This window comes from Sphaerisporangium sp. NPDC051017 (genome assembly GCF_040683095.1).
Classification (GTDB): domain Bacteria; phylum Actinomycetota; class Actinomycetes; order Streptosporangiales; family Streptosporangiaceae; genus Sphaerisporangium.
On the sequence record NZ_JBFBCI010000027.1, the window covers coordinates 57,672 to 104,788 of the forward strand.

39 protein-coding genes and 1 other RNA gene (1 of these 40 only partly in view) are annotated in these 47,117 nt (G+C 70.9%); 32 read left to right on the forward strand and 8 right to left on the reverse strand.

What is annotated here, in order from left to right; translation table 11 throughout:
- The 6 genes from ptsP to AB0M95_RS21950 all read left to right on the forward strand — a co-directional run.
- Positions 1-1,674, forward strand: partial view of a phosphoenolpyruvate--protein phosphotransferase gene (gene ptsP, locus AB0M95_RS21925; protein WP_363767443.1) — the 3' portion only. It extends 3 nt beyond the left edge of the window; 1,674 of the gene's 1,677 nt are visible here — the last part of the coding sequence; its start codon lies off the left edge, out of view; its stop codon occupies positions 1,672-1,674.
- Between the two features lie 286 nt (positions 1,675-1,960).
- Positions 1,961-3,703 (forward strand): glycoside hydrolase family 3 N-terminal domain-containing protein, encoded by a 1,743-nt coding sequence (locus AB0M95_RS21930; protein WP_363767446.1) that lies wholly within the window; start codon positions 1,961-1,963, stop codon positions 3,701-3,703.
- Positions 3,704-3,753: 50 nt separating this feature from the next.
- The gene (locus AB0M95_RS21935) at positions 3,754-4,404 is read left to right on the forward strand and encodes an HAD family phosphatase (protein ID WP_363767449.1); all 651 of its coding nucleotides are present in this window, start codon (positions 3,754-3,756) and stop codon (positions 4,402-4,404) included.
- Between the two features lie 376 nt (positions 4,405-4,780).
- Complete coding sequence (locus AB0M95_RS21940; RefSeq protein WP_363767452.1) at positions 4,781-5,287, forward strand: hypothetical protein; 507 nt, start codon at positions 4,781-4,783, stop codon at positions 5,285-5,287.
- A 243-nt stretch (positions 5,288-5,530) separates the two neighbouring features.
- Entirely contained in the window at positions 5,531-6,172 is a 642-nt protein-coding gene (locus AB0M95_RS21945) for an HAD hydrolase-like protein (RefSeq protein WP_363767455.1), read from the forward strand.
- A gap of 390 nt (positions 6,173-6,562) precedes the next feature.
- Complete coding sequence (locus tag AB0M95_RS21950) at positions 6,563-7,270, forward strand: haloacid dehalogenase-like hydrolase (RefSeq protein ID WP_363767458.1); 708 nt, start codon at positions 6,563-6,565, stop codon at positions 7,268-7,270.
- 189 nt (positions 7,271-7,459) lie between these two features.
- Here AB0M95_RS21950 and AB0M95_RS21955 read toward each other — a convergent pair whose 3' ends face one another.
- Both AB0M95_RS21955 and AB0M95_RS21960 read right to left on the reverse strand, forming a co-directional pair.
- The gene (locus tag AB0M95_RS21955; protein ID WP_363767460.1) at positions 7,460-7,846 is read right to left on the reverse strand and encodes a hypothetical protein; all 387 of its coding nucleotides are present in this window, start codon (positions 7,844-7,846) and stop codon (positions 7,460-7,462) included.
- Positions 7,847-8,051: 205 nt separating this feature from the next.
- Complete coding sequence (locus AB0M95_RS21960; protein ID WP_363767463.1) at positions 8,052-8,642, reverse strand: ATP-binding protein; 591 nt, start codon at positions 8,640-8,642, stop codon at positions 8,052-8,054.
- A gap of 221 nt (positions 8,643-8,863) precedes the next feature.
- Here AB0M95_RS21960 and AB0M95_RS21965 point away from each other — a divergent pair, with 221 nt between their 5' ends.
- A complete protein-coding gene (locus tag AB0M95_RS21965) occupies positions 8,864-9,697 on the forward strand; it encodes a helix-turn-helix transcriptional regulator (RefSeq protein ID WP_363767466.1) in 834 nt (277 codons plus the stop codon).
- A 32-nt stretch (positions 9,698-9,729) separates the two neighbouring features.
- Entirely contained in the window at positions 9,730-9,945 is a 216-nt protein-coding gene (locus tag AB0M95_RS21970) for a DUF397 domain-containing protein (RefSeq protein ID WP_363767551.1), read from the forward strand.
- Positions 9,946-10,342: 397 nt separating this feature from the next.
- Here AB0M95_RS21970 and AB0M95_RS21975 read toward each other — a convergent pair whose 3' ends face one another.
- A complete protein-coding gene (locus tag AB0M95_RS21975; RefSeq protein ID WP_363767469.1) occupies positions 10,343-10,921 on the reverse strand; it encodes a hypothetical protein in 579 nt (192 codons plus the stop codon).
- 29 nt (positions 10,922-10,950) lie between these two features.
- Here AB0M95_RS21975 and AB0M95_RS21980 point away from each other — a divergent pair, with 29 nt between their 5' ends.
- From AB0M95_RS21980 to AB0M95_RS22030, 11 genes are all read left to right on the forward strand, one after another.
- Positions 10,951-11,304 (forward strand): flavoprotein, encoded by a 354-nt coding sequence (locus AB0M95_RS21980; protein ID WP_363767472.1) that lies wholly within the window; start codon positions 10,951-10,953, stop codon positions 11,302-11,304.
- 174 nt (positions 11,305-11,478) lie between these two features.
- Positions 11,479-12,492: a glycosyltransferase gene (locus AB0M95_RS21985; protein WP_363767475.1), complete on the forward strand. Its 1,014-nt coding sequence runs from the start codon at positions 11,479-11,481 to the stop codon at positions 12,490-12,492.
- Positions 12,489-13,727: a methionine adenosyltransferase gene (locus AB0M95_RS21990; RefSeq protein ID WP_363767478.1), complete on the forward strand. Its 1,239-nt coding sequence runs from the start codon at positions 12,489-12,491 to the stop codon at positions 13,725-13,727. The genes AB0M95_RS21985 and AB0M95_RS21990 overlap by 4 nt, the downstream gene beginning before the upstream one ends.
- Positions 13,728-13,744: 17 nt before the next feature.
- On the forward strand, positions 13,745-14,707 hold the full coding sequence (locus AB0M95_RS21995) for a sugar phosphate isomerase/epimerase family protein (protein WP_363767481.1): 963 nt from the start codon (positions 13,745-13,747) through the stop codon (positions 14,705-14,707).
- The gene (locus AB0M95_RS22000; RefSeq protein WP_363767484.1) at positions 14,704-15,768 is read left to right on the forward strand and encodes a Gfo/Idh/MocA family oxidoreductase; all 1,065 of its coding nucleotides are present in this window, start codon (positions 14,704-14,706) and stop codon (positions 15,766-15,768) included. The genes AB0M95_RS21995 and AB0M95_RS22000 overlap by 4 nt, the downstream gene beginning before the upstream one ends.
- The gene (locus AB0M95_RS22005; protein ID WP_363767487.1) at positions 15,765-16,688 is read left to right on the forward strand and encodes a Gfo/Idh/MocA family oxidoreductase; all 924 of its coding nucleotides are present in this window, start codon (positions 15,765-15,767) and stop codon (positions 16,686-16,688) included. The genes AB0M95_RS22000 and AB0M95_RS22005 overlap by 4 nt, the downstream gene beginning before the upstream one ends.
- A gap of 56 nt (positions 16,689-16,744) precedes the next feature.
- The gene (locus tag AB0M95_RS22010) at positions 16,745-17,614 is read left to right on the forward strand and encodes an AAA family ATPase (RefSeq protein ID WP_363767490.1); all 870 of its coding nucleotides are present in this window, start codon (positions 16,745-16,747) and stop codon (positions 17,612-17,614) included.
- On the forward strand, positions 17,611-18,663 hold the full coding sequence (locus AB0M95_RS22015) for a carbamoyltransferase N-terminal domain-containing protein (RefSeq protein WP_363767493.1): 1,053 nt from the start codon (positions 17,611-17,613) through the stop codon (positions 18,661-18,663). The genes AB0M95_RS22010 and AB0M95_RS22015 overlap by 4 nt, the downstream gene beginning before the upstream one ends.
- Positions 18,660-19,217 carry a carbamoyltransferase C-terminal domain-containing protein gene (locus tag AB0M95_RS22020; RefSeq protein WP_363767496.1) on the forward strand — a complete coding sequence of 186 codons (558 nt, stop codon included), beginning with the start codon at positions 18,660-18,662 and terminating at the stop codon, positions 19,215-19,217. The genes AB0M95_RS22015 and AB0M95_RS22020 overlap by 4 nt, the downstream gene beginning before the upstream one ends.
- A gap of 34 nt (positions 19,218-19,251) precedes the next feature.
- The gene (locus tag AB0M95_RS22025; RefSeq protein ID WP_363767499.1) at positions 19,252-19,716 is read left to right on the forward strand and encodes an NUDIX domain-containing protein; all 465 of its coding nucleotides are present in this window, start codon (positions 19,252-19,254) and stop codon (positions 19,714-19,716) included.
- Positions 19,717-19,805: 89 nt separating this feature from the next.
- Positions 19,806-21,770, forward strand: a complete 1,965-nt coding sequence (locus AB0M95_RS22030; protein ID WP_363767502.1) for an acetoacetate--CoA ligase — start codon at positions 19,806-19,808, stop codon at positions 21,768-21,770.
- A 135-nt stretch (positions 21,771-21,905) separates the two neighbouring features.
- Here the strand turns inward: AB0M95_RS22030 and AB0M95_RS22035 are convergent, their stop codons facing one another.
- Positions 21,906-23,492, reverse strand: a complete 1,587-nt coding sequence (locus tag AB0M95_RS22035) for an FAD-binding oxidoreductase (protein WP_363767505.1) — start codon at positions 23,490-23,492, stop codon at positions 21,906-21,908.
- A 491-nt stretch (positions 23,493-23,983) separates the two neighbouring features.
- Between AB0M95_RS22035 and AB0M95_RS22040 the strand changes: the two genes are divergently transcribed.
- A complete protein-coding gene (locus AB0M95_RS22040) occupies positions 23,984-28,936 on the forward strand; it encodes an NAD-glutamate dehydrogenase (RefSeq protein WP_363767508.1) in 4,953 nt (1,650 codons plus the stop codon).
- Positions 28,937-29,000: 64 nt separating this feature from the next.
- Here AB0M95_RS22040 and AB0M95_RS22045 read toward each other — a convergent pair whose 3' ends face one another.
- The gene (locus AB0M95_RS22045) at positions 29,001-30,071 is read right to left on the reverse strand and encodes a hypothetical protein (protein ID WP_363767511.1); all 1,071 of its coding nucleotides are present in this window, start codon (positions 30,069-30,071) and stop codon (positions 29,001-29,003) included.
- 75 nt (positions 30,072-30,146) lie between these two features.
- Between AB0M95_RS22045 and prfB the strand changes: the two genes are divergently transcribed.
- On the forward strand, positions 30,147-31,265 hold the full coding sequence (prfB, locus tag AB0M95_RS22050; RefSeq protein WP_363767514.1) for a peptide chain release factor 2: 1,119 nt from the start codon (positions 30,147-30,149) through the stop codon (positions 31,263-31,265).
- 211 nt (positions 31,266-31,476) lie between these two features.
- On the opposite strand, the gene AB0M95_RS22055 is transcribed toward prfB, so the two are convergent.
- On the reverse strand, positions 31,477-31,668 hold the full coding sequence (locus AB0M95_RS22055) for a hypothetical protein (protein WP_363767517.1): 192 nt from the start codon (positions 31,666-31,668) through the stop codon (positions 31,477-31,479).
- A 236-nt stretch (positions 31,669-31,904) separates the two neighbouring features.
- Between AB0M95_RS22055 and ftsE the strand changes: the two genes are divergently transcribed.
- From ftsE to AB0M95_RS22085, 6 genes are all read left to right on the forward strand, one after another.
- Positions 31,905-32,594, forward strand: coding sequence for a cell division ATP-binding protein FtsE (gene ftsE / locus AB0M95_RS22060; RefSeq protein WP_114029179.1), 690 nt, complete (start codon positions 31,905-31,907; stop codon positions 32,592-32,594).
- A gap of 34 nt (positions 32,595-32,628) precedes the next feature.
- On the forward strand, positions 32,629-33,537 hold the full coding sequence (ftsX, locus tag AB0M95_RS22065; RefSeq protein WP_358516362.1) for a permease-like cell division protein FtsX: 909 nt from the start codon (positions 32,629-32,631) through the stop codon (positions 33,535-33,537).
- Positions 33,538-33,560: 23 nt separating this feature from the next.
- Complete coding sequence (gene smpB, locus AB0M95_RS22070; RefSeq protein WP_358516360.1) at positions 33,561-34,028, forward strand: SsrA-binding protein SmpB; 468 nt, start codon at positions 33,561-33,563, stop codon at positions 34,026-34,028.
- 7 nt (positions 34,029-34,035) lie between these two features.
- A complete protein-coding gene (locus tag AB0M95_RS22075; protein WP_363767522.1) occupies positions 34,036-35,949 on the forward strand; it encodes a penicillin-binding transpeptidase domain-containing protein in 1,914 nt (637 codons plus the stop codon).
- Between the two features lie 367 nt (positions 35,950-36,316).
- Positions 36,317-36,694: a transfer-messenger RNA gene (gene ssrA, locus AB0M95_RS22080) on the forward strand.
- A 376-nt stretch (positions 36,695-37,070) separates the two neighbouring features.
- Positions 37,071-37,403 carry a hypothetical protein gene (locus tag AB0M95_RS22085; RefSeq protein ID WP_363767525.1) on the forward strand — a complete coding sequence of 111 codons (333 nt, stop codon included), beginning with the start codon at positions 37,071-37,073 and terminating at the stop codon, positions 37,401-37,403.
- A 26-nt stretch (positions 37,404-37,429) separates the two neighbouring features.
- Here AB0M95_RS22085 and AB0M95_RS22090 read toward each other — a convergent pair whose 3' ends face one another.
- Complete coding sequence (locus AB0M95_RS22090; protein ID WP_363767528.1) at positions 37,430-38,518, reverse strand: trypsin-like peptidase domain-containing protein; 1,089 nt, start codon at positions 38,516-38,518, stop codon at positions 37,430-37,432.
- 213 nt (positions 38,519-38,731) lie between these two features.
- On the opposite strand from AB0M95_RS22090, the gene AB0M95_RS22095 reads away from it, so the two are divergent.
- From AB0M95_RS22095 to AB0M95_RS22110, 4 genes are all read left to right on the forward strand, one after another.
- Complete coding sequence (locus tag AB0M95_RS22095; protein WP_363767531.1) at positions 38,732-40,123, forward strand: hypothetical protein; 1,392 nt, start codon at positions 38,732-38,734, stop codon at positions 40,121-40,123.
- Between the two features lie 263 nt (positions 40,124-40,386).
- Positions 40,387-42,585, forward strand: coding sequence for an acyl-CoA dehydrogenase (locus AB0M95_RS22100; RefSeq protein WP_363767534.1), 2,199 nt, complete (start codon positions 40,387-40,389; stop codon positions 42,583-42,585).
- Positions 42,586-42,775: 190 nt separating this feature from the next.
- Entirely contained in the window at positions 42,776-44,101 is a 1,326-nt protein-coding gene (locus AB0M95_RS22105; protein WP_363767538.1) for an FAD-binding oxidoreductase, read from the forward strand.
- Positions 44,098-44,874 (forward strand): decaprenylphospho-beta-D-erythro-pentofuranosid-2-ulose 2-reductase, encoded by a 777-nt coding sequence (locus AB0M95_RS22110; RefSeq protein ID WP_363767541.1) that lies wholly within the window; start codon positions 44,098-44,100, stop codon positions 44,872-44,874. The genes AB0M95_RS22105 and AB0M95_RS22110 overlap by 4 nt, the downstream gene beginning before the upstream one ends.
- A gap of 103 nt (positions 44,875-44,977) precedes the next feature.
- On the opposite strand, the gene AB0M95_RS22115 is transcribed toward AB0M95_RS22110, so the two are convergent.
- Positions 44,978-46,126 carry a S1 family peptidase gene (locus AB0M95_RS22115; protein ID WP_363767544.1) on the reverse strand — a complete coding sequence of 383 codons (1,149 nt, stop codon included), beginning with the start codon at positions 46,124-46,126 and terminating at the stop codon, positions 44,978-44,980.
- A 355-nt stretch (positions 46,127-46,481) separates the two neighbouring features.
- Here AB0M95_RS22115 and AB0M95_RS22120 point away from each other — a divergent pair, with 355 nt between their 5' ends.
- The gene (locus tag AB0M95_RS22120) at positions 46,482-47,039 is read left to right on the forward strand and encodes a hypothetical protein (protein ID WP_363767547.1); all 558 of its coding nucleotides are present in this window, start codon (positions 46,482-46,484) and stop codon (positions 47,037-47,039) included.
- The last annotated feature ends 78 nt before the right edge of the window (positions 47,040-47,117 follow it).

A 47,117-nucleotide genomic window follows, 5' to 3' on the forward strand; every position in this document is an offset into this window, starting at 1 on the left:
GAGAGGCTGACGGGGGCTGGGGTCAGCCCCGGCGCCGGGTACGGGCCCGCGTACGTCATGGGCGGCGCCGTGCCCGAGCCCGCCGCGGGGGCGCGGCACGACGACGACCCGGTGGGCGAGACGGCGCGGGCCGAGACCGCCGTCGAGCGGGTGGCGGCCGAGCTGGAGGCCAGAGGCGAGGCCGTGGGCGGCGAGGTGCGGGACGTGCTCGCGGCGCAGGCCATGATCGCCCGGGACCCCGCGCTCTCCGCCGACGTGGCCGCGCTGATCGACGCGGGGACGGCCGCCGAGCGGGCCGTGTACGAGGCTTTCATGCGGTATCGGGACGCCCTCTCCGAGATCGGCGGCTATTTGGGCGGGCGGGTCGCGGACCTGGACGACATCCGCGACCGCGTGATCGCCGAGCTGACCGGCCTGCCGATGCCCGGCCTGCCCTCTGGCGACCCGTCGGAGCCGTACGTGCTGGTCGCCCGCGACCTAGCGCCCGCCGACACCGCCCTGCTGTCCCCCGAGATCGTCGCCGCGTTCGTGACCGAGGCGGGCGGCCCCACCAGCCACACCGCGATCCTCGCCCGCGCCATGGGCGTGCCCGCCGTGGTCGCCTGCGCGGGCGCGACCTCGATCGTCCACGGCACGCCCGTCCTGGTCGACGGCACCACCGGGACGGTCGGCCTCGTCCCCTCCGAGGAGGAGGTCGCGGCGACGCTCCTGGTGGCCAAGGAGCGCGAGGCCGTCCTCGCCGCCTCCTCCGGCGGGCCCGGGGCGACCTCGGACGGGCACCCCGTGGCCCTGCTGGCCAACATCGGCGGACCCCGCGACCTGCGGGCCGCGCTGCGGTACGGCGCCGAGGGCGTCGGGCTCTACCGCACCGAGTTCCTGTTCCTGGACCGCGAGGACGCGCCGTCGGAAGAGGAGCAGATGGCCGCGTACCGGGAGGTTCTGACGGCGTTCCCGGGCGGGACGGTGACCGTGCGGGTCCTCGACGCGGGGTCCGACAAGCCGCTGGGCTTCCTGCCGGCCCCTGGGCACGAGCCCAACCCGGCCCTCGGTGAGCGCGGGCTGCGCATCCTGCGGGCCTATCCCGACGTCATGATGGGCCAGTTGCGCGCCCTGGCACGGGCCGCCGAGGGCACCTCGGCGCGGCTGCACGTCATGGCGCCCATGGTCGCGGACGCCGAGGAGGCCGCCTGGTTCGCCGGGGCCTGCGAGGAGGCCGGGCTCACGTCCGCGGGGGTCATGATCGAGATCCCGTCCGCGGCGCTGCGGGCCGCCGAGCTGGCCTCGGTCGTGGACTTCTTCTCGGTCGGCACCAACGACCTCGCCCAGTACACCCTGGCCGCCGACCGGCAGGTCGGGGCGCTCACGCGGTTCCAGGACCCCTGGCAGCCCGTCCTGCTCGACCTCGTCGCGATGGCGGCCTCGGCGGGGGTGCCGTGCGGCGTGTGCGGGGAGGCGGGGTCGGACCCGGCGCTGGCGTGCGTGCTCGCCGGGCTCGGGGTGTCGTCGCTCTCGATGGGGGCGCCCGCCCTGCCGTGGGCCCGTGCGGCGCTCGCCCGCCACACCCTCGCCCAGTGCCGGTCCGCCGCCGAGGCCGCCCGCGCCGCGCGCACCGTCGAGGCCGCCCGCGCCGCCGCCCGCGCCCACCTGCCCGGCCTGGCCCAGTTGTCCGTCTGACGCCGCGCGGGCTCGGTGCGGGACGGTTCGCGTGGCGTCCGGCTTTGCTCGACCGGCCGCCCCTGGGGGCGCGTCCGAGGTGTGGAGGAGGCTCGGACTGCCAGGCCGGGCCGGCGAGTGAGGCTGAGGCGCCGCGAGCTGAGGCGCCGCGACGCCGACGGCGATTCCAGGGCGCTGCATTCGCTCATGTGTTCGCAATGGGCGAACTCTCGATACGCGGAGGTATGTGCGGCGGTAGGTCAAATGCCGGGAGCGGTTCGGTCAAGGCCCGGATACGGTTGACCGCATGGCTGGACCTCTGCGCCTGGTTGCGCTCCTGGTGATCGCGATGGTGACGGCCGCGTGCGGCGTCGCCGGCCCGCAGGCGTCCTCGCCGCGCCCCACCACCGCCCCGTCCTCGTCGCCCGCCGGAGCTCCGCCCGCGAGCCCGTCCCCGAGCGCGCCTCCGGCGTCGAGCGCCGCCCCGAGCCCCGCCGTGTCCTCGGCGCTGGCCGCGATGAGCGTCGAGGACAAGGTCGGCCAGTTGTTCATGCCCGTTCTGTACGGCTCGCGGGTGAACGGCGCCCAGGCCGAGAACAAGGCCCGGTTCGGCGTCGGCAGCCCGGCCGAGGTCGTCGCGAAATACCGCCCCGGCGGCGTGATCCTCTTCCCGTGGGCGGGCAACATCGACGACGTCCCGCAACTCGTCCGGCTCACCAACGGCCTGCAGAAGGCGTCGAAGATCCCGCTGATCATCGGCGCCGACCAGGAGAACGGCGTCGTCTCGCGGCTGAGCCCCCTGGTCACCGAGGTGCCGGGCAGCATGGCCATCGGCGCGACCCGCGACCCGGACGCCGCGCGCGCCGCCGCCCGGGTGACCGGTGAAGAGCTGCGCGCGGTCGGCGTCAACCTGGACTTCGCGCCGGTCGCCGATGTCAACGTCAACCCCGCGAACCCAGTGATCGGCGCGCGGTCGTACGGCTCCGATCCCGGGCGGGTGGCCGAAATGGTCGGCGCCGCCGTCCAGGGCTTCCACGACGCCGGGGTCGGCGCGGCCGCCAAGCACTTCCCCGGGCACGGCGACACCAAGGCCGACAGCCACACCGGCCTGCCGGTGATCCACCACTCGCGGTCGCAGTGGAAGAAGCTGGACGCGCCCCCGTTCGAGGAGGCCGCGCGGCGCGGCGTCGACATCGTCATGACCGCCCATGTCGTGATGCCGGACCTCGACCCCTCGGGTGATCCGGCCACGCTGTCCAAGCCCATCCTCACCGGCCTGCTCCGCGACGAGATCGGCTACGACGGCGTGGTCTGCACCGACGCGCTCGACATGGCCGGCGTCCGCGAGAAGTACGGCGACGCCGAGGTCGCCGTGCGGGCGATCCTCGCGGGGGTGGACCTGCTGCTCATGCCCCCGGATTTTCCCGCGGCGTACGGAGCCGTGCTGGCGGCGGTGAAGTCCGGTCGCATCCCGGCCGACCGGCTCGACCGGTCGGTCACCCGCCTTCTGGCGCTGAAGGAGTCGCGCGGCATCCTGACCGCCCCGGCGGCGGACCCGGACGAGGCCGCCGGCGTCCTGCGCTCCAAGGAGCACCGTCAGACCGTCCAGGACATCGCCGACCGGTCGGTGACGCCGGTCAAGGGCGCCGACGCACTCCCGGTGACGGGCGACGTGCTGGTCACGGGCCCGGCGGGCAGGCGCCTGGCGGTCATGCTGGACGACGCGTCGGCCGCGCCCACGGGCGACACCCCCACGGCGTCCGAGATCGCGCGCGCCCGGTCGGCCGCCGCCAAGGCCGACACCGTGATCGTCACCACCGAGGACGCCGGCCCCGCCCAGATCAAACTGCTCGCCGCGATGGTGGACACCGGCACGAAGGTCGTCGTGGTGTCCATGGGCGCGCCGTACGAGCTGGGGCGGTTACGCGGCTACGACGCCGCGCTCGCGGTCTACTCGGACGGCGACGCCTCGCTGAGGGCCGCCGCCAAGGCCCTGAGCGGCGCGCTGACCCCCGAGGGAACGCTTCCAGTGGGGCTGGGCAAGCACTAGCGACACCGTTCGGCTTACTCTGAAAGGCCGAGCAGACATAGGGAGCAGATGTGCTGAAGGGTGTGCTGATCGACTGGTATGGGGTTCTCACCACGAGCCTGCACGAAGCGATCACCGAATGGCTCACCGCCGACGGCATCGATGCGGCGCATTACCGCGACCTGATGCGCGACCTCATCGCCTACGCGTACGAGGGCGGGGCCGACGGCGAGAATCCCATCCACGCGCTGGAGCGGGGCGAGATCGACGCGGCGGCGTTCGAGCGCGACCTCGCCGCGCGGCTGCTCACGCTCGACGGCGGGCCGCCGGTCGCCGAGGGGCTGCTCACGCGGATGTTCGCGGGCTTCCGGCCGGTCGAGCCGATGTACGCGATGCTGCGCGTGGCCCGGGCCTCGGGGATCGCCACCTGCCTGGTGTCCAACTCCTGGGGCGACCACTACCTCAGGGACGGGTGGGACGCCTGCTTCGACGCGGTCGTCATCTCGGGCGAGGTCGGCATGCGCAAACCCGAGGCGCGCATATTCCACCACGCCCTCGGCCTGGTGGGTCTCTCCCCGGAGCAATGCGTCTTCATCGACGACATCGAGGCCAACATCATCGCCGCCCAAGCCATCGGCATGACCGGCTTACACCACCGCGACCCCGACGCCACGATCACGTCCCTGGAAACCCTCTGCCGCCTGAAACTCAGACTCGACTGACGAACACCACCCCCACACCACTCCGCCACACCGCGTGTCCAGCAGACGCGTCCGGCTGGCGCCGCGCAGGCTTCGTGGGCCGGGTGGGCTTGCCGGGGCCGTGGGGCTTGGGGTCTTGTGGTCGGTTGGAGTGCCGTGGGTGTGGTGACGGGGCGGCCGATGGCGTTCGCCGGGTGCCGTGATCGGTCGGCGCAGTCGTGATCCGCTGGCACACTCGTAGGTGATCGGTCATTGGTGATCGGCGGCGTTCTCGCCGGGGCGGATGCCGGCATCGTGGAACGCCACGCACCCGAGTCCCGCACGACCCGGGATGCGGCACGACACCTCGTAAGATCGCAAAACTCGCAAACTCGCAAATATCGTGATTGAGGAACGCATGCGCGTTTACTTGCCGTGCACGTTGCCCGCGCTCGCGCGGGTGGCCGCGGACGGGGAGCTCGGCCCCCCTCCGCTGACCGGCTACGCCGTGACCCCCGCCCTGGTCGAGTGGTACGTCTCCGGCGACACCGAGGAACTCGAATACGTCGCCCTCACCGACGCCGCCCGGGCGTCCTTGCGCATGCTCGCCGCCGACCGCGCCGACGGCGTGGACGTCCCGGCCCGGCGCGTGGTGATCGCCGCCGAGGTGCCGGAGGGCTCGGTGACCGCCGGCGTCGATCTGGAAGAGCGCTCGCGCGTGCGCGTCCCCGCCTCCGTCCCGCTCGGCAAGGTCGCGGCCGTCCACGTCGACGATCCCCAGGCCGCCCCCGACATCGAAGCCGCCCTGTCGGCCGTCTTCGCCGCCGACAACGGCGACGAAGACGCCCAGTTCGACGTCGACGGCGCCGAGGCCCACGAACTGCTCTGGTACGCCACCCAGGAGATCCCCGACCTGCTCACCTGACCCCGTTCGAGGGGCGGCGGTGTTCTGGAGGAGGAAGGGGTGCGGAACGAGCCCCTTCCGAGTGACGACGGAAGAACGCCGCCTAAGGGGCGCCTCGAACCGCCGTGCCGGAGGCGCGGCCATAGGCACAGACGCGGCGGGTGACCGGGCCTTGAGATCGGCGGGATGCGCGGGCGGCGACGGCGTTGCGAGCAGGAAAACCTGAGGAACGGCTCTGAGCGGCTGGTTATCCTTGACCCTGATATGAAGCACATCATCTGGGACTGGAACGGCACGCTCTTCCACGACATCGACGCCGTCGTCGGAGCCACCAACGAAGTGTTCAGGCCGTACGGCCTGGCCGCGTTCGACGCCGACGGTTTCCGCGCCGCGTACACCCGCCCCATCTGGGTCGCCTACGAGCGCATCCTCGGCCGCCCGCTCGACGAGGGCGAGTGGGAGCGGCTCGACGCCGCCTTTCACGACCACTACCACCGCCTGATGCTCACCTGCGCCCTCGCCGAGGACGCCATGGGCTGTCTGCGCGCGTGGAACGACTCCGGCCGCACGCAGTCGCTGCTGTCCATGTGGGCGCACGACCGGCTGGTTGACAAGGCCGCCGAGCTCGGCATCGACGCGTTCTTCGCCCGCATCGACGGCCTGAGCGCGGCCACGTCCCCCGGCGGCGGCAAGGCCGAGCACATGGTGGCGCACATCGCGGCCCTGCGCGTGGACCCCGAGAACATCCTCGTGGTCGGCGACAGCCTGGACGACGCCCACGCCGCCCAGCACGTCGGCGCCACCGCGGTGCTCTACACCGGCGGCATGACCAGCCGCGCCGACCTGGCCGCTTCTGGCTTCCCCATCGTCGAGTCCCTCAGCCACGTCCTCGACTACGCGAGCTGACCGGTCCTCCCCAAGGCCAAGGCTGGATGAGCGTGCGGTGCGGGCATTGGTCGCCGCCTCGGCCCCGGCCGGCTTCGCTGTGGCGTTCTTCGGGTTCGCCGGCCGGGGACCGGCTCGCCGGAGGCGACGCCGCGCCACCGGTGAACGTCCCGCCACCTCCCTCCGACCTCGCCGGGCCGCCCCCGCGCGAGGGCCTCGTAGAGCTGCTTGGGCACCTCCAGCAGCGCCGGGGTGCGAAGAAGGCTAGGTACCGTCGGGGGTGCCAGGGGTCTGTACGGGCTGACTCGGGGGGATGACGAGTTCGGTATCGGGTGCGGCGGGGAGGGGCAGGGGCGTCGTAGTCTGGGCGGACACCATTTGCGCGTTCGGAGGCCCCCCATTAACCGTCTCGTGCTCTGGAATGTCGACCTCACGCTGGTCGACGTGGCCATCGTCACCCGTGAGGCCTACGCGGATGCGTTCCGGCAGGTCACCGGGCGCCCGTTGGTGAAGCTGGCGCCCGCGATGGGCCGCCCAGACTCCGAGATCATCTTCGAGACCCTCGCGATCAACGGCATCGTCACGAGCGACGAGCACTTGCCGAAGTTCATCGACGCGCTCGCGGGCGCGTTCTCGGGCCGGCGCAGGCGCCTGGACAAGGACGGCCGCGCCATGCCGGGCGCCAAGGAGGCACTCAAGGCCGTGTCCCGGCTGGAGGGCGTCGTCCAGTCCGTCCTCACCGGCACGATCAAGAGCAACGCCATCCACAAGCTGAGGGCCTTCGGCCTGGACGCGTTCGTCGACTTCGAGGTCGGCGGCTATGGCGAGGAGGTCTATCCCAAGGCCACCCTGCTGCAGGTCGCGCAGGGCCGGGTCAAGCAGATGTACGGCTTCGCCTGCGACGGCTCCAACACCGTCCTCATCGGCGACTCGACCAGAGACGTCCAGACCGCCCGCATCGCCGGCGCGTCCATGATCGCCGTAGCCTCCGGCCGCTCGACCGCGAGCGAGCTCCGCGACGCCGGTGCGGACATCGTCCTCCAAGACCTGACGAACCCGTCCGAGGTGGTCGCGGCCGTGGCCCGCCTGACCACCCCGATGGACCGCAAGGCCGGCTGAACCTCCCCGGAAGCCCGAACCCTCCGGCAAGGCCCCCCTAGCGCGAAGCCGCCGAGAGCGCCGAGTCCCTGCAGCAGCGTTGAGCGTGCGTCGTTCACCGCCCCGAACCGGTTCCCGGGCGGTGAGGGTCGACGCGGCGCGCTCTGTGAGAGCGAGCGAGGGCGGCGGGAACACCTCTGCGGGATCCCACTACCTCCGGCTAGACCCGGGATCGCGCTCGATCACGCAGAAGGTGGGTGCGGCGTCATCGTCGGTTCGATCTGTGTGGAGGCGGTACTCGTTTCGCCGGCCCCACACGTTCACCCGCATCCGAGCGCGATACCCCACCTCCGGATGCTCGTCGACGAACGAGAAGACGAGCGGCTCGCCCGGCGGGGGCTCGGACGCGGGCCCTCGGTAGCCGAGCGAGTAACCCTGCGCGAGGAGCAGTTCGATGACGTCGACAACGAGATCCGTACGCTCGGTGCACACGAACGTGCCTCGATGGCTCGACCAGGCGCGACCGTCCGGCAGTGCGATCCGCAGTTCTTTGACCCACACACCCTCGCCGATCCACCCGGATGTGTGCTCGCCCATGACCGCCGGATGCGGAAAAGCTTCCAGCAGACCGGGCTGTGGGCGATGTGGTCGCGCGGGCGTGCACGCATGCCCAACAGCAACGCCTCGGGCCTGCCGCCCGGAAATGGTCCTCGCCTCCGGCTCGGGCTGTTCTCCCAGGGGCTGTCGCCCCCCGATGTGCCCCCTCGCGCTGCGATCCGAGCTGAGCACGACTAGAAGTCACTCAGTCGCACCGGTTGCCAGGCCAGCCCTCGACCATGCCGATACCCCGTGCCAAATCCTCGGGAGACGATGCCTCGATCAGAATGGGGAGTGGCGTGGAGGGGACTGCCCACCAACGGCATGTCGCTTCGCCGAACCATATCCTCCAACCGCAGACACCGATGGGCTGCTCGGAGGGGTACGAGGAAGAGGCTTTATCAAGGGCATCCCAGCGGAGTTCTGCCCAAACGGTGCGTCCCAGGTCGTCACCTTCGACGCCCATGCGGCTGCTCAGAGCTGCGACCATCGCCAGGCCGCGTCCTCCCTCCAGCAGTTCGTCGTTCGTCCCTTGCTGGATGGATGGAACTGCGGAACCTCCGGCGTCGGACACCACTATCCGTACGATTTGGCCGGACAGCCCTAGCTCGACGCTGAACGTGCCTCTCTGCCCTGATCTGCTGTGGCGTATCGCATTGGCGGCCAGCTCTACGACGCAGGACACAGTGTCGTCCCGGGCCGGGTGATCCAGTAGCACGCCGTTGACGAAGCGACGCACCTCGCGGAGCTGAGCCGCATCGCCTGGGAACTCGCGCCGCCACGTGGTGCTGGTCATCTTGGGATGCCTACCCTGCGACGGTTCGTCCTCCTGCTCACCGGTTCCGCCCTCCGTCAGATGACTCCGAAGAGTGACTTGTCGATTACTCGCAGCATGGCATCGGCTGGGCAAGCTTGCATGGGAATTGCAGATACTCCCTGGAGCCCTGGCTCGCCCCTGTAGGGTCGCTGCTCGGTGCAATACGTGACGAGGGGGTGACGATGAGTGCTAGACGCGGAGTGACCCTGCGATCTCAGTGGCTGGGTAAGCAACTGCGCGAACTACGCGAAGCCGCAGGGCTCACACTCAAGGACGCTGGGGACCTCCTCCAGCGCGATGCCTCGACAATCAGTCGTGTCGAAGCTGGGATCTACCCTGCTCGCTCCACTGACGTGGTGGCGCTCCTAGGCTTCTACGGAGTGGCGGATGAACGGCAGCGTGACGGTCTTGTTCGGCTGAGCCAAGACGCATGGCAGAGCGGATGGTGGGACGCGTACGCCGACGACGTGCATCTCGGCATCGTGGACAATGCTTGGCTGGAGTCGCGTGCGGAAGGAATCCGCTCGTTCGACGCGATGGTGGTGCCAGGACTACTGCAGACGCGGGACTACATGGACGCGATCATGCGGGCCGCGGACGCGGAGTCGTCTGAGGAGCAGATCAGACGCTGGATCGAGTTCAGGCTGATCCGGCAGCAAGTCCTGGCGAGCAATCTGCCACATCTGGTGATGGTGCTGGACGAATCCGTGCTGCGGCGCCCGGTGGGCGGGTCAAGGATCATGCGGGCGCAACTGGAGCGGCTCGTAAATGTGGCACGGCAGCCCAACGTCGAGATCAGGGTTCTCCCGCAGTCGAGCGGAGCGCATGCCAGTCCGGATGGGTCGTTCAAGGTCTATGACCTGCGTGAGCCTTACCCGACGGTCGCGTATGTTTCGAGCCCGGCAGGCGCTATTTATGCCGAGGCTGAGCAGGCGCGAAGGCTTATGCTCAAGTTTGATGCAATCAGTCGAGATTCGCTGCCGAGTGAGAAGTCCGTCGAGTTCATCGGAGCCGTCGCTCAGGAACTCGGCTGACGTCCTGGGATGGAGTCTTCGTGTCTGCCCCCTTGAACCTTCCTGTCGCCTGGCACATCAGCAGCTTCAGCGCCGATGGAGGGGGTGGTGACTGCGTCGAGGCCGGCCCCGTACTCGATGGAAGCGGACGCATCGCTGTCCGGCACAGTCGCCATCCTGACGGCCCGATGATCGTTTACACCCCTGCCGAGTGGGAGGCTTTCACGGCCGGGGTACGCGCGGGGGAGTTCGATTTCGTTGGCGGCTGATGTCCTTCGGGGGATAGCGGACCGCCTGGGATCCCGCTTCACATGATCCGCTTCGGTTCTCGGGGAGATGACGACCAAATGAACGGTGAGATTTCCGCAAGGCGATCGCGCCCTCGGGTATCGGCCTCACATTTGGTCGCGCGGCTATCTGAAATCGACGAGGCGACCGTTACCAGCCTCACGGCGATCACCGGCGCTCACCGAAGGCTTGAAGCAGCCATTCCGTCACGTGAACTCGCACGCGGAGCCATCGATCACGTTTCCTGCGCACCGCAGGAGCATCCTAGAGTAGGCGGACAGATATGGAGAGTTGTTTCACGCCCCCGCTTCACGCCCTGGCTTACGCTCGTTTCCTCCACCGCCGAGTTCGAGCGCGTGATGGTGGATCTGGCTGAGGTCAGGTGGCTTTTAGGATGCGGGCGGCCAGGTCGAGCGCCGCGCGCGGAGGTCGCTTGGTCCCTTCGATGATTTCCATGATCGTGGTGTGGGCGGCGCGGTTGAAGGCGATGGTCTCGGTCGATTGCTGCTCGGATGCCAGCAGGGCGGTGATGGCGGCGTCGGGCTCGTTGCGGCGCAGATGCCCTTGGGCGAGGTCGATGAGGTGCTGGGCGCGGCGGTTGGTGGAAGGGATCGTGGCCAGGTCGATGCGGCCGGCGTTCTTGATGGCGGTGGCCGCCTGGCCGGTTTCGATGTGGAGGGCGACGGAGTAGATGGCGACGTTGGCCGCCCCGAACATTGTCAGCGGGTGGTGGTGGTTCTTTCCCAGAGCGGTGGCGGAGCGGTGGGCGAGCTTCCAGCTGTGCCAGGCATCTGCGGGGCGTCCCAGGCGGGCCAGGGCGATGGCATTGAAGAGGTTGAGCGCCCCGAAGGTGGACAGAGCCGCGGGGGAGGTCGGGAAGGCGCGGTGGAGTTGGCCGGTGGCGTCGCGGGCGATGGCATGGGCCTCTTCTGCTTGGGAGCGGCCGAGCGCGGCCATGGTCGAGGTCCAGGCGGAGAGAGCCGGACGTGCTGCCACCGGCCGATGCGATGGCGGTGGTCCCGGCGACGTTCAACACGATCAACAAGTGGGCGGGCGGAATCTCCGACACCCTGGCGCTGGGGCTGTTGAATGAGGCGATCGGCCTGGGTCTGCCGCTGGTAGTCGTCCCGTGGCCGAACGTGGCGCTGGCTCGCCATCCCGCCTTTGCCGTGAGCGTGGAGCGCCTCACCTCCTGCGGGGTCTCTGTCCTGCTGGACCCTGAGCGGCTGCCCCAGCCCGCCTCCGGAGCGCCGGGCGCCGCCTCTTTCCCGTGGGAGGAGCTGAAGTCCGAGCTCCGCCGGGTCTATGAGGTGTGCATGGGCCGGATAGCGCCCGTCTGATCGCGTCGCACCCTCTCAGCGGGGTCTGTTCGTGCGGGCAGCAGGAACTCTGGCAGGGGAGGCATTGAGTTCTCGGCCGCCGCAGCGCGGGACTCCTAGCACAGGGAAGCGGGCCTGACTATCCCCAACAGCTAGTTGGGTGTCGCAGAGCGATGCCCTCTTAGCGTCGCGTCCATGTCGGATGATCCGTATCAGGCGATGCACCCGCGTGTCTCAGTGGTAGTGCCCGCGCGCGGGAACGGCCGCTGTGTGCGGGAGCTGCTGGAGGCGCTGTCCCGGCAGAGCTACTCACTGAGCTTGGTCGATGTCATCGTCGTGGACAACGATCCGCCGTGGGCCCAGGGCCCAGTTGCCGGCGCGGTCCACAGCCGGGCGTGGCCGTTCCGGGTGCGCGTGGTGGTCGAGGTGCGGGCCGGGGCGAGCCGGGCCCGCAACCGCGGCATCTGCATCGCCGACGGCGACTACATCGCTCTCCTCGACCCGGACATCGTCCCAGATGAGGGCTGGCTGGCAGCGCTGGTGTCGGCCGTCATCGACGAGCAGGCCGCGATCGTGGGCGGCCGCACGATCACGCATTACCCCGAGGGTCTGGCGCGTCCCCTCACCGACGGCCTGCGCGAGTGCCACGGCCCGGTGAACTGGCCGTCCAAGCGCCGACCCTACGGCTGGCCGTACTGGATCACCACCGCCAGCCTGCTCGTCGAGCGTGAGGTGTTCGAGAAGATCGGCGGCTTCCGGCCGGATCTGGGCCGCCGCGGCCGGTGGCTGCTGGGCTGCGAGGACCTGGAATTCGTCGATCGAGCCGTCCAGAAAGGCCTGACAGTCGTGATCGAACCGGCCGCAGTGGCCGGGCATCCGGCCTACCGGCGTGAGACCCGGCTGGGCTGGTTCCTGGAGCAAGGGATCGGTCACGGGGTGAGTGTGGCCCGGATGCACACCAGCGTGGCCGTCACTGCGGCCGCGATCCGGGTCGGCCGCCGCGACGTCGCCGCGGCCGTGACCTACTTGCTGGCCGCCTACCTCTTCTTCGACAGCGCCAGCGCGGTGCAGGGGCTGCGGGAGCTGGCCCGGATCGCCGCCTACCGGCTCGAGCGCACCCGCCTGCTGCTGATCGGCCGCCGCCTGATCCCGGCGCAGGCCCCACCTCCACCCGAATCTCCGTCTCCCGTCCAGAAGGGGCTTTCGTGATCACCACTGTTGCTACCGGACTGCTGGCCGCCGAACTGATGCCGGTGGAGCTCGTCGAGCGTAAGGGCGCCGGGCACCCCGACACCCTGGCCGACGGCGTCGCCGAAGCCATCTCACGGGCCTACAGCCGCTACTGCCTGGACACCTTCGGCGCGATCTTGCACCACAACACCGACAAGACCGCGCTGCTCGGCGGGCTGGCGGAGGTGTCCTTCGGCTCCGGCAAGCTCGTCCAGCCGATCACGGTGCTCGTCAACGGCCGCCTGACCCGCGCGCTCGGCGAACAGCAGGTGCCGGTCGACGACATCGTCGAGGGAGCCGTCCGGGAGTACTTCAGCGCGCGGCTGCCGCTGCTGGACGTGGAGCACGACCTGGTCATCCGGCAGCGGCTGACGCAGGCCTCCAGCCCGGGTGCGGTGCACGGCCCGAGCAGCGAACAGGTCGCCGGCCGCACCCGCTGGTTCGCCCCGCGAACGCTGGACGACCTGGCCGAACGGCACCGCATGTTCGCCAACGACACCAGCGCCGGGGTCGGCTACGCCCCGCTCGGTGTAGCCGAGCACCTGGCGATCGCGGTGGAGTCCCACCTGTCGGGTGAGGACTTCCTGCTAGAGCACCCGCACGTGGGCACCGACATCAAGCTCATGGTCGCCCGCACCGGGCAGAAGATCCACCTGACGGCGTGCGTGCCGCAGATCGCCGTACACACCCCGGACTTGGCCACGTATCTGAGCCGCCGCGAGGAGCTGCGCGAGCTGATCGGCACGCTGGCCTCGGTGGCCGCGCCCGGCCACGACGTGCTGGTGGCGATCAACACCCGGGACGACGCCCAGCGGTGCGAGCTTTATCTGACGGCGATCGGGTCATCGCTGGAGTCCGGCGATGAAGGTGTCGTCGGCCGCGGCAACCGCGCCAACGGGCTGATCTCCATGCTACGGCCGTGGTCGGCCGAGGGTGTGTCCGGCAAGAACCCGGTCTACCACGTCGGCAAGCTCTACAACCTCGCCGCTCAGGAGGCCGCGAACCGGCTGCACGCGCTGACCGGCGCCAGCCTCGCCGTCGCTCTGGTCTCCCAGTCCGGTCGCGACCTGGACGATCCCTGGCAGGTTCTCGTGCACCACTCCGGCTCCCAGCCGCTCGATCGTGCGCTGGTCGAAGGTGTCGTCGGTGACGTCATGGCCGACTTCGACACCCTGCGCCAGGGCTTGCTCGACAACGCCCTGGCCACCGCCTGACCGACAGGAGAACCCACATGATCGCATCACGCAACCCATGCCTGGCCGACGGCACCGGCACTGGGCGAGACGTCGAACTGAGGTCGGCGACCGCGAGCGCGGACGAAGAATGCTTCCCTGCCTGCCTGAACCCGGCCACCCTCAGCGGCCTGCCGGTGGCCGAGTTCCTGGACGCGGCCAGGCAGGCAGGGTTCGGCCTGATCGAGATGTCGATTCAGCAGGCCCGCGCGTTCGGCCTGGACCGGCTGCGTGAGGCGCTGCAGGAGCGGCGGCTGTCGGTGGCGGCGGCCAGCGGCATCCTGCCCGCCGATCACATCCTGCCGGCGCCCCTGCTCATCCCGGAGGCCTTCTACCAGGCGGCGCTGGCGTCGGTGCGCGAGCGGCTGGAGGCGATGAGCGTCCTGTGCTGCCCGGTGGCGACCATCGTCGTCAACCCGCGCAGCAGCCTGCCCTGCCGAGACGCCGGCGACCTGGCGGTGCGCCGCCTGCGGGAGCTGGCGAACGCGTGCGAGGAGTTCGGGCTGCGCCTGGCGGTGGAGGCCGTCGGGGTGCGCCGGGGCCTGGACGCATCGCTGGGGGGCCAGTTCAGCGTGTGCACCACGCCTATGGAGCTGGATGAGCTGATTCAGCGGGCCGACCATCCCGCGCTCGGCGTGCTGGTGGACAGCTACCACTGGGCGGCCACCGGCGGCATGCCCGAACAGCTGACCGATCCGCAGGCGCCGATCGTGCATGTCCAGATCGCCGACACGCCGCGCACCCCCGGCAACCGCACGGGGTGGACCGATGAGATGCGGCACTACCCCGGGACCGGAAGCTTGGACTGGCCGCTGTTTCGTACGGCGCTGGCCGCGGCCGGCTACCTCGGCCCGGTTTCGGTCGAGCTGTTCAACCCGCAGCTGCGCGCCGCGCCCGTCGCCGACATCGCCGCGCGGTCGCTGGCCGGGGCCCGGGCCTGTTTCCCCGGTTGTGGATCATGACCGGCTCGCAGATCAGGGTCGGCGTGGTCGGGTGCGGCGGGGCCGCGTTCGGCATTCATCTCCCGGTTCTGGCTGACCATCCCGACTTTGCCGTGGCCGCCGTCCACGACCGCGACCCCGGCCGCGCCCAAGCCGCTGCAGCCCGATTCGGGGCGCGCGCCAGGGACCTGCGGACGCTGCTGCACACCTGTGACTTGGTCGCCGTGCTGACGGGCGTGCACGAGCCGCTGGTGGAGCAGGCGCTGGCCGCCGGGCGCCACGTCTTTGTCGAGAAGCCGGTCAGTCTCGATCTGGCCACCTCGCGGCGGCTGCTGGCCGCGGCGGCGGAGGCCGGGCTGCTGCTGGAGGTCGGGGTGATGCGCGCCTACGATCCGGCCGTGCACGCGCTGCTGGCCGCCGCCGGCTCCGCAACCGTGCACGCCCGGCTGATCAAACGCGATTCCAGCGACATCACCGCCCGCGCGCCGTACCTGCCTGCGGGGTTCGGCCCCTACACCTTCGAGCACGACCCGGTCCCGGCGCACCCGGCCGACCTGGATGGCGAGCAGTTGCAGGCGCTCAAACTGCTGCTGCGCCAGGGGTACCACCTGCTCAGCGTGGCCGTGCTCGCCGACCCGGAACTCACCCCGCTCGCCTGCACGCTCACTGCGGGCGGTCACGGCCTGCGCGCCGAGCTGGTCGGCTCGGCCGGGGCACGCTGGGAGTACGAGCTGGGGGACAACCCCGAGGGCGGCTACGAGGAGCACGTCCATCTGATCGCCGAGAACACCAGCGCCACGCTCAGCTTCGGGCCGCCGTACGGGCCGGGCTCGGCCGCCTGCTTGATCACCTCCAGCGACGGGCCGGGTGGCGGCGTGACCGGGTTCGGCAACCCGTTCGCCGCGATGTGGCAGGCCTTCGCCGACCAGGTGCATCACCCGGCGTCCAAGCTCGCCCTCGCGGCCAGCGGCGACATCGCCCTGACGGTGGAAGGGCTGGCCGCCGCGCTGGCCCGCCTGTGCCCCGCCACCACGCCTGGCCAGCTGGCCGGGCTCGAACCGATGAAGGTCTCCTCACGATGAGCATGTCCGCTGTTCCCGAGCCCGAAGCAGACCCCGACGCCGCAGCTGCCGGTGTGGCCGCCGACGGAGAAGGTCACCGGCGGCTGGCCGTCGGCCTGATCGGTACCGGCCGCATCGCCCGCACTGGGCACCTGCCCGCCTACGCGGCCGCCGATGTGCCCGTGGCCGCGATCTGCGGCCGCACCAGCGCGGACGCCGAGCGGCTGGCCGCGCAGTGGAGCGGGTCGGGGCGGCCGCGGCTGTACACCAGCGCGGTCGAGTTGGCCGCCGACCCGGCCGTCGAGCTGATCGACGTGGCCACCCGCCCGACCGGCAGGCTGGAGCTCATCCGGGCGCTGCTGCCGGCGGGCAAGCCGCTCCTGGTACAAAAGCCGCTGGCCTACACCCTGGCCGAAGCCGAGCTGATCGTGGCCGAGGCGGAGGGGGCCGGGGTGCCGCTGGCCGTCAACCATAATCTGCGTTGGTCACCGCCGCAACTCGATGGGCCGCTGGTGGCCAGCCTGACCCTGCACAACGCCACCCGCTCGCAGGGCGCGTGGGCGAGCAATCTGTGGGTCAACGGCACGCGGGGTGATGCGCACCTCACCTACGACAGCGCGGGCCTGATGCTGCCCGACCACGAACCGGTCGTGGTCCAGCCGCCCGGTGAATGGGTGCCCGACGGCATCGCCGGCGCCTACACCGCGTTCGTCGACGCGCTGGCCCGCGGCGCCCGGCCGCCGCACGAGGGCCGCGATCATCTGCGGAGCTTGGCCTTGGCCGAGGCCGCCTGGGAGTCCTCCCGCCACGACGGTGCCTGGATGCCGGTCCCCGCGGTTACGGGGTCTTCCGTCGCCGCGGTCACGCTGGCGTCTGCCGATGCCGCCCACGTCCCGGCCATTAGCAGCGCTGTCGGGACAACGCCGAAGGGCCGTCTGTGACGCCGCCGGATAGCCCCGCACCACCGGATCCCGGGCCCGTGTCGAGGGCGGGCCCTGTGCCAGACCCGGTGCCGGTTCTGGTGCTCGACGGGCCGCCCGGGGCCGGGAAGACCACCCTGCTGGCCGCGCTCACGCACGCCCTGGGCAACCGGGCGCTGGCCAGGACCGAGCCGAACGCACCGCTGGCCGCCGCCGCCGACGGCCGCGGCCCGGCCGGATCAACCGGCAGGGAGCTGACGCAGTGGTACCTGGAGCACGAAGGTGACCGGCTGGATGCCCTGGCCGCGTTACCCGCCCCACGCGCCGACGTTGACCTGGTGGTGTGCGACCGGGCCCACCTCGGCGTGTTGGCCTATGCCTACGCCAGCCGCCGCGGTGACACCATGCCCTACACTGATGCGCTCGCCTTTTACCACGCGCACCTGGCCGCACGGCAGCCCGCCCGCCACCACACGGTGATCTTGATGGCTGGGGTTCAGACCAGCCTGCGCCGCCGCCACCGTGCCGCCAGCGACATCCAGCCGTCCTGGCGGCACTGGTTCGACCCTGCGCTGCTCGGCAGGCTCGTCGACTTCTACCGCGAGCGCGCCCCGGCCCTGGCCGGGCCGCACCTGACCATCATCGACACCGATAACCTGTCCGCCCGCGACGTCCTGGACCGGGTCACCGACGTCATCGCCCGGCTCGGCGTCGCGCTGCCGACCGGTCCGCGCCCTCTCCCGATGGCCGACGGGCCGCACCCGGCCCTGGCCGCGGCCTACGCCACCGCCGGGGGAGTGAGCACGCTCGGCCGGCCGGTCAGCCCGCTGCTGCCTTACCGCGGCGGGTACCTGCAGCTGTTCGAGCTCGCTGGCCTGCTCCTGTTCGGCGGGCGTGTCACCCGCTGGGACCCGCACTCGATCCTGACCTCGGAGGTTTCCCGATGAGTTCGTCTTCTCCTTGCGTCGTCGGCCTCAACCTCGGCGCCCACGACGGCGGCGCCGCCCTGGTCACCGACACCCAGATGATCGCCATCAGCGAGGAACGTCTCAACCGTCACCGCTACAGCCCTGGCTGGCAGGCCAGTCTGCTGTACGTGCTGAAGGCGGCCGGCCTCAGGCTGGAGGACGTCGACCTGTTCGTCGCCAGCACCTACGGCATGCACCCGCTCACCCCGGCCCAAACTGGGCTGGCCCACCTGGGCGTGTCCGAGCAGCGCATCCGCACGGCCGACCACCACCTGGCCCACGCCTACAGCGCCTACTGCCTGTCGCCGTTCGAGCAGGCCACCGTGGTGGTGTGCGACGGCGCGGGCAACAACACCGACACCGAGTCCTACTACCTGGCCGGGCCCGGCGGCCTCGAGCGGGAGGGCGGCAACGATCCGGACCGCCCTCGCTACGGCGGCATCGGCGCCACCTACGAGGCCTTCACCGAGCACTGCGGCTGGCACGCCCAGGAAGCCGGCAAGACCATGGCCTTGGCTTCCTTCGGCAATCCGGCCCGGCACACCGTGCCGCTGTTCAGCCTCACCGACGACCTGCACGTGATCGGCCGCCTGCCCGCCGGGCACGCGCGCGGCGTGGCCGCCTTCGCCGCGCAGCACGGCCTGGACTTCGGGCGGCCCGGCGGTCTGGGCCTGCGCGTCGAGAATGTGGACGCCGCCGCCTACCTGCAGGAACAGACCGAGCAGATCCTGCTCGCGCTGACCGGCCAGGTCATCAAGCACACCGGCGTCGGCCGGCTGTGCCTGGCCGGCGGCGTCGCGCTCAACTGCGTCGCCAACGACAAGATCTCCAAGCTGGCCGGGGTGGAAGATCTGTTCGTGCCGCCTCCCGCCTCCGACCGCGGCCAAGCGCTCGGCTGCGCCCTGTACGGCTGGCATCAGTTCACCGGGCAGATGCCGCGGCGGACGCTCGGCGTCGACGCCTTTGGCCGACCCTACGACGACGCCGACATCGAACTCGCGCTGCGCCGAGACCCGCGCTCGGCGTGAGCGAGCGTCGCCACACCCCGTTCGCCTGGGGCAAGGAGAGCGATATCGCCGCCACCGCCGCCCAGCTGCTGGCCGACGGGGCGATCATCGGCTGGTTCACCGGCGGCAGCGAGCTCGGGCCGCGCGCGCTGGGGCAGCGTTCCATCCTGGCCGATCCGCGTAGCATCGAAACCAAGCAGGCGCTCAACGACCGCATCAAGAAGCGCGAGCCCTTTCGGCCGTTCGCCCCGGCGGTGCTCGCCGAGCACGCCACCGACTGGTTCGAGCTGGCAGGCCCCTCGCCGTACATGCTGCTGGCCCCGGCCGTGCGCCCAGGCGTCGCCGAGAAGGTCCCCGCCGTGGTGCACGTCGACCAGACCGCCCGCGTCCAGACCGTGCACGCCGCCGACCTGCTGCGCCATTTCCACGCCCTGACCGGGATCCCGATGGTGCTCAACACAAGCTTCAACGACAACGAGCCGATCGTGGAAAGCCCCGCCGACGCGCTGGCCACCTTCCAGGCCACCGAACTGGACGCCCTGTGCATCGGCGACTACCTCGTTACCAAAGCCTGATTGCCCACCCCGTCGAGCTGGAAGAATGCTCCTCATGCCCGCCGAGATCCGTCGCGCCGCGCGCGTCATCCTCCTCGACCACGACGACCGCCTGCTGCTCCTGCGCTACGACGAAGGCCAGGTGTTCTGGGCGGTGCCCGGCGGCTCGCTCGAACCCGGCGAAACCCACGAGCTCGCCGCGCGCCGCGAGCTCCGTGAGGAGCTTGGGCTGGCCTACGACGGCTCGTTCGGGGCGCCGGTGGCCGAACGAGTCAAGGAGCACACGGTCGGCGGGCGCCCCGTGCGCCAGGTGGAGCTCTACTACCTGGTGCGTATCAAGACCGACGAGTTCGACCTCGCCGCTGCCACTCAGCCGGATGAGATCACCGCGTACCGGTGGTGGACCCGAGATGAGATCACCTCAGCGAGCGACCCCGTCTACCCGCTGGGACTGCTCGACCTCGTCAACACCTACCTCGTCCACGGAGTACCCGAGCACCCGATCACCTTGCCGGGCTGAGTCCCTCCCCGTCCGGACGCCAGGTCGGCGGTCCCGATGTGTGGGTACCCGGGATGGCGCGGGTTCGGGGGCGGGGGCAGGATGGGGCCATGGTTGAGGAAGGTGTACTGCTGTGGGAGCCGTCCGCGGAGGCGATCCGGGACGCGAGGATCACCCGGTTCGCCGAGTGGCTGGGGCGCTCAGGGCAGGATTACGAGCGGTTGTGGCGCTGGTCCGTTGAGTCTCCCGAGGAGTTCTGGACGTCGGTCTGGGACTATTTCTCGGTCGAAGGCGAGCGTGGTGACGGGCCCGTCATCAGTGGGACGACTCAGCACGTGAAATGGTTCGCGGGATCGACCCTGAACTACGCGCGCAACGCGCTGCGCGGCGACCCCGCCCGGCGCGCGGTTATCGCCCGCGACGAGACCGGCGGACGCCGGGTGTTCACGTACGGCGAGTTGGCGGAGCGGGTCGCCCGGGCGCGGACGGGCCTCGCGCGGCTCGGCGTGGGCCGGGGCGACCGCGTGGCGGCCTACCTGCCCAACACCGCCGAGGCGCTGATCGCCTTTCTCGCGACGGCCAGCCTGGGCGCCGTCTGGTCGTCCTGCTCGCCCGACTTCGGCGCTTCCAGTGTGACGGACCGGTTCGCGCAGATCACGCCGAAGGTTCTGATCGCCGTCGACGGCTACACCTACAACGGCCGCGGCTTCGACCGTTCGTCCGTCGTCGCCGACATCGCCGCCAAGCTGCCGGGCCTGGCCGCCACCGTCATCGTGGGCACAGGGATCGGCGCAGGGATCGGCACAGGGATCGGCACAGAGGGCGGCACGGGGGAGGGCGCCGGGTCCTGGGACGGGCTCCGGGTCGAGTCGTGGGACGAGCTGTGCGCCGAGGCCGGGCCGCTGGAGTTCGAGCCGGTGCCGTTCGACCACCCGCTGTGGGTGGTGTACTCCTCGGGCACCACCGGCCTGCCCAAGCCCATCGTCCACGGGCACGGCGGCATCGTGCTGGAGCACCTGAAGGCGCTCAGCTTCCATCAGAACCTCGGCGAGGGCGACGTGTTCCTCTGGTACACGACGACCGGCTGGATGATGTGGAACTTCCTGATGGGCGGCCTGCTCGTGGGCGCGACGATCGTCCTCTACGACGGCGCCGCCACACACCCCGGCACCGACGCGCTGTGGCGGCTGGCCGCCGAGGAGGGCGTCACCTACTTCGGCACCGGCGCGCCGTACATCATCGCCTCCATGCGTGCGGAGCTGCGTCCCACCGGCTTGGAGAAGCTGCGCGGCGTCGGATCCACCGGCTCGCCGCTGCCGCCCGAGGGCTTCGCCTGGCTGTACGACGTCCTGCCGGATGTGCAGCTCGGGTCGTTCTCCGGCGGCACGGACGTGTGCACGGGGTTTGTGGGCGCGGTGCCGGTGCTGCCGGTGCGGGCGGGGGTGATCCCGTGCCGCTGCCTCGGCGCGTCGGTCGAGTCCTACGACGCGGAGGGCCGTCCGGTGATCGGCGAGGTGGGTGAGCTGGTGCTGACCAAGCCCATGCCGTCCATGCCGGTCATGTTCTGGAACGACCCCGACGGCGAGCGGTACCGCGAGAGCTACTACGCCGACTACCCGGGCGTGTGGCGGCACGGCGACTGGATCAAGATCCTGCCCGACGGCGGCTGCGTGATCTACGGCCGGTCCGACTCCACTCTCAATCGGGGCGGGGTCCGCATGGGGACGAGCGAGTTCTACCGCGTCGTCGAGCGGTTCGCGCAGATCGAGGACAGCCTGGTGATCGACACCGGGCAGCTCGGGCAGGAGGGCCGCCTGCTGCTGTACGTGCTGATGGCCCCCGGCGAGACGCTCACCGACGAGCTGACGGCCAAGTTGAAGGACGCGCTCAGGACCGAGCTGTCCCCGCGGCACGTCCCGAACGAGATCCGCGAGGTGCCGGGCATCCCGCGCACGCTGAGCGGCAAGAAGCTGGAGGTGCCCGTCCGCAGGATCCTGCTCGGCACGCCGGTCGAGCAGGCCGCCAACACGGGCGCCATGGCCAACCCCGAGGTGCTGAAGCACTTCCTGCCGTGACGGAACCTCGACGGCTCCTGAGAAGCCCTGACGGATCTCGGGCGCCCCCGCCGGTCGCACGCGGCGAGGGCGCCCGAGAGCTCGCGGGCCCGGCCAGACGGCCTGGGGGAGCGGTCAGACGGCCTAAGGGAACGGTCAGACGGCCTGGGGGAAGCGGAACAGCCGGTCCGGGTCGTAGGCCGCCTTGACCTTGGCGAGGCGGTCGGCGTTGCCGCCGTAGTACGCCTGACGCCAGCCCTTCAGCTCCGGGTCGATGTAGTTGACGTACGCGTGCGGGCCGAAGTGCGGCTCCATGGCGGCGTGCGCGGCCCGCAGCCAGCCCGCCGCCCCGGCCATGTGCGCGTAGTACTGCACGCTGAACAGCGCCTGCCGGTGGGGGAAGGCCGTCGCGTCCGGCCGCGGCCGTCCCACGGCGCCGCCGAGGGCGTCCAGCAGCACGGCGTGGCGGCCTCCGGCGGCGATCTGGTCGACCAGTGCCTTCACGCCCGCCGCCGACAGCGGCCGGTACGCCATGTGCGACTTCGCGCTGAACGAGTCGCGCGGGAAGAGGCCGTTCGGCGTGCGCCCCGGCAGGTCGCCCTGGCGGTGGCACTGCGACACCGTCCGCGAGGCGCAGCCGCCCATCTCCATCATCGCCCGCAGGTACGGCACCTGCCGGATCGCGCGCCCGGACGGGGCCCCGGCTGCGGCGGTGAACGGTTCGAGCAGCCGCTCGCACTCGGCGCGCGGGCCGACGTGGACCCCGGCGAGCTGCACGTCGAGGTCGGGGTCGTGGCTGAGGTGCAGGGTGGACCACATCGCGTCCGGCGCGGACGGCGCCCACGCCTGCCAGGCGGTCACGACCTTACGGGCGCGCGACCAGGGCCAGCTCAGGTAGAAGACGGTGACGTCGCGCGCGGCGTGGGCGCGGAAGGTGAAGGACACCGCGACGCCGAAATTGCCGCCTCCGCCGCCGCGCGACGCCCAGTACAGGTCGGGGTCGTGGTTCGCGTCGCACGTGCGCAGCCGGCCGTCGGCCGTGACGATCTGCAGCGACTCCAGCGCGTCGCAGGTGAGGCCGTACTTCCGGCACACCACGCCGAGGCCGCCGCCGAGGGTGAGGCCCGCGACGCCGACCGTCGGGCACGACCCCGCCGGGATGCTCACGCCCTGCGCCGCGAGCCGGTCGTAGACGTCCACGAGCTGCGCGCCCGCGCCCACGACCGCGCGTCCCTGCGTGGCCCGCACCGTGCTCATGCGCGAGACGTCGATGACCAGTCCGGTGCCGGTCGACCAGCCCGCGTAGCTGTGGCCGCCCGAGCGCGAGGTCAGCGGGACGCGCATCCGACGCGCGAAGGCCAGGCACTCGGCGACGTCGGAGGGGTTGGCGCAGTAGGCGACGGCGCTCGGCCGCACGCCGTCGAAGGCCGGATTGAAGAGGCGGCGGGCGGCGTCGTAGGACGCGTCGCCCGGCCGGATCAGCTTCCCGGCCATGCCCCGGCCGAGGGCCTTCCAGTCGGACGGCTTGGGGGCGGTCCGCGCCCCGGTGGCGGCGGCCGTGCCGGTGGTCGAGCCGGTCGCGGCGGTCGCCGAAGGGGTTCCAGTCGTCCCTCCCGAGTCTCCTGAGGCGGTGGCGGTGTGGCCGGGCGGGGTGGGACCTCCGCAGGCGCCCGCCGCGGCGGCCGCGGCCAGGGCGGAGACGCGCATGAAGGCGCGCCGGTCGAGCTGGTCCCTGATGGTCACCGAACCCTCCAATAACGGTCATCGGCCGCGAAAGCTCGCGCCTGTTCAGTGAGACGTCCCCAAATCCGCGCCGGTTTATCACAGATCGGTCAAGCTGTACGGGTGGATCGCGAGAAGCTCTGAGGGGCGAGGGAATACGCCTGTTTCGGGCTGGTTGACGTTTTATGTGTGATGGGTTGGTATCGGGTACGGCGGGGTGAGTGCCCCGGTCAACGAAGATCGGGGAACCGGCTCGCCAGGGGGAGGCATCTGGTGTCCGTGGGCAGGTCGGGGGCTGCCGTCATCGGCATGCCCGTGGACATCCGCGACGGCGCGGGAGCCGCACGGCGTGACCCGCCGAGGCGGATTTCGGACGCCGTTTTTGCCCTACCCTCCTCTCAGCCGCAGGCGCGGCCGCACATGATCGTCGCGATCCTCCCCCACCTGGAAGCGCGGTCCCGGCCATGACCAGACGGACCACCATGAATCCCTCACAAAGGAGTGAGAGCGACATGCCCCTCGACGAGGCGAAAGATCAACTTCTGAGATCCGCCGCGAGAGAATGCGCCCGCGCCCACCGTGGCGACGGTCTCGACCGCGACGGGATCCTGACCTTTCTCCGGCTCTACTATCGGCATGTCGCGCCAGAGGAGCTGGCCGGCCGCACTGCGGTAGAGTTGTACGCTCCCGCGATGGCGCACCGCCGGCTCGCCGCGCACCGCCCCCAGGGCCGCGCGCTGGTCCGCGCGTACACCCCGGCCGCGGAGGGGCACGGCTTCGACCTCGGGTGCTCCCTCGTCGAGATCGTCACCGACGACATGACGTTCCTCGTCGACTCGGCCACGATGGAGCTGGACCGCCACGACGTGGGCGTCCGCCTGATCGTCCACCCGCAGATGCGGGTCCGCCGCGACATGACCGGCCAGATGCTCGACCACGACGACACCGTCCACACCGGGCAGGTCCTGGACGAGTCCTGGATGCACATCGAGATCGACCGGCAGGCCGACCCGGCGGTGCTGGAGGAGATCGAGAAGGACCTGCAGCGCGTCCTGGCCGACGTCCGGTACGCCGTCGAGGACCACCCCAAGATGCACGCCCTCGCCGAGAAGATCGCCGGCGAGCTGGAGGCCGACCCGCCGCCGCTGCCCCCGTCCGGGCCGTCCGCCGGGGTCGACGAGAGCGTCGAACTGCTGCGTTGGCTGGCCGACGGGCACTTCACCTTCCTCGGCTACCGCGAGTACCGGCTGGAGGCCGCCCCCGACGGCGACCGGCTGCGCGCGGTGCCCGGCACCGGCCTCGGCATCCTGCGCGCCGACAAGGCGGGCTCGGCGAGCTTCGCCGCGATGCCCCCGGAGATCCGGGCCCGGGCCCGCGAGAAACACTTGTTCATCGTCACCAAGGCCAACAGCCGTGCCACCGTGCACCGCCCGGCCTACCTGGACTACATCGGCGTCAAGCTGTTCTCGCCCGAGGGCGAGGTCATCGGCGAGCGCCGCTTCCTCGGCCTGTTCACGCACGTCGCCTACAGCGAGTCGATCTCGCGCATCCCCGTGTTGCGCCGCAAGCTGGAGGAGGTGCTCGACCAGGCGGGCTTCAGCCCCGACAGCTACGACGGCAAGGACGTCATCGAGGTCCTGGAGACCTACCCCCGGTCCGAGCTCTTCCAGATCCCGGCCGACGAGCTGACGACGATCGCGCTCGGCGTGCTGCGCCTGCGCGAGCGCAAGCAGGTGAAGCTGTTCCTGCGCCGCGACGACTACGGCCGGTACATCTCCTGCCTGATCTACCTGCCCCGCGACCGGTATACCACCGCCGTGCGCGTCCGCATGCAGGACATCCTGATGCAGGCCCTCGGCGGCCGGTCGCTCGACTACAGCACCATGATCGACGAGTCGCCGCTGGCCCGGCTGCACATCGTGGTCCGCGGGGAGCGCGGCAAGCGGCTCGCCGGCGCCGAGGTGGACCTTCCCGAGCTGGAGGCGCGCATCGCCGCCACCACCCGCTCCTGGGAGGACGATCTCGTCACCGCGATCGGCGAGCCCGCGCCCGCGGACACGACCGCCCCGGGCCGGTCCGGCAAGCCCGGCGACCACGGCAGGCCCGAGTGGTCCGAGCGGAACGCCGCCGCGCTCACCCGCCGCTACCTGCGGGCCTTCCCCGAGGGCTACAAGGCCGACTTCTCGCCGCGCATCGCCGTCGCCGACCTGCGCCGCATCGAGGACCTCACCGTGGCCTCCGGCGGCACCTCCGACGACATCGGCATGGACCTGTACGAGCCGCACGACCGCAGCCAGTGCCAGCTCCGCTTCAAGGTGTACCGGATCGGCGCCGCCGTGTCCCTGTCGCAGGTGCTGCCCCTGCTGTCGCGCATGGGCGTCGAGGTCGTGGACGAGCGGCCGTACGAGATCTCACGCGCGGGCGAGCCCACGGCGTGGATCTACGACTTCGGCCTGCGCTGCCCGGTGTCCGAGGCGATCGGCCTGGAGGAGTTCAAGCGGCTGTTCCAGGACGCCTTCGCGGCGCTGTGGCGCGGCGAGGTCGAGAGCGACGGCTTCAACGGGCTCGTGCTCGCCGCCGGGCTCACCTGGGAGCAGGCGCTGATCCTGCGGACGTACGCCAAGTACCTGCGCCAGGCCGGCACGGCCTTCAGCCAGCGGTACATCGAGAAGGTGCTGCTCGGCAACGTCCGGCTGGCGCGGCTGCTCGTGAACCTGTTCGAGGCCCGGCTGGACCCGCGCCGCACCGAGGACACGCGCGTGGACCTCGGGGAGGCCCTGCACGAGGAGATCCTGGCCGCGCTGGACGAGGTCGCCTCGCTCGACGAGGACCGCATCCTGCGCGCCTACCTGGAGATGATCCTCGCCACGCTGCGCACCAACGCCTTCCAGCGCGTGGACGGCCACCGCAAGCCGTACGTGTCGGTCAAGTTCGACTCCTCGGCGATCAGCGTGCTGCCGCTGCCCCGGCCCAAGTACGAGATCTTCGCCTACTCGCCCCGGGTCGAGGGCGTGCACCTGCGCTTCGGCAAGGTCGCGCGGGGCGGGCTGCGCTGGTCGGACCGCATGGAGGACTTCCGCACCGAGGTGCTCGGCCTGGTCAAGGCGCAGATGGTCAAGAACACCGTCATCGTGCCCACCGGCTCCAAGGGCGGCTTCGTCGTCAAGCGCCCGCCCGCGGGCGGAGGACGCGACGAGGTGATGGCCGAGGGCGTGGCCTGCTACCGCCAGTTCATCTCCGGCCTCCTGGACATCACCGACAACCTTGTGAACAACGAGGTCGTCCCCCCGCCGGACGTCGTCCGCCACGACGGCGACGACACCTACCTGGTCGTGGCCGCCGACAAGGGCACCGCGACGTTCTCCGACATCGCCAACGGCGTCGCCAAGGAGTACGGCTTCTGGCTCGGCGACGCGTTCGCCTCCGGCGGCTCGGTCGGCTACGACCACAAGGCCATGGGCATCACCGCGCGCGGCGCCTGGGAGTCGGTCGCCTACCACTTCCGCTCGCTGGGCGTCGACGTCCAGACCACCGACTTCACCGTGGCCGGCATCGGCGACATGTCGGGCGACGTCTTCGGCAACGGCATGCTGCTGTCCCGCCACATCAGGCTGGTCGCCGCCTTCGACCACCGGCACATCTTCGTCGACCCCTCGCCGGACGCCGCGCGCGGCTTCGAGGAACGTTCCCGCCTGTTCGCGCTGCCGCGCAGTTCGTGGGCCGACTACGACCCCGCCTTCATCTCCTCCGGCGGCGGCGTCTGGCCGCGTACGGCCAAGTCCGTCCCGATCTCCCCCCAGATGCGCGCCGCGCTCGGCATCCAGGAGGGCATGGCCGCGCTGCCCCCCAACGACCTGATCAACGCGATCCTCAAGGCCCCCGTGGACCTGCTGTGGAACGGCGGCATCGGCACCTACGTCAAGGCGTCCTCCGAGAGCCACGCCGACGTCGGCGACAAGGCCAACGACCCACTGCGGGTCAACGCCTCCGAGTTGCGGTGCAAGGTCGTCGGCGAGGGCGGCAACCTCGGCCTCACCCAGCTCGCCCGTATCGAGTTCGCGCTGAACGGCGGGTACGTCAACACCGACTTCATCGACAACTCGGCGGGCGTCGACACCTCCGACCACGAGGTCAACATCAAGATCCTCCTGGACCGCGTGGTGCGGGACGGCGAGCTGGGCGAGCGCCGGCGCGACCAGCTCTTCCTCGACATGACCGACGAGGTCGCCGGGCTCGTCCTGCGCGACAACAAGGCCCAGAACGTCGTGCTCGCCGCCGCCCGCGCCCAAGCCCCCGAGATGCTGCACATCCACGCCCGCTACCTGCGCAAGCTGGAACGCGACGGTCTGATCGACCGCGAGCTGGAGGCCCTGCCCTCCGACAAGATGCTCGCCGAGCGGCGCCAGGCCGGGCTCGGGCTCACCGCCCCGGAGTTCTCGGTCCTGCTCGCCTACACCAAGCTGACGGTGGACCACCGGCTCCTGGCCTCCGACCTGCCCGACGACCCCTTCCTGGAGTCGTGGCTGGTGTCCTACTTCCCCACGGCGCTGCGCGAGCGGTTCCGCGCGGCCATGGACGCCCACCCGCTGCGCCGCGAGATCATCGCCACCGGCGTGGTCAACGACCTGGTCAACTCCAGCGGCACCACGTTCATCTTCCGCTTCGGGGAGGAGACCGGCGCGTCGGTCCCGGACATCGCCCGGGCCTACCTGGTGTCCCGGGAGGTCTTCGAGCTGCCGAGCTTCTGGCGCGCCGTCGAGGCCCTGGACAACAAGGTCGACACCGCCACCCAGCTCGCCATGCTGCTGGAGAGCCGCAAGCTCGCCGAACGCGGCGCGCGCTGGCTGCTCGGCAACCGCAGGCCGCCGCTCGACCTCGCCTCGACCGCCCGGTTCTTCGCCGAGGGCGCCGACGGGCTGCTGCCCCACCTGCCCAAGCTGCTGGCCGGCCCCGACCTCGCCGCGTTCGAGGACCGCCGCGACGGCTTCGTCAACCGGGGCGTCCCCGCCGACCTGGCCGAGCGGGCGGCGGTGATGGTCCCGGCGTACTCGACCTTCGACCTGGTGGAGATCGCCTCGCGCACCGCCCGGCCCGTCGGCGAGGTCGCGGAGGTCTACTTCGACCTGGCCGACCGGCTCCAGCTCGCCCGGCTCCGGGAGCGCGTCATCTCCCTGCCGCGCGACAACCGGTGGAACTCCATGGCCCGCGCCGCGCTGCGCGACGACCTGTACGCGGCGCACGCGACGCTGACCCGGGACGTGCTCACCCACAGCCTGCCCGGGCTGTCGCCGGAGGAGCGGCTGGCCGGGTGGTCGCAGGCCAACTCGGCGGCGGTGGCGCGGGCGCGCCAGACGCTGTCGGAGATCTGGGAGAGCGACCACTTCGACCTGGCGACGCTGTCGGTGGCCCTGCGGGCGATCCGCACGCTGGTCGCCACCAGCAACCTGCCGCACGCGGAGGGCTGACGCGCGCCCTGATGTGCCGGCAGGGCCCGGCCCGTCCACCGAACGGCGGGCCGGGCGCGGCCGCTCACTCGTCGATCGGCATGTCGCTGCTGACGCCGGTGGGGGTGCCGTCGAAGCCGATCACCTTCGCCGGGGTGGTCGCCCCCTTGCGCGAGACCTGGGCGACGTATTGCTGGGTCTCCTCGACGCGCAGCTTGCGCCGCACCACCGGCCTGTCGTTCGTGGCCCAGCGGACGTTCTTCGGCACCGGCACCAGGCCCAGGGCGTTGTCGGTCTTGACCTGCCGCAGCGTGGTGCGCTTCAGCGAGTACATGATCACGCCGCCGCCGTCCGCGGTCCGCAGGGCGAAGATCGGGTGGGTGGTGGCGGCGAAGATCGAGTCGTACAGCAGCCCGCGCCCCTTGGCCTCGGGCTGCGCCTTGCCGACCTCGGTGAAGTAGCCCGTCGTCTGCGGGCCCGCCGCGATCAAGCCGGCGGCGAACCCGCCGGGACCCTCCTCGGCGATGGTGGCGTGCAGCGGCGCCATCAGGTGGGGGCTGATCGCCAGCGACTCGTCACGGGTCGCGAGCGCGGTGGCGTACCCCTCGCGGTCCAGCAGGACGGCCGGCGGCTTGGTGCCCGGGTACAGCAGCGACGCGAAGCTGAGCTGCCACAGGGACGCCGGGTACTCCCGCATGAAGACCAGCACCGCCGTCCGTTCGCGGCCCTGCCCGTCGCGCCGGTCGGCGACGGCCGCGAACCAGTGGGGGTAGCGGTCGCGGTCGAGGCGGGGGACGAGCACCCGCGGCGCGCCCCAGGTGTAGCGGGCGGGCTTCATGCGCGTCGACTTGAAGTCCGTGACGGTGAACAGGCGCTGCGCGTCGCGGGTCAGGTCGACGGCGTAGGACTCGGCGCCCTCGAGCCTCGCCGCGTCGTCGGCCCCGAGCACCTTGCGGGCGATCGTGGCGGCCTCCTCCGGCGTCACCGCCGGGACGTCGCCGGTCGGGGAGGGAGAGGCGGTGGGGACGGCGGTGGTGGTCGCGGGCACGGAGGCCGAGACGGCGTCCGGGGCCAGGGACGGCTTGGCGCCGCCGGTGGAGCAGGCCGTGAGGGCGAAGAGCAGCACGACGAGGGCGACACGTATGGTCCTGGTCACGCTCGCCTCCTGATGAGTCCCCGCCCATGCTAGCGACGCGCGAGGTGCCTCCGGTGTCGCGTACCCTTGGCAGATGTGGCAGCCATCGATCCCGCAGAAGAGATCAACGAGCTTACCGGCACGCTGAAGGGCATTCAGGACGTGCTGGATCTCGACGCAAAGCGCAGGCAGATCGCCGAGCTCGAGGAGCAGGCCGCCGCGCCTGACCTGTGGAACGACCCCGAGGCCGCCCAGAAGGTCACCAGCAGGCTGTCCCATCTGCAGGGCGAGCTCAACCGCGTCGAGACGCTGGTCCGGCGCCTCGACGACGTCGCGGTGCTGTTCGAGCTCGCCGAGGCCGAGGACGACGCGGACACCCGCGAGGAGGCCCTGCGCGAGCTCGCCTCCCTGCGCGGCGACGTCAACGCGCTGGAGGTCCGCACGCTGCTGTCGGGCCCCTACGACGCCCGCGAGGCGCTCGTCACGATCAACTCCCAGGCCGGGGGCGTCGACGCCGCCGACTGGGCGCAGATGCTCCTGCGCATGTACCTCCGCTGGGCCGAGCGCAAGAACTACCCCACTGAGGTCTACGACACCAGCTACGCCGAAGAGGCGGGCATCAAGTCGGCCACGTTCACGGTCAAGGCGCCGTACGCCTACGGCACGCTGCGCGGCGAGCACGGCACCCACCGGCTCGTGCGCATCAGCCCGTTCGACAACCAGGGCCGCCGTCAGACCTCGTTCGCGGGCGTGGACATCGTGCCGGTCGTCGAGCAGACCGACCACATCGATATCAACGAGGACGATCTGCGCATCGACGTCTACCGCTCCTCGGGCCCGGGCGGCCAGGGCGTCAACACCACCGACTCGGCGGTGCGCATCACCCACCTGCCCACCGGCATCGTGGTCTCCTGCCAGAACGAGCGCTCCCAGCTGCAGAACCGCGCCTCGGCGATGACGGTCCTGCAGGCCAAGCTCCTGGAGCGCAAGCGGCAGGAAGAGGCCGAGAAGATGTCGGAGCTGCGCGGCGAGACCACCACCTCGTGGGGCACCCAGATCCGCAACTACGTCCTGCATCCGTACCAGATCGTGAAGGACCTGCGGACGTCGGTGGAGGCGGGCAACCCGAGCGCCGTCCTCGACGGCGACCTGGACGAGTTCATCGAGGGTGAGATCCGCTGGATGCGCCGTCAGGAGACCGGCGCGGGCCAGTGACGGCCCGGCGGTGGCGGCCGGCGTGACGGCGGGTGACGGCGGGCGTGGCTAGGTGACCACCGCGCGGTCCTTCACCGGCCGGGGCGGCTCACGGCCGCCCGCCGCCCTTGACGACGCCGGGCGGACCCTACGCCTGACTCCGGCTCTACGCCGCTCGCGCGCGCCGGGGCCCGGCGCGCCGCGACCCCGGGGACGCCGGCCGGAGCGCCGCTCAGGCGCCGTACAGGTGCTTGAGCGCCAGTGTGAACACCAGCAGCGCGACCAGCACGATCGCGACGAGCATGGGGGACAGGCCGCCCAGCCCATGGTGGTGCAGCCTGTCCCTGCTGGCCCGGCACGCGGGGCAGCGTCCCTCGACCACGGGGCCGGCGCACTGTGCGCAGACGAGATGTTCGCAGCTCACGGGATATCTCCCTCTCCACGATGATCGCTTTACCATGCCGTTAGCGAGTGTGGAATCGTTTTGTTTCCGTTATGGACGTTCCATGCCAGTGTTACCCCTAGACTGAGCCTCGGCCAACCGGAACGTCGATCAATGGTAAAGACCGGCGCCCCCCGGCCGGCGAGCAATGCGATGTGGCTCACGCGGCCACTCCCGCTACCGTCCTAACCCCTAGACTGGCATGCCGTGATGCGCCTGTGATCCATTTCGATAATGTCACCAAGGTCTACGTTAACCAGAACCGGCCCGCCCTCGACCACGTCAGCGTGGACGTCGACAAGGGCGAGTTCGTGTTCCTGGTCGGTCCTTCGGGGTCGGGGAAGTCGACCTTTCTCCGGCTGGTCCTGAAGGAGGAGCGCCCCAACTCGGGCGCCATCCATGTCGCCGGCAAGGATCTGGCGCGCCTGTCCAACTTCAAGGTGCCTCACCTGCGGCGCCGCATCGGCTGCGTGTTCCAGGACTTCCGGCTCCTGCCCAACAAGAACGTGTACGAGAACGTGGCCTTCGCGCTGGAGGTCATCGGCAAGCCCCGGCGGTTCATCCGCAAGGTGGTGCCCGAGGTCGTGGAGCTGGTCGGTCTCGAAGGCAAGGCCCACCGCATGCCCGACGAGCTGTCCGGAGGTGAGCAGCAACGGGTCGCCATGGCGCGCGCGTTCGTGAACCGCCCGATGATCCTGCTGGCGGACGAGCCCACGGGTAACATCGACCCCGCCACCAGCATCGGGATCATGAAGGTGCTCGACCGGATCAACCGGACCGGCACCACCGTCGTCATGGCCACCCATGACGCCGCCATCGTCGACTCCATGCGCAAGCGCGTGGTCGAACTCGAGGACGGCAAGATCGTCCGGGACCAGTCGCGCGGCGTCTACGGCCAGGCGTACTGATCACCCAGCGAGAACAACAGGGGACACCCACAGCATGCGGGCAAACTTCATCTTCTCTGAGGTCTGGATCGGCCTTCGCCGTAACCTCACGATGACGATCGCGGTCATCGTGACCGTGGCCATCGGCATGGCGCTGCTCGGCATTGGGCTGATGATCAACGCGCAGGTCGGGAACATGAGCAACTACTGGACCGACAAGGTCCAGCTCTCGGCGTTCCTGTGCAAGAAGAACGACCCCTTCGAGGCCTGCAAGGGCCGCGGCGCGGTCAGCGCCCAGGAGAAGCAGGCGCTGCAGGCGAAGATCCAGAGCTTGCCGCAGGTCGAGAGGGTGGACTTCGAGGGCCAGCAGCGGGCCTACGAGAACTTCAAGGCCGCCTACAGCAGCAACAGCGTGTTCCTCTCCGCGGTGAAGGTCGAGGACATGCCCGAGTCGTTCCGGGTCAAGCTCAAGGACCCGAATGACTACAAGGCGGTCTTCGACGTGCTCAGCGGCTCGCCCGGGGTGTCCAACGTCGTCAACGACCAGCAGCTCCTGGACAAGTTCTTCGGGCTCATGGGCAAGCTGCGCTGGGCCGCGCTGATCGTGGCGCTGATCCAGGTGTTCGCGGCCATCCTGCTGATCGGCAACACCGTGCGGCTGTCCGCCTACAACCGCAGACGCGAGACCGGCATCATGCGCCTGGTCGGCGCCTCCAACCTCTACATCCAGTTGCCGTTCGTCATGGAGGGCACCATCGCCGGCCTGGTGGGCGGCGTGATCTCGGCGGTCATGCTGATGTTCGCCAAGATCGTGCTGTTCGACGGCATGAAGCAGTACTTCGTGCTGTCCACTCAGCTCGGCTGGAGCGAGGTCGCTCAGGTCATCACCCTGACGACCGTGGTGGGCGTCCTGATCTGTATCTTGGCCTCCTTCGTCACGCTCCGGCGATACCTGAGGGTGTGACGAGCCCCGGTAGGCTCGCAGGTATGCCACGTGAGACCGGGCGTAAGCTCATCGCCCAGAACAAGCGTGCCCGGCACGACTACCACATCGAGGACACCTACGAGGCCGGGCTCGTCCTCATGGGCACGGAGGTGAAATCCCTCCGTGCCGGTCGCGCGAGCCTGACGGACGGGTTCGCCCAGGTGAAGGATGACGAGGTGTGGCTGATGAACATCCACATCCCCGAGTACCACATGGGCACGTGGACCAACCACGCCGCGCGCCGGCCGCGCAAGCTGCTGCTCCACCGCAAGGAGATCGGCAAGCTCGTCGCCAAGACGAAGGAGTCCGGCCTGACCCTGGTTCCCCTGTCGCTGTACTTCAAGGACGGCAGGGCCAAGGTCGAGATCGGGCTGGCCCGAGGCAAGAAGACGTGGGACAAGCGGCACGACCTCGCGGAGAAGCAGGCCGATCGCGAGATGGCACGCGCCCTGCGTCACCGCAACCGATGAGGACGACGTGCTGGCCGTGCGCATGAGAAGAGCGTTGTCGTCGGGGCTTGCCCTCGCCGTGGTCGCCCCGCTGGCGTCCGGCTGCTTCGCCGAGCCGTCGCCGCACGAGGCCGTCAGCGAGTTCCTCGTCGGCTGGCAGTCCGGTCACTTCGACGAGGCCGCCGAGCGCGCCGACGGCGACCCCAAGGTCGTGAAGAAGGCCCTGGAGGACACCGGGCTCCAGCTCGACGCCGCGTCGATCCGCTTCTCGCTGAAGGGGCTGACGACCAACGGCGACACCGCCGACGCCAAGTTGCGCGTCCAGGTCGACCTCGGGGACAACAACCCCCTGTGGCAGTACGACAACCACCTGCCGCTGCACCTGGTGGACGGGCGGTGGAAGGTCCGCTGGTCGCCGAGCGTCATCCACCCGGAGCTGCGCGAGGGGCAGCGCTTCGCCGTGGAGGTCTCCACCGAGGGCCGCCAGCCCATCGAGGACCGCAACGGCGACGCCCTCCAGGAGGAGGCCACGCTCTACGTCGCGGGCGTCTACCCGGCCAGGGTCAAGGACCCGGTCGGGGTGTGCGAGCGGCTGTTCCACCTCACCGGCTTCGCCCAGGACAGGCTGCTCAGCCGCATCCGCTCCGCCCCGCCGCAGGACTTCGTGCCGCTCGTCACCTTCGGCGGCCGCAAGTACGCCCAGCTTCGCAACCGGCTGGACGAGATCCCCGACCTGACGATCGACAAGAAGCTGCAGCCGGTCGCGCCCGCCGAGCCGGCCGACATCATCGGCAAGGTCGGCGCCATCACCCCCGAGACCGAGCAGCAGCTCGGCGGCCCGCAGCGGGCGGGCGACACCGTCGGGCAGGGCGGCCTGCAGAAGGCCTACCAGGACCAGCTCACCGGCTCCACCGGCACCAAGGTCATCACCTACGACCTGAAGACCAGCGAGCCGGTCGCCGAGCTCGCCAAGTGGCCCGGCCGGTCCAACACGACCTCGGTGAAGACCACCATCGACAAGGGCGTGCAGCGGGCCGCCGACCTCGCCGTCAGCGGTACGGCGCCCGCCACGCTCGTCGCGGTCAAGGCGTCCACCGGCGAGATCCTCGCCGTCGGCGCCCACGAGATGAACCAGGAGCGCGACGCGCTGGCCGGCAAGTACCCCGCGGGCACCACCTTCTCGATCATCGCCGCCGAGGCGCTGCTCAGGGCCGGGGTCGACCCCGCGCAGAAGGTGCCGTGCCCGGCCGACCGCACCGTCGGAGGCGCGCGCTTCCAGCAGACCTCCGCCCCCGCGGGGACGTCGCCGTCCATCAAGGCCGGGTTCGCCCAGGGGTGCGTCACCGCGCTGGCCTCGCTGGCCCGCCGGGTGGACGCCGACGAGCTGACCCAGACGGCCGCGCAGTTCGGCATCGGAGTGGGCTGGAGCCTGCCGCTGCGGTCCTTCAGCGGAACGGTCCCCCAGGCCGCGTCGGACGCCGCGAAGGCGAAGATCATCGCCGGTAGGACGGTGCGGGTCAGCCCGCTGAGCATGGCCCTGGTCGCGGGCGCGGTGGCGTCCGGCACCTGGCGGCCCCCCACGCTCGTCACCTCGCCCGCGGCGCCGGACAGCTCCTCGGAGGTCGCCCCCGCGCCGCCGCCCAAGCCCATCCCGCTCGACCCCACCACGCTCGGCGGCCTGCGCGCGCTGATGCGCGCGGGCGTCACCTCCGGCACGGCCGCCATGGCCGCCGCCCCGGGCAAAGACGTCCACGGCGTGGCCGCGGCCCTCACGTACATGGACAAGAAGCACCCGGCGAACCTGGCGTGGTTCGTGGGCTGGCAGGGCGACATCGCCGTGGCCGTCCTGACCCAGACCGCGAACGCGCCCGCCGCCGCCCAGATGGCCGGTCAGTTCTTCCGCGCGGCCTCCGCGGCCCCCGCCACGACCCCCGCGAACTGAGCGGCGCGGCGGAGAAAAATATTGCGCGGGGCGAGCAACCATCGGGGGCTCGTCCTGCGTCTTTCTGGGTGACTGGGCACCGCTTGGGGGTTGCGGACTCAGTCGCCGTGATGAGACCAGGGCTTCATCTCGGGGGAAGCCCTGCCGTCCGGACCGGCTCGACCCTGCCGGTCGGCCCCCGGGGGTGTGCGCCTCGTGCCACGCCTCCGGGGGTTTCGGCGTTCCGAGGCGAGATGACGCGGCCTCCCGGCGATGGATCCGGGGGATGTTCGCCCGGCCGCCCTCCGGGGAATCAAGTTGGCACGGAGGGTGTTGCCTAGAGTATCTTCGATTTGCTCGGTCTCGAGAGAGATCGGGCGCCACTCCAGGGGGTGACTGGTTTCGACTTCGGCATGTCACGCCAGGGGAAGCGGGTCGAGGACTGCGGACATAACCTCGTTAACACTGTGACCGCAAAGAAATAAGTGCCAATAACACGCGCACTCAGGGCCAGCTGGCCCTCGCCGCCTGAGCGAGGACCTCGCCCTTGTCAGCCCGGGATCGCCTCCGGCCCGGACCTGGCATCGCTAGGAGGCTAAACCGATCGACCCGGTCACGGGGCCGATAGGGAAACCTAACAGTGACTGAGCCCGTCGGCGACTTGCCTGCGTGATCGCCGGGGCTGAGAAAATCGCAGCAGGCTGCACCCGGAGAAGCCCTGTCGTGGTGTTGAAGGACGCGGGTTCGATTCCCGCCACCTCCACCACCCACTCGGAGCCCCGCCCACATCGTGGACGGGGCTCTCGTCTTATGCGCGGCATGGGCCATCGCTTAGCCCGGGTCTACGCTGGTCGCCGACCTGGCCGTGCGCGTTCCCGGTGCCGAACTGGTCACCATCGAGGCGGGTCACGAGATCCACAAGAACCGCCCGGACGAGTTCCTCGCCGCCGTGACCGCCTTCCTCTCCCGCTGACCGAGACGGACGACCACCCCCGGGCGTCGGAGACGGACCCGCCCGCTTCTCCGCGTCACCGTCCGCAGGCGTCGCGCCGGGGCGGCGGCGGGTTCGCGACACGCCACAGAGCCTGCGGGTTTGCCCGGGTGTTAGGGAAGGAGTGCGGGGGATCGCGACAATCCGTCCCATGGCCTCAATCCCGCGCGATGATGTCGCCGCCACGCTCGCGGCTCGGCGTGAGCTCGGAACCGACTACGAGGACGCGCTCGCCGACGCGCTCGTTGAGCGCATCGGGACCACCATCGACGAGCGCATCGACGCCAAGCTCGCCACCCAGGAGCGGCGCAAGGGGACGTTCAAGGTCACGCCCACCGCGGCGGCCGTGGTCAGCGGGCTCGGGATGGGCGGCCTGTTCGCCGTCATCGGCCGTGCCGACCTGGGGTTCGCCGCCGTGCTGTGGGTGATCCTCGCCGTGGCGGCGGTCGCCTTCCTACTCGGGAGATGGCGCGCCAAGTCCTGATATTTCCGGTGCACAGCCCGGCGGGGTCAGCCTCCCGAGAGGACTCCGAGGGTGACCGTCGCCGTCGTGGTCTTCCCGTCGGGGTGGAGCAGTTCCACGCTGGCCTTCGATCCCGGGCGGAGCGTGGCGAGGACCTCCGCGAGGGCCGCCGCGGTCGGGGTCGGCTTGCCGTTCACGTTGAGGATGATGTCGCCCGGCCGGATGCCGGCCTTGGCGGCGCCGCTGTTCGCGTCCACTTGGGCGACCCCGACGCCGACCGGCTTGCCGTCGGGCCCGACGACGGTGTTGACCCGGACGCCGAGGGCGGCGCGGCGGGTGTTCGTCACCCGGCCGTGCTTGATGATCTGATCGGCGACGTCCTTGGCGGTGCTGCTCGGGATCGCGAACCCGATGCCCGGCGCCGCGCCGCCTCCCAGCTCCGGGTTGATCGCCGCGAGCGTCGGGATGCCGATGACCTGGCCCGCGAGGTTCGCCAGCGCGCCGCCGCTGTTGCCCGGGTTGATGGACGCGGACGTCTGGATCGCGTTGGTGATCGTCGCGCCCGGCGATCCCTCGCCCTGGGGTTCGGTCACCGTGCGGCCGAGCGCGGAGATGATGCCGTTCGTCACGCTGCCGGATAGTCCGAGCGGATTGCCCATGGCGAGCACGATCTGACCGACCCGCAGCTTGTTGGAATCGCCGAAGGCGGCCGGGGCCAGGCCCGAGCGGTCGGTGACCCGGATGACGGCCAGGTCGCCGAGCGGGTAGGAGGCGACGAGCTTGGCCTTGCGCGGCTTGCCGCCCGTGGCCAGCGTCACCTCGAAGTCCGTGGACTTCCCGACGACGTGGGCGTTCGTCACGATGTGCCCGTTCGTGTCGTACACGACCCCCGAGCCGAGGCCCCCGCGCGTGGTGATCTGCACGATCGACGGCAGGACCTGGCGGATGGTCCGCTCGTACGCCTGCTCCTCCGCCACGGGGCCGGTGGAGGTGGGCGCGTTGCCCGTTCGGCCGCCGGTCACATCGGGTGGTCCCGTGAGGCCGCACCCGCTGACCACCAGGACCCCGGCCACCCCGGCGGTGATGACGTGTCGGCGCGCGCGCCGGACACGCCGGTTACCTGGTGTCGTTGCCATGGGGGAGGTGATTCCCGACCTCGTGGAAGATACTCACCGTTTGGGGCCAATGGGTAGATCTTGGTGCAGCCTAGGTGAAGCATGGCCGACGCGACGGACCGTGAAATTCTTGGTACAGGAGCCACGTTCTCTACCTGGTGGAACGCCTGATTCGCCCTACGTGACGTGCATACCAGGCCTCCTGGATCACCATTTCTGACGTAGTCTGCCGACATGGCGGACGGCGTGGAAAAGACCCCTGACCGCCCTGGCTCGGGGCGGCCCTCTCCCTACGTTCCGTCCTACGACGCGCCGACCACGCCGATGCCGCGGGTGACGCCCGAGCAACTGGAGGCCTTCGTCCAGGCCGCCAAGGACCGCTCGGCGGCGGGCCGGGTCCTCGCCCGTGAGCCCGCGGACGGCGCGGACGGCGCCGGCGACGTCGGCAACGCGGAAGCCGTGGACGACGCCACGGAAACGCCGGACGGTCCCGACGGCACCGGTGACGAGGCCGACGTCGAGGACACGGGTGACACGGCGAACGTCCGGCGCCCAAGTGGACCGTTCCTCCACCCGTACGGCCGATCCGCCGCGAACGGGCAGGCCAGGGCCGGTACGCCCGCCCGGCGCCGTCCGGGGTCCGGCGAGAACGAGCCGGGCGAGGCGTCCGGAGTCTCGGTGTGGAGCGCCGGGTCGGTGCCTGAATCCGTGCCCGAATCCATGCCCGGGTCCGGGGCTGAGTCCGTGCCCGGGTTCGTGCCTGACGCCGCCCCGCCCGCCGCTCGCTCGCCCGTCCTCGACCGGCTCGCCGTCCGCTCGGAGGGCTCCGTTGACCGTGTCCAGGATCCGGTCGTCCGTGCCCAGGACCCGGCCCGGGATCGCCGGCAGCCTCGCTGGGTGCGGGCCCTGCTGCTCCGAGCCGGAGATATCCCCATAAGAGCGGTGTACGGGATCGCCGCGGCGATCGTCACGGCGATCATCGTCGTCCTCATCTTCACCCTGTTCTCCGGGGACAAGCCCGAACGCGTGCCGGTGACCCCCGCCCAGGCCGGCGGCCCCGCGTCCCGGACCCCGCGCGCGCCGACGCCGATCGCCGTCCCGCCGGTCCCCGCAGCCAAGGCCATGATGGTCTTCCCCGCCCCCGGTTCGCGCGTCACGTCCGTCGTGGCCGACCGGACGGCCGGAATCAGCTACGCGCGGTACGGCTCCCCGTGGGCGAACACGTCCAAGGACGGCTTCTCGGCCGCGCAGAAGGCCGGGTCGGGACGCCGGCAGGCGCTGATCGGCTCGGGCCCGCTGCCGGTCGCCGTGCCGAAGCCGCCCGCGACGTACGAGGACTACCGCAAGCTGGCGGGCAAGGCGGTCAAGTGGAGCCTGAAGTACCAGCCCGCCGGTTCCCGCTTCGCCTGGACGGTGTCGCAGAAGGCCCGCTACAACCTCGGGTGGCTGCTCGGCTACAAGGTCACTTATGTCGCCGGAGGGAAGAAGCACACGTCGCAGGCGTACGTGATGGTCGTCGCGACCGGGAAGAAGAAGCCCGCGGTGCTGTTCGCCAGCGTGCCGGACACGAGCAAGGCCCTCTACTACGACCTCAACATGCTCTTCTGGACGACCCGCGCCCTCTGACCCGGAACCGGCGCTTTGGTGGGTGGCTCAGTGTGAGCGTGCCGGTTTGGCGGCGGCGTCGTGGTATCGGTGCACCTGTGCCTGGTTCGTTCAGATGCGCGGGGATCCGGTGGGCCGCGGGCGGATGGGCGGATCCGCATATGGTGACGCAGCGTAGCGGGTAGCTTGGTCGGCGGCCGGTAACGGGGCGGTCCATGGTTGACCATGGAAGCATCTTCTAGAATATAATTCTGTCACGTCTGGAGTCCGAACCGGAGGGTGACATGGCGATCGGGTTGAGCGAAGAGCACGAGGCGCTGCGCGAGTCCGTGAGCGGCTGGGCCGAGCGCAACATCCCCCCCGAAGCCGTGCGGTCGGCCATCGGCGCGGACGCCGCGGAGCGGCCCGCCTTCTGGTCCGGGCTCGCCGGGCAGGGGCTGCTCGGCCTGCACGTCCCCGAGGAGTTCGGCGGCGGCGGCTTCGGCCTGCTGGAGACGGCGGTGGCCGTCGAGGCGCTCGGCGAGCGCGTCGCGCCCGGCCCGTACGTGCCCACGGTGCTGGTCTCGGCCGTGATCCTCGCCTCCGACGGCAAGGCCCGCGCCGAGTTGCTGCCCGGCCTGGCAGACGGCTCGCTGGCCGGCGCCGTGGCCCTCGGCGGCTCGCTCACCGCGACCCGGTCCGGCGACGGCGCCCTCACGGTCAGCGGCACCGCCGACCTGGTGCTCGGCGCGACGCTCGCCGACGTGCTCGTCCTGCCGGTGAGCACCGACCGGGGCGAGCAATGGGTCGCCCTGGACAGGGACGTCGTGACCGTCACGCCCGTCAGGAGCCTGGACCTCACCCGCGCGGTGGCCAAGGTCGAGGCCGACGCCGTGACCGTGCCGGCGGACCGCCTCCTCGACGGCCTCACCGGCGAGGACGTCCGGAACACGGCGGCGGTCCTGCTCGGCGCCGAGGCGGCCGGCGTCGCCGCGTGGTGCGTTCGGGCCGCCGCCGAGTACGCCAAGGTGCGCGTGCAGTTCGGCCGTCCGATCGGCCAGTTCCAGGGCGTCAAGCACAAGGCGGCGCGCATGCTGGTCGCGCTGGAGCAGGCCCGCGCGACCGTCTGGGACGCGACCCGCGCCACCGGCGACGAGCTCGGCTACGCCGCCGCCGTCGCCGGAGTGATGGCCCCGGACGCCGCCATGCAATGTGCCAAGGACGCGATCCAGATCTTCGGCGGCATCGGCTACACGTTCGAGCACGACGCCCACCTCTACTACCGCCGCGCGCTCACTCTGCGCGCGCTGCTCGGCCCGTCGGCCGCGTGGGCGGGCGCGGTGGCGTCGTACGCGCTGTCGGGTGTCACGCGGGAGATGCGCATCGACCTGCCGGAGGAGTCCGAGGCGCTGCGCGCCGCGATCCGCGACGAGATCGCCGCGATCGCGGCGCTGGAGGGCAAGGAGCAGAAGCGCGCCCTGGCGGCGAAGGGCTTCGTCATGCCCCACCTCCCGGCCCCCTGGGGACGGGACGCCTCGCCGCTGGAGCAGGTGCTCATCCAGCAGGAGCTGAAGACCGCGGGGGTTCGCCTGCCGCAGATGATCATCGGCGCGTGGGTGGTGCCGTCCATCGCGGCGTACGGCACCCCTGAACAGCAGGAACGGTTCCTGCCGTCCACGCTCTCCGGCGAGCTGATCTGGTGTCAGCTCTTCAGCGAGCCGGGCGCGGGCTCCGACCTGGCGTCGCTGCAGATGAAGGCCGAGAAGGTCGAGGGCGGCTGGCGGCTCAACGGCCAGAAGATCTGGACGTCCGTCGCGCACGTCGCCGAATGGGGCATCTGCATCGCCCGCACGGACCCCTCCAAGCCCAAGCACGACGGCATCACCTACTTCCTGGTGGACATGAAGGCGCCCGGCGTCACCGTGCGGCCGCTCACCGAGATGACCGGCGAGAACATGTTCAACGAGGTGTTCTTCGACGACGTCTTCGTCCCGGACGACCTGGTGGTGGGCGAGGTCGGTGAGGGCTGGCGGGTGGCGCGCAACACGCTGTCCAACGAGCGCGTCTCCCTGTCGTCCGGGTCGGGCGGCACCGGCTCGTCGGTCCCCGACCTGCTCGGCCTGGCATCCCGTCACGGGCGTGAGCTGACCGAGGCCGAGCGGCTGGAGCTGGCCGGGGTGGTGTGCGAGGGGCACTCGATCAACGCGCTGAGCCTGCGGGTCACGCTCAAGCAGCTCGCCGGGTCCGAGCCGGGCGCGGACGCGTCGGTGCGCAAGCTGCTGTCCACCTCCCACGCTCAGCACGTCTCGGAGTGCGCGGTGAGCCTGCTCGGCACGTCCGCCGTGATCGCCGCCGACATGAAGCTGGGCGACGCGGGCTACTGGAACCGGGCCGTCCTCTCCACGCGCGCCATGACGATCTACGGCGGCACGACGGAGGTACAGCTCAACATCATCGGCGAGCGCATGCTGGGCCTTCCCCGCGACCCCGAGCCGGGCAAGTAGGCGAGGAGGACGGGGGCCGGACCACCGGCTCGGCGCCGTGAGCGAATCTCGGGCCGGGGGGATCGGCCGGTGCGAGGGAAGATACTGGACATTTCGCGTTACCGAATGTTCAGTTACCGGCGCGGCGGGGCCATGCCGTCACCCTCTAGGGTGTGAGCATCGTCCTGCTCGCCGTCCGAATCCAGGTGAGATGACCTTCCTGACCGGCTGGGGGCGCACCGCCCCCACGCCCGCCACGCTCGTCGCGCCGCGCACGGCCGAGCGGCTCGCCGCGCTCGTCGCCGACGCGCCCCCGCGCGGTCTCGTCGCCCGGGGCCTCGGCCGCGCGTACGGCGACGCCGCCCAGAACGCGGGCGGGGTCGTCGTGGACCTCACCCGCCTGGAGCCGCGCTGGTCGTTCGACCCCGAGACGGGCGTGGTGACCGCCTCGGCGGGGACGAGCCTGCACGAGCTGATGACCGCCCTGGTGCCCAAGGGCTGGTTCGTCCCCGTCAGCCCAGGGACGCGGCACGTCACCGTGGGCGGGGCCGTCGCCGCCGACGTGCACGGCAAGAACCACCACGTCGACTCGTCCCTCGGGGCTCACCTGCGCTCGCTGAGGCTGCTCACGGCCGACGGGACGATCCGCACGCTGACCCCGCCGGACGAGCTGTTCTGGGCCACCGTCGGAGGCATGGGCCTCACCGGCGTGATCGTCGAGGCGAGCTTCGGCTGCGTGCCGATCGAGACCTCGCGCGTGCGGGTGGACGTCGAGCGCACGCGCGACCTGGACCACACGCTGGAGGTCATGGCGGCCACCGACGACGGGTACCGCTACGCCGTGGCCTGGATCGACCTGCTCGCCCGCGGCCCGCGCATGGGACGCAGCGTGCTGACCCGCGGTGACCACGCGCGCCGCGAGGAGCTTCCGCGCGGGCACGACCCGCTGGCCTTCGCGCCGTCCTCGCGGCTGACCGCGCCGCCGTGGGCGCCGAACGGGCTGCTCAACCGGCTCACCGTGCGCGCGTTCAACGAGGCCTGGTACGCGAAGGCGCGCGAGCGGCGGATCATCCAGGACATCGCGCCGTTCTTCCACCCTCTGGACTTCGTCCAGGGATGGAATCGGATCTACGGCTCGCGGGGGTTCGTCCAGTACCAGTTCGTCGTCCCCTTCGGCGGGGAAGGCACGTTGCGGCGGGTCGTGTCCCGGTTGTCCGCCGAGGGCGTGGTGTCGTTCCTCACCGTCCTCAAGCGGTTCGGCGCGGGCACGCCCGGCATGCTGTCCTTCCCGATGCCCGGCTGGACGCTCTCGCTCGACATCCCGGCCGGTCACGCCGGGCTCGCCGAGTTGCTGCGCGAGTTCGACGCCTGGGTGGCCGAGGCCGGCGGGCGCCTCTACCTGGCCAAGGACGCGCGGATGCGCGCCGAGCTGCTGCCCGTGATGTACCCGCGGCTTCAGGAATGGGCGAAGATACGGCAGACGGCGGACCCCGGCGGCGTGTTCCGCTCCGACCTGGCGAGGAGGCTGGGCCTGTGAAGAACGCCCTCGGTTCGGTGGACTCGGTGTTGCTGCTCGGGGGGCGCAGCGAGATCGGGCTCGCGGTGGTGGAGCGCCTGGTGCGCGCCGGCGCCCGCAAGGTCGTGCTCGCCGCGCGCCCCGGCACGTCCGCCGAGGTGAGCGATCCCGAGGACGGGACGGCCGCGCGGCTCGTGGCGCTCGGCGCCGAGGTCCACCGGCTGGACTTCGACGCGGCCCGGCCCGAGACGCACGGCAAGGTGATCGACTCCGCCGCCGATCTGGCCGGAGACCTCGACGTCGTGATCGCCGCCTTCGGCGTGCTCGGGGACCAGGCCGCCTACGAGCGGGACCCGGTCGCGGCGGCGGAGTCCGTGGCCGTCAACCTCGCCGGTCACGTCTCGGCCGGCCTGTTCGCGGCCCGCCGCCTGCGCGAGCAGGGCCACGGCACGCTGGTCGTCCTTTCGTCGGTGGCGGGGGTGCGCGTGCGGCGGGCGAACTTCGTGTACGGCGCGTCCAAGGCGGGCCTGGACGGCTTCGCGCAGGGCCTGGCGGACTCCCTGCACGGGTCGGGCGCCCGCGTGATGGTGGTACGGCCGGGTTTCGTCAAGGGACGGATGACGGCCGGACTGCCGCCCGCCCCCATGTCCTCCACGCCGGGCGAGGTCGCGGACGCGGTCGTCCAGGGTCTGCGCGACGGCGCCGAGACCGTGTGGGCCCCGGCCAGGCTCCGCCTCGTCTTCACCCTCATGCGCGCCCTTCCCCGCCCGCTCTGGCGGCGCCTGCCGCGTTAGGGGCACGGAAAAGCGCCGCCGTCCCTGGTGGGGACGGCGGCGCCGTGTTTCTACGTTTCTACGCTTCCACGTTTCTGCGGAGTTCTACGGTGAGGGTGCCGGGTCAGCCGAGCACGAGGGTCAGGCCGTAGACCGAGAGGATCTCGTTGACCGGCTGGAAGAAGGTCGTGCCGCCGGAGGTGCAGTTGCCCGAGCCGCCGGAGGTGACGCCCTGGGCCTGGTTACCCGAGATGTACGAGCCGCCGGAGTCGCCGGGCTCGGCGCAGACGCTGGTGCGGGTGACCTCGTAGACGGTGCCCTGCGAGTAGGTCACGCTGGTGTTGCGCTGCTGGACGGTGCCGCAGTGCCAGCCGGTGGTGGAACCGGAGCGGCAGATCGAGGAGCCCTCGACCGCGACCGCGGAGCCGCGGACGGCGACGGAGCCGTTGTTGACGGTGCCGCGCGGGGTCCAGTTGCTGTTCACCGCGATCCACGAGTAGTCGTTGCCCGGGAACGAGGAGCCCTGGAAGGTGCCCTGGGCGACCCGGTTGTAGCCGGTGGTCGAGTTGCCCGCCCGGCCGCAGTGACCGGCGCTGACGAAGCCCGGCGTGGTGCCGCGCCGCACGGAGAAGCCGATCGAGCAGCGGGCCGAGTTGTTGATGTAGTACGCCTGGCCGCCGATCAGGTCGTAGAACGTCTGCGGCTGCTCCTTGGAGAGCTCGACGCGCACGGCGGCCTTGTCCACGCCGGCGGAGGCGATCCACGCCTCGGCCTCGGCGGGCTGGGACGACTGGACGACGACACTGTTGGTCCGGACGTCGACGAACCACACCGGCGCCGACTTGGGAGCCTGCGCTGAGGCCTTGTCCAGGGTGTCCTTGATCGAGTTGAGGGTCGCGAGGCTGCGGCCGACCACCGCCGCCTGGATGCCCGTGCCGGTCACGCGGGAGGCCGCGGCGGCGTCGGTGGTGGCGACGGTGAGGGTGCCGGAGGTCGGGCCGCTGAGCCAGGAGCCGGCGAAGGTGCCGCCGAGGCTCTCGCGGATCTTCGTCTCGGCGCCGGTGAGGCGGGTCTCGTTGAGCAGACGGGACTCGGCCTGCTCCTGGGTGATGCCGAGGTCGCGGCTCATCGCGTCGACCATGGCGGGCGCGGGCTGCGAGGCCGAGGTTCCGGCCGCGAGGGGGTCGCGGTCGGCCATCGCGGGAGTGGCCAGGATCGTGAGGGCACTGATTGCGAGAGCGCATCCGGCGGTGACCGTGCGTCTGCGAAGCATGGGCTCTCCTCGTTGTTCGGGGGGGTGTCGTCACCGTAACCGCGAGCGGGCGTCACGCGGAGCTATCGTTTCGCCCATATCACCGCGTTATGGACCTGCCTCATTACGAACTGTCGGACATTGTGCACATCTGGTAATGAGGGGGAAAATCGGCGGTGCTCGCGGGTGGCGGGAGGCGGGGCTCCAGGAAATGCGATGATTTTCGCCCGGGGTTGTGGATTGAATGCGATTATGTCGCGATTATGGCCGTTGCGATTCCGGGGAAGCGGCGGGCAGACTGTTCACTCGCGTTTCGCTGCTTCCCAGCGAAAGTGGCATCCCTCCGCATTCCCTCATCTCCCGAGTTGGAGTAGAAATGTCAGGATTCGCTCCACGTCGCCGGCGGGCCATGGCCGTGCTGGTCACGGCCCTGTCCGGCGCCTCGTTCGCCGTAATTCCGCCCATATCTGCATCCGCTGCGACAATTCCCGACGCCACGACGACGGCCATTCCGTCCATCACCCTCAAGCCCGCCGCGCCGGCCGTCCAAAAGCCCGCCGCCCGGGTGCCCGAATTCGTGTACTATGCGCAGTTCCTCGTGAACACGCGCCCCCCGCATGCGAAGCCCGGTGACTCCTGGGTGACTTATCTCGCGCTCTATGACGTGAGGAAGAACAGGGTCGGCGACGGCAGCGCCCGCTGCACCGCGGCGTCGGTCACCCGGCAAGGTGTCATCGCGCAGTGCACCCGCGTGCTGCGCACCAAGGCCGGTCAACTCACCCTTCTCGGCATGGATGACCGGTTCGGCGCCCCGCCGTGGACGAGCACGGCCGCCATCCTCGGCGGCACCGGCCGCTACGCCGGGATGACCGGTTCCGCGCGCGTCACGGTGACGCAGCGCGACGTCGTCTTCAGGGTCCACCCGCTGGGCTGAGAGGCCCCTGGGAACGCGGCGGGGGGGGGGGGGCCGCGGGGGGGGGGGGGGCGGGGGGGAGGAGGGTGGGGGTGGGTT

What these genes read in the sequence shown, in the direction of transcription:
- AB0M95_RS21930 (WP_363767446.1), top strand. Translation starts at nt 1,961, where the DNA reads ATGGCTGGACCTCTGCGCCTGGTTGCGCTCCTGGTGATCGCGATGGTG.
- AB0M95_RS21940 (WP_363767452.1), top strand. Translation starts at nt 4,781, where the DNA reads ATGCGCGTTTACTTGCCGTGCACGTTGCCCGCGCTCGCGCGGGTGGCC.
- AB0M95_RS21945 (WP_363767455.1), top strand. Translation starts at nt 5,531, where the DNA reads ATGAAGCACATCATCTGGGACTGGAACGGCACGCTCTTCCACGACATC.
- AB0M95_RS21955 (WP_363767460.1), bottom strand. Translation starts at nt 7,846, where the DNA reads ATGGGCGAGCACACATCCGGGTGGATCGGCGAGGGTGTGTGGGTCAAA.
- AB0M95_RS21960 (WP_363767463.1), bottom strand. Translation starts at nt 8,642, where the DNA reads ATGACCAGCACCACGTGGCGGCGCGAGTTCCCAGGCGATGCGGCTCAG.
- AB0M95_RS21975 (WP_363767469.1), bottom strand. Translation starts at nt 10,921, where the DNA reads ATGGCCGCGCTCGGCCGCTCCCAAGCAGAAGAGGCCCATGCCATCGCC.
- AB0M95_RS21985 (WP_363767475.1), top strand. Translation starts at nt 11,479, where the DNA reads ATGTCGGATGATCCGTATCAGGCGATGCACCCGCGTGTCTCAGTGGTA.
- AB0M95_RS21995 (WP_363767481.1), top strand. Translation starts at nt 13,745, where the DNA reads ATGATCGCATCACGCAACCCATGCCTGGCCGACGGCACCGGCACTGGG.
- AB0M95_RS22000 (WP_363767484.1), top strand. Translation starts at nt 14,704, where the DNA reads ATGACCGGCTCGCAGATCAGGGTCGGCGTGGTCGGGTGCGGCGGGGCC.
- AB0M95_RS22005 (WP_363767487.1), top strand. Translation starts at nt 15,765, where the DNA reads ATGAGCATGTCCGCTGTTCCCGAGCCCGAAGCAGACCCCGACGCCGCA.
- AB0M95_RS22015 (WP_363767493.1), top strand. Translation starts at nt 17,611, where the DNA reads ATGAGTTCGTCTTCTCCTTGCGTCGTCGGCCTCAACCTCGGCGCCCAC.
- AB0M95_RS22025 (WP_363767499.1), top strand. Translation starts at nt 19,252, where the DNA reads ATGCCCGCCGAGATCCGTCGCGCCGCGCGCGTCATCCTCCTCGACCAC.
- AB0M95_RS22030 (WP_363767502.1), top strand. Translation starts at nt 19,806, where the DNA reads ATGGTTGAGGAAGGTGTACTGCTGTGGGAGCCGTCCGCGGAGGCGATC.
- AB0M95_RS22040 (WP_363767508.1), top strand. Translation starts at nt 23,984, where the DNA reads ATGCCCCTCGACGAGGCGAAAGATCAACTTCTGAGATCCGCCGCGAGA.
- ftsX (WP_358516362.1), top strand. Translation starts at nt 32,629, where the DNA reads ATGCGGGCAAACTTCATCTTCTCTGAGGTCTGGATCGGCCTTCGCCGT.
- smpB (WP_358516360.1), top strand. Translation starts at nt 33,561, where the DNA reads ATGCCACGTGAGACCGGGCGTAAGCTCATCGCCCAGAACAAGCGTGCC.
- AB0M95_RS22085 (WP_363767525.1), top strand. Translation starts at nt 37,071, where the DNA reads ATGGCCTCAATCCCGCGCGATGATGTCGCCGCCACGCTCGCGGCTCGG.
- AB0M95_RS22090 (WP_363767528.1), bottom strand. Translation starts at nt 38,518, where the DNA reads ATGGCAACGACACCAGGTAACCGGCGTGTCCGGCGCGCGCGCCGACAC.
- AB0M95_RS22095 (WP_363767531.1), top strand. Translation starts at nt 38,732, where the DNA reads ATGGCGGACGGCGTGGAAAAGACCCCTGACCGCCCTGGCTCGGGGCGG.
- AB0M95_RS22100 (WP_363767534.1), top strand. Translation starts at nt 40,387, where the DNA reads ATGGCGATCGGGTTGAGCGAAGAGCACGAGGCGCTGCGCGAGTCCGTG.
- AB0M95_RS22105 (WP_363767538.1), top strand. Translation starts at nt 42,776, where the DNA reads ATGACCTTCCTGACCGGCTGGGGGCGCACCGCCCCCACGCCCGCCACG.
- AB0M95_RS22115 (WP_363767544.1), bottom strand. Translation starts at nt 46,126, where the DNA reads ATGCTTCGCAGACGCACGGTCACCGCCGGATGCGCTCTCGCAATCAGT.
- AB0M95_RS22120 (WP_363767547.1), top strand. Translation starts at nt 46,482, where the DNA reads ATGTCAGGATTCGCTCCACGTCGCCGGCGGGCCATGGCCGTGCTGGTC.